General features: G+C 63.2%; 44 protein-coding genes. 17 read left to right on the top strand and 27 right to left on the bottom strand.

Translation table 11 applies throughout. The features are described 5' to 3' along the window. Positions 1-83 precede the first annotated feature (83 nt). Together GTA51_RS14510 and GTA51_RS14505 are read left to right on the top strand one after the other, a co-directional pair. Complete coding sequence (locus tag GTA51_RS14510; RefSeq protein WP_160962279.1) at positions 84-1127, top strand: agmatine deiminase family protein; 1044 nt, start codon at positions 84-86, stop codon at positions 1125-1127. Positions 1128-1445: 318 nt separating this feature from the next. Further along, complete coding sequence (locus GTA51_RS14505) at positions 1446-1853, top strand: hypothetical protein (RefSeq protein WP_160962277.1); 408 nt, start codon at positions 1446-1448, stop codon at positions 1851-1853. Positions 1854-2319: 466 nt separating this feature from the next. Here the strand turns inward: GTA51_RS14505 and cysQ are convergent, their stop codons facing one another. Beyond that, the gene (cysQ, locus tag GTA51_RS14500) at positions 2320-3102 is read right to left on the bottom strand and encodes a 3'(2'),5'-bisphosphate nucleotidase CysQ (protein ID WP_160962275.1); all 783 of its coding nucleotides are present in this window, start codon (positions 3100-3102) and stop codon (positions 2320-2322) included. Positions 3103-3228: 126 nt separating this feature from the next. Between cysQ and GTA51_RS14495 the strand changes: the two genes are divergently transcribed. Both GTA51_RS14495 and GTA51_RS14490 read left to right on the top strand, forming a co-directional pair. Then, complete coding sequence (locus tag GTA51_RS14495) at positions 3229-3618, top strand: response regulator (protein ID WP_160962273.1); 390 nt, start codon at positions 3229-3231, stop codon at positions 3616-3618. Positions 3619-3644: 26 nt separating this feature from the next. Beyond that, entirely contained in the window at positions 3645-4292 is a 648-nt protein-coding gene (locus GTA51_RS14490; protein WP_160962271.1) for a response regulator, read from the top strand. Positions 4293-4553: 261 nt separating this feature from the next. Here GTA51_RS14490 and GTA51_RS14485 read toward each other — a convergent pair whose 3' ends face one another. Then, positions 4554-5432 carry a hypothetical protein gene (locus GTA51_RS14485; protein WP_160962269.1) on the bottom strand — a complete coding sequence of 293 codons (879 nt, stop codon included), beginning with the start codon at positions 5430-5432 and terminating at the stop codon, positions 4554-4556. Positions 5433-5524: 92 nt separating this feature from the next. Next, a complete protein-coding gene (locus GTA51_RS14480) occupies positions 5525-5722 on the bottom strand; it encodes a ferredoxin (RefSeq protein WP_160962267.1) in 198 nt (65 codons plus the stop codon). Positions 5723-5812: 90 nt separating this feature from the next. Here GTA51_RS14480 and GTA51_RS14475 point away from each other — a divergent pair, with 90 nt between their 5' ends. Continuing rightward, entirely contained in the window at positions 5813-6244 is a 432-nt protein-coding gene (locus GTA51_RS14475) for a zinc ribbon domain-containing protein (RefSeq protein WP_160962265.1), read from the top strand. Between the two features lie 140 nt (positions 6245-6384). On the opposite strand, the gene GTA51_RS14470 is transcribed toward GTA51_RS14475, so the two are convergent. Both GTA51_RS14470 and GTA51_RS14465 read right to left on the bottom strand, forming a co-directional pair. Next, positions 6385-8838 carry a glycogen/starch/alpha-glucan phosphorylase gene (locus GTA51_RS14470; RefSeq protein WP_160962263.1) on the bottom strand — a complete coding sequence of 818 codons (2454 nt, stop codon included), beginning with the start codon at positions 8836-8838 and terminating at the stop codon, positions 6385-6387. Between the two features lie 323 nt (positions 8839-9161). Beyond that, positions 9162-9524: an iron-sulfur cluster assembly scaffold protein gene (locus tag GTA51_RS14465; protein ID WP_160962261.1), complete on the bottom strand. Its 363-nt coding sequence runs from the start codon at positions 9522-9524 to the stop codon at positions 9162-9164. A gap of 327 nt (positions 9525-9851) precedes the next feature. Between GTA51_RS14465 and GTA51_RS14460 the strand changes: the two genes are divergently transcribed. Further along, complete coding sequence (locus GTA51_RS14460; protein ID WP_160962259.1) at positions 9852-11315, top strand: sigma-54 interaction domain-containing protein; 1464 nt, start codon at positions 9852-9854, stop codon at positions 11313-11315. Positions 11316-11495: 180 nt separating this feature from the next. Here the strand turns inward: GTA51_RS14460 and rbp are convergent, their stop codons facing one another. The 10 genes from rbp to GTA51_RS14410 form a co-directional block, all read right to left on the bottom strand. Beyond that, complete coding sequence (rbp, locus tag GTA51_RS14455) at positions 11496-11786, bottom strand: RNA-binding regulator (RefSeq protein WP_160962257.1); 291 nt, start codon at positions 11784-11786, stop codon at positions 11496-11498. A 491-nt stretch (positions 11787-12277) separates the two neighbouring features. Continuing rightward, a complete protein-coding gene (locus GTA51_RS14450; RefSeq protein ID WP_160962255.1) occupies positions 12278-13378 on the bottom strand; it encodes a linear amide C-N hydrolase in 1101 nt (366 codons plus the stop codon). Between the two features lie 270 nt (positions 13379-13648). After that, positions 13649-14530 (bottom strand): ATP phosphoribosyltransferase, encoded by an 882-nt coding sequence (hisG, locus tag GTA51_RS14445; protein ID WP_160962253.1) that lies wholly within the window; start codon positions 14528-14530, stop codon positions 13649-13651. After that, positions 14531-15055: a phosphoribosyl-AMP cyclohydrolase gene (gene hisI / locus GTA51_RS14440; protein ID WP_281353977.1), complete on the bottom strand. Its 525-nt coding sequence runs from the start codon at positions 15053-15055 to the stop codon at positions 14531-14533. It lies immediately after the preceding gene. A gap of 134 nt (positions 15056-15189) precedes the next feature. After that, positions 15190-16995, bottom strand: coding sequence for a methyl-accepting chemotaxis protein (locus GTA51_RS14435; RefSeq protein ID WP_160962249.1), 1806 nt, complete (start codon positions 16993-16995; stop codon positions 15190-15192). 66 nt (positions 16996-17061) lie between these two features. Further along, on the bottom strand, positions 17062-17532 hold the full coding sequence (locus GTA51_RS14430; RefSeq protein WP_160962247.1) for a cytochrome c family protein: 471 nt from the start codon (positions 17530-17532) through the stop codon (positions 17062-17064). 389 nt (positions 17533-17921) lie between these two features. Continuing rightward, positions 17922-19979, bottom strand: a complete 2058-nt coding sequence (locus GTA51_RS14425) for a diguanylate cyclase (protein WP_246198149.1) — start codon at positions 19977-19979, stop codon at positions 17922-17924. Positions 19980-20062: 83 nt separating this feature from the next. Beyond that, complete coding sequence (locus GTA51_RS14420; RefSeq protein WP_160962243.1) at positions 20063-21391, bottom strand: sigma 54-interacting transcriptional regulator; 1329 nt, start codon at positions 21389-21391, stop codon at positions 20063-20065. Further along, positions 21388-22602, bottom strand: coding sequence for a PAS domain-containing sensor histidine kinase (locus GTA51_RS14415; RefSeq protein WP_160962281.1), 1215 nt, complete (start codon positions 22600-22602; stop codon positions 21388-21390). The genes GTA51_RS14420 and GTA51_RS14415 overlap by 4 nt, the downstream gene beginning before the upstream one ends. Next, the gene (locus GTA51_RS14410) at positions 22602-23744 is read right to left on the bottom strand and encodes an iron-containing alcohol dehydrogenase (RefSeq protein WP_160962241.1); all 1143 of its coding nucleotides are present in this window, start codon (positions 23742-23744) and stop codon (positions 22602-22604) included. Before GTA51_RS14410 ends, GTA51_RS14415 begins: the two co-directional genes overlap by 1 nt. Positions 23745-24501: 757 nt before the next feature. Here GTA51_RS14410 and GTA51_RS14405 point away from each other — a divergent pair. Both GTA51_RS14405 and GTA51_RS14400 read left to right on the top strand, forming a co-directional pair. Continuing rightward, on the top strand, positions 24502-24933 hold the full coding sequence (locus GTA51_RS14405; protein WP_160962239.1) for an MOSC domain-containing protein: 432 nt from the start codon (positions 24502-24504) through the stop codon (positions 24931-24933). Positions 24934-24958: 25 nt separating this feature from the next. Further along, complete coding sequence (locus tag GTA51_RS14400; protein ID WP_160962237.1) at positions 24959-25411, top strand: RrF2 family transcriptional regulator; 453 nt, start codon at positions 24959-24961, stop codon at positions 25409-25411. Between the two features lie 19 nt (positions 25412-25430). Here the strand turns inward: GTA51_RS14400 and GTA51_RS14395 are convergent, their stop codons facing one another. Continuing rightward, positions 25431-25751, bottom strand: a complete 321-nt coding sequence (locus GTA51_RS14395; protein ID WP_160962235.1) for a flagellar biosynthesis protein FlaG — start codon at positions 25749-25751, stop codon at positions 25431-25433. Positions 25752-25825: 74 nt separating this feature from the next. Continuing rightward, complete coding sequence (locus GTA51_RS14390; RefSeq protein ID WP_160962233.1) at positions 25826-26737, bottom strand: DMT family transporter; 912 nt, start codon at positions 26735-26737, stop codon at positions 25826-25828. A 176-nt stretch (positions 26738-26913) separates the two neighbouring features. On the opposite strand from GTA51_RS14390, the gene GTA51_RS14385 reads away from it, so the two are divergent. The 4 genes from GTA51_RS14385 (at position 26914) to GTA51_RS14370 (ending at position 30653) form a co-directional block, all read left to right on the top strand. Then, complete coding sequence (locus GTA51_RS14385; protein WP_160962231.1) at positions 26914-27366, top strand: hypothetical protein; 453 nt, start codon at positions 26914-26916, stop codon at positions 27364-27366. A gap of 59 nt (positions 27367-27425) precedes the next feature. Then, positions 27426-28703, top strand: coding sequence for a class II fructose-bisphosphate aldolase (locus GTA51_RS14380; RefSeq protein ID WP_160962229.1), 1278 nt, complete (start codon positions 27426-27428; stop codon positions 28701-28703). Positions 28704-28847: 144 nt separating this feature from the next. Next, positions 28848-29309 (top strand): YbhB/YbcL family Raf kinase inhibitor-like protein, encoded by a 462-nt coding sequence (locus GTA51_RS14375; protein WP_160962227.1) that lies wholly within the window; start codon positions 28848-28850, stop codon positions 29307-29309. 150 nt (positions 29310-29459) lie between these two features. Beyond that, positions 29460-30653: a class I SAM-dependent rRNA methyltransferase gene (locus GTA51_RS14370; protein ID WP_160962225.1), complete on the top strand. Its 1194-nt coding sequence runs from the start codon at positions 29460-29462 to the stop codon at positions 30651-30653. A gap of 114 nt (positions 30654-30767) precedes the next feature. Here the strand turns inward: GTA51_RS14370 and cgtA are convergent, their stop codons facing one another. The 5 genes from cgtA to GTA51_RS14345 form a co-directional block, all read right to left on the bottom strand. Next, positions 30768-32159 carry an Obg family GTPase CgtA gene (cgtA, locus tag GTA51_RS14365; RefSeq protein ID WP_160962223.1) on the bottom strand — a complete coding sequence of 464 codons (1392 nt, stop codon included), beginning with the start codon at positions 32157-32159 and terminating at the stop codon, positions 30768-30770. 15 nt (positions 32160-32174) lie between these two features. Next, positions 32175-32828: a potassium channel family protein gene (locus GTA51_RS14360; protein WP_160962221.1), complete on the bottom strand. Its 654-nt coding sequence runs from the start codon at positions 32826-32828 to the stop codon at positions 32175-32177. Positions 32829-32872: 44 nt separating this feature from the next. Continuing rightward, positions 32873-34243 (bottom strand): TrkH family potassium uptake protein, encoded by a 1371-nt coding sequence (locus tag GTA51_RS14355; RefSeq protein ID WP_160962219.1) that lies wholly within the window; start codon positions 34241-34243, stop codon positions 32873-32875. Positions 34244-34802: 559 nt separating this feature from the next. After that, positions 34803-36212 carry a sigma-54-dependent transcriptional regulator gene (locus tag GTA51_RS14350; RefSeq protein WP_160962217.1) on the bottom strand — a complete coding sequence of 470 codons (1410 nt, stop codon included), beginning with the start codon at positions 36210-36212 and terminating at the stop codon, positions 34803-34805. A 196-nt stretch (positions 36213-36408) separates the two neighbouring features. Next, positions 36409-38478: an elongation factor G gene (locus tag GTA51_RS14345; RefSeq protein ID WP_160962215.1), complete on the bottom strand. Its 2070-nt coding sequence runs from the start codon at positions 38476-38478 to the stop codon at positions 36409-36411. Positions 38479-38732: 254 nt separating this feature from the next. Between GTA51_RS14345 and GTA51_RS14340 the strand changes: the two genes are divergently transcribed. The 4 genes from GTA51_RS14340 to GTA51_RS14325 all read left to right on the top strand — a co-directional run bounded on the left by GTA51_RS14340 (position 38733) and on the right by GTA51_RS14325 (position 42025). Next, the gene (locus GTA51_RS14340) at positions 38733-39884 is read left to right on the top strand and encodes a chromosome partitioning protein ParB (protein ID WP_160962213.1); all 1152 of its coding nucleotides are present in this window, start codon (positions 38733-38735) and stop codon (positions 39882-39884) included. Then, positions 39881-40972, top strand: coding sequence for a spore photoproduct lyase family protein (locus GTA51_RS14335; protein ID WP_160962211.1), 1092 nt, complete (start codon positions 39881-39883; stop codon positions 40970-40972). The genes GTA51_RS14340 and GTA51_RS14335 overlap by 4 nt, the downstream gene beginning before the upstream one ends. A gap of 5 nt (positions 40973-40977) precedes the next feature. Next, complete coding sequence (locus tag GTA51_RS14330; RefSeq protein WP_160962209.1) at positions 40978-41463, top strand: hypothetical protein; 486 nt, start codon at positions 40978-40980, stop codon at positions 41461-41463. A gap of 91 nt (positions 41464-41554) precedes the next feature. After that, entirely contained in the window at positions 41555-42025 is a 471-nt protein-coding gene (locus tag GTA51_RS14325) for a DUF3859 domain-containing protein (RefSeq protein WP_160962207.1), read from the top strand. Between the two features lie 336 nt (positions 42026-42361). On the opposite strand, the gene GTA51_RS14320 is transcribed toward GTA51_RS14325, so the two are convergent. From GTA51_RS14320 to GTA51_RS14305, 4 genes are all read right to left on the bottom strand, one after another. After that, positions 42362-42625 carry a helix-turn-helix domain-containing protein gene (locus GTA51_RS14320; RefSeq protein ID WP_160962205.1) on the bottom strand — a complete coding sequence of 88 codons (264 nt, stop codon included), beginning with the start codon at positions 42623-42625 and terminating at the stop codon, positions 42362-42364. Between the two features lie 55 nt (positions 42626-42680). After that, on the bottom strand, positions 42681-43448 hold the full coding sequence (locus GTA51_RS14315; protein ID WP_160962203.1) for a bestrophin-like domain: 768 nt from the start codon (positions 43446-43448) through the stop codon (positions 42681-42683). A gap of 139 nt (positions 43449-43587) precedes the next feature. Beyond that, positions 43588-44454 carry a hypothetical protein gene (locus GTA51_RS14310; RefSeq protein WP_160962201.1) on the bottom strand — a complete coding sequence of 289 codons (867 nt, stop codon included), beginning with the start codon at positions 44452-44454 and terminating at the stop codon, positions 43588-43590. Positions 44455-44496: 42 nt separating this feature from the next. Further along, the gene (locus GTA51_RS14305; RefSeq protein ID WP_160962199.1) at positions 44497-45396 is read right to left on the bottom strand and encodes a LysR substrate-binding domain-containing protein; all 900 of its coding nucleotides are present in this window, start codon (positions 45394-45396) and stop codon (positions 44497-44499) included. Positions 45397-45569: 173 nt separating this feature from the next. On the opposite strand from GTA51_RS14305, the gene GTA51_RS14300 reads away from it, so the two are divergent. Next, positions 45570-45866, top strand: coding sequence for a hypothetical protein (locus tag GTA51_RS14300; RefSeq protein WP_160962197.1), 297 nt, complete (start codon positions 45570-45572; stop codon positions 45864-45866). Between the two features lie 135 nt (positions 45867-46001). Here the strand turns inward: GTA51_RS14300 and GTA51_RS14295 are convergent, their stop codons facing one another. Further along, positions 46002-47504: a spermidine synthase gene (locus tag GTA51_RS14295; protein WP_160962195.1), complete on the bottom strand. Its 1503-nt coding sequence runs from the start codon at positions 47502-47504 to the stop codon at positions 46002-46004. Between the last annotated feature and the right edge of the window lie 124 nt (positions 47505-47628).

Below are 47628 nucleotides of genomic sequence, written 5' to 3'. Positions count from 1 at the left end.
GGGGTCTGGGGGAGGGAACCCCTTTTTTCCAAAAAGGGGTTCCCTCCCCCAGTTCTTCGCCTCTTCTCCCCAAAGGAGTCCATGTGCATACGACCTTACAGTGGCCTGCGGAGTTTGAGGGACATACGGCGGTGTGGTTGGCGTGGCCGGGCAATGCTTCGGACTGGCCGGGCAGGTTTTCGCCCATTGCCTGGGTGTATGGCGAGATGCTGCGCAAGCTGACCGGTGCCGGCGAGCGGGTGCGGCTGTTGGTTCGGGATGGCAAGCAGCGCACGGCGGCCGGGCGGGTTTTACGGGCTGTTGGCGCGGATATGGGGCTGGTCGAGTGGTTTACGGCCCCCATGGATCGGGGTTGGACCCGGGATTTCATGCCGTTTTTCGTGCGTCGGGCCGGGAAGGTTGTGGCGGTGGATTTCGGTTTCACGGGCTGGGCCAAGTACCCGGATCATTTACTGGACGACGCGGTGGGGCCGGCGGTGTGCCGGGAGCTGGGGATGGAAGTTGTTTCGGCGCAGTATCAGGGCCGGCGGGTGGTTTTGGAAGGCGGCGGCATGGACGGCAACGGCCGGGGCGATGTGCTGACCACCGAGGAGTGCCTGCTTGATCCCGCAGTGCAGGTGCGCAACCCCGGCTTTGGCCGGGCAGACTATGAAGCCGTCTTTGCGGAGTATCTTGGCGCGCGCAACGTCATTTGGCTGGGCAAGGGCATCGCCGGCGACGACACCCACGGCCATGTGGACGATTTGTGCCGGTTTGTTTCGCCGGACACGGTGGTGTTGTGCCGCGAGGACGATCCGGCCGACGCCAATTATGCGCTGTTGGCCGAGAACCGCGAGCGCTTGCAGGGGGTGCGCTTGGCCGATGGCGGGGCGTTGCAGGTCATTGATCTGCCCATGCCCCGGGCGGTGGTCTTTAAGGGCCAGCGGCTGCCGGCCAGCTATGCCAATTTTCTCATTGGCGACCGGGTGGTGCTGGTGCCGACCTTTAACGACGCCCGTGACCGACTGGCGCTCGGCATCCTGGCCGAGGCATTCCCGGGCCGCGAGGTGGTGGGCATTTCCGCCGTGGATCTGGTCTGGGGCCTGGGGACCATCCACTGCCTGACCCACGAGGAGCCGGCGGGCTGACACGGCGAGGGCCGTTCGCGCCAAGTGCAGTGTCAGGCCGCCAGCCTTGTGGCGGGACGCCCAGCCAGCCCAGTGCGTCCGAGCGTCCCGCCGCTGTCGGGAGCTGTTGCCTGGCAATTGGCGATGCAATTGAAGCAATTTTTTCAAGCAACCTGACCTGTGTGTTGACGCACATACATGCCAAGCGTATTTAACGGAGAAATCAGATAGTTTGTTGCCCAACTCCGTTTTTACTCAAAATGTTGTCGTGAGGCAGAAACCGTGAAAAGTGCTTCAGTGATAAAATATTTCGTCATACAAATAGTTTTGGTTGGTATCATGAGCCTGTCATTGCCGCTGCAGGCGATGGCGATAGAGCGCATGGCCCTGACAAATACGGCACAATATTCTATTCTATCATCTGTTTTGTCATTTTACAGGGGAGCCTATTCGGAGTCAGGCCCTGAGATAAAAATTTTTGGTGTCGGCGGCGGTGACCCGGCGATGAATGGTGTGTTTGTCTACGTTTCCATAGAGTATAATTCTGAAGCTTTTGTCTGGGAAACGGGTCTTAATGTTCATGCTATTCAAAAAATCAGTTTTGCTCCAGACAATATAATATTGGTTGATGTGAAAGAAGATTTTATGAGCAAGGAATCAGCTATATCCAGCCGTAAGCAAACATACCAAATCAAGTTTTATATTGACAAAGATACCCTGCAAAAGAAAGTGACGCTTGAAAAGTAAAAGTGATGAGAGACGGCAGGCAGTGTTTATTCTAAACGCTTGAGCCTAAAAACCCTTGGAAGACTTCTCCCGGTAAAAGCGGCAGGGGGGATTATCCCCACCGGCTGTCGGAACAACGGTAGTTCCCGCCAAGCTTGCCGCGCGGCAATGCCCGTCTGACGCAAGCGGCTTTCCCACCCCACCCCACCGTCGCGGCACCGCCGTTCCCCTTTAACCCCTTGCCTTTCAGGTGGGATTCCAAAGGGCTGTCACACCCTTTGGCCGCCAAGGCCTCTTCTTCTTTCTCCTGCCTGACCCACGAGGAGCCGGCGACTGTGTCATGTGCTGCCAAACACCCACGTCGGCTGTCCCGATCCCCAGCCGACCGGTCCACCCATACCCCCTTGAAAAACTTTTCCCGTCGGGGGGTCCGGGGGGATCATCCCCCCGGCCGCCGGAGGCCTCTTCCTCTTATTTCTCTTCCTCCTCACAAGCGCGGGTCGTCGGGGGGCAGGCTGTGGGCGATGAAGGGGCCGTTGAGGAGATTGGGCTTATTGTAGACGAAAGGCGAGCCATCCAGGGCGGTCATGGCCCCGCCGGCCCCCAGCACGAGGGCGTGGCCGGCGGCGGTATCCCATTCCGAGGTCGGTCCCAGGCGCGGGTAGAGGTGGCAGGCACCTTCGGCCAGGGCGCAGAATTTGAGCGCGCTGCCCCGGCTGATGGAGCGCACGCCGGGAAACCGGGCCAGATAGGCGGCCAGTCCTGGCGAGGGATGGGAGCGGCTGGCCACGGCGATCAGCGGCTCGTCCGGGGCCGGGCGGCGGGCGCGCAGGGGTTCGGGCGGCCCTCCGGCGGTCTGGCGGATCGACGGGAAGTCCGGCCCGCCGGCGTAGACGCAGTCGGCCACCGGGGCGTGGATGACGCCAAAGACGGGCCGGCCGTGTTCGATAAGGGCGATGTTGACGCAGAATTCGCCGTTTTTGTGGATAAATTCTTTGGTGCCGTCCAGGGGATCGACCACGAAGCACCGGGTGTAGCGCTGGCGGGTTTCGTAGGGGGCATTGGCTGTTTCTTCGCAGATAACCGGTACAGTGGGGAAAAGCTGGGCCAGTCCGGCCATGATGATGTCGCTGGCCCGGGTGTCGGCGGTGGTCAGCGGCGACTGATCGGCTTTGGTTTCAACGGTAAAGCCGTCGTGGTAGCATTCGAGGATGGCGTGTCCGGCCAGTCGGGCCAGTCCCATCAGGGCGTTGCGGTCAAGGGCGTGCATTTTTTTCTCCCGGCAGCAGTGACTATTGCGTCTGGGCGGTGATTTGTCAAAAGGGATGCTGTTGCTTTTCCCCCGGCGCGCAGCTATGGAATACAGGCTTTTCCAAGTCCGATCGGAGGGATGTTTGTGAGCGAATCCGTGCGGGTACTGCTGGTGGATGATGAAGAGAGTTATGTGGAAACGTTGCGCAAGCGCTTGATGCGCCGGGGGCTGGTGGTTTCCATGGCCAACAGCGGGGAGCAGGCGTTGGAGTCGCTGGCGGAAAATCCTGTGGATGTCGTGCTTTTGGACGTCAAGATGCCCGGCATGGACGGCATGGAGACGCTGACGCGCATCAAGGCGGCCCACCCCCGGGTGGAGGTCATCATGCTCACCGGCCATGCCAATGTCGATGTGGCCATCCGGGGCATGGAGCAGGGGGCCTTTGACTACCTCATGAAGCCGGCGGAGATGGACGACCTGTATTACAAGATCCAGGACGCCCACAAAAAGATATTGCTGGCCGACAACGGCTGAACGCGTCGGCGCTGCAAAGGGTGGACATGGTGGACACGGCCCGCAAGCCACGCTCCGTGCTCATTGTCGAAGACGATGTGCTTTCGGCCCGGGTGGCGGAAAAGATCCTGGGACGCCTGGGCTATACCGTGCGCGGCATCGTCGATACGGGTGAGGCGGCTCTCGATGCGGCCCGCGCCCTGGCCCCGGATATGGTGCTCATGGACATCAATCTGGCCGGCCCCATGGACGGCGTGACAGCGGCCAAGGGCATCATCGACGCGCTCGGCGTGCCGGTGATCTTTTTAACGGCCACCGTGGACCGCGACATCATGGACCGGGTGGCTGGCACGGGTGCGGCCGGCTACATTCAAAAGCCCGTCAAATTGCTGGATCTCAAGGCCAATCTGGAAATGGCCCTGACCCGGCGCAGCCGGCAGCAGATTTGCGCCACCGACGCGGCCGTGGTGTTGTACAAGTCCATCCTGTCGGCCGTGCTGGCCGCCTGCGACCGGCCTCTGGCCGTGACCGACGCCCAGGGCCGGGTGCTGTTGGCCCATCCCGACGAGCATCTGGCCGGCATGCCCTTTGCTGAAGCCTTCCCCAACGAACCGGCCGTGCCGCAGGCGGCGGATGTGCCGCTTGTTGCTGCCGTCGGCAGCGAACCACTGGGCTGGTTGCGGCTTTTGGCCTAGTGTCGCGTTGGGCTCTTGCTGTTCTGGTTTGCCTGGCATCAACACACCAAATTTATTGTTTTTATTTGCAAAAAGCATAAGTGCTTTTTGTGAACGCCGCACTCGGGAGTGTGGCGCACCGCGCGCGCTTTCGAGTCGGATCACCCGGATTGCCGGCGGCTTGCCTGTCAGGCAGCCGGTTTTGCGCGAAAAGCCTCGCCAGTCCTTCCAGGGGCTGGCGAGGCTTTTGTGGTTGGTGCGTCTGCAAAGCGCACGACCACTCTACCAGCCCTCGGCCACGGCCAGACCGGTGGCCGGCGGTTGTGGGCGGGCTGGCCGGTCGGCCAGCCGGGCCGTATGGGCGGCGTGGCGTTCGATATTGGCAGCGAAATACACGGACACCTGCAAGCTGTTGCCGGTGCGGGTCAGGGTGACCAGCCCGTTGTCCCTGGCCCAGGCCGAGCCGTCGCGGCCCATGGGCGAGGCCGGCCCGAAGCGTTCGCCCAGGTGTTGGGCCAGACTGGCGGCATAGCCTTCGGCGTTGTTGGAAAAGCGCATATTGAGCGTTAAGAGGCCGCCGCCGACTTCGGAAAAGACAGCCACGCCCGACAGGGGGTCGATGGCCTTGGGGGCTTCCTTGTTGGCCAGACGGGTAAAGGCGTAGGTGGCCAACTGGCCCGGCAGCACCTGGGCCACGGCGCAGCAATCCCGGCCCAGGGCGCGGATGTAGGCGGCCACGGCTTCACGATCCCCGGCCGGGGCGGTCAGGGGATAGGCGAAGTTGCAGGACTGGCCCTGGCCGCGCGTGGTTCGAAACCGTTTTCCGGCCAGCTTGTCGGCCAGGGATTGGGGCGTTTCCTGATCCGAGATGTCGTAGAAGGAAAAGCCGGTTGGCGTGTCGGTGGCGGCGGCGAACCGGGCCATATGGCTGACCGGCGCGCGCAGGGCGTAGCCGGGCTGGGCCGGGGCCGGGACGTCCTTTGCTATGACGGCCTTGGCCGCCTCGGACAGGCGGGGCGGCTGTTTTTGCAACTGCTCGTAGCAAAACGCCCCGGCGGTCAGGGCAAATGCCAGCACGGTGATGCCTGTTGCCAACAGGTATTTGAGTAATCCCAGCCGATCAAGGGCTTCGATGACGGCCAATCGCGTCCGTTGTGCCATGGCGGCCTCCCCGGGCAGCGCGCCTGCGCCGCCTCCCTGTGCCTATCGGACGACGGCGCAAAGGCATTAGGGCGATGCGGTCCGGCTGGTGTTCAGCCGGTTTCGATGCAGTCGTGGGGGCAAAAGGCCATGACCCGTTCAACGGCGTCGAGCGGAGCTTCTGACAGCAAAAGGACGGGCTTTTCGCTGACCTCGTCCATGGCGAAAAGGTCCGGGGCCATGGCAGCGCACGCGCCGCAACCGTTGCAGCACACGGGATTGACGGAATAGCCGGTCAGGATCATCTCCATGCGCGTTCCTTTGTTTTAGTGGCGGGATGCCTGGTTTCCATTTATGATCGCCTGCGATGTTGTCAACAAATGAGACTGGCAGGCGCGGCCATGCGCTGCAATAAATGCGGCGGGGACAACCCCGATGACCGGCTTGTCTGCGGGTTGTGCGGCCACAAGCTTCAGTCCGGCCGTGGCAGCGGCGACGAGGCCGGGGAGACCGGCGAGGCCGGTCGGGCCTTGGCCCGGCCAACGGACGCAGCATCGGACCGGGAGGCGGGTGCCGCACCGCGCCAGACCGGGGACGGCGCGTCGCGCCCGGAAATCGCGCCCCAGGACGAAGCCTCGCGTCTGGCCTCCCCTCTGCTCGACTTCCAGGGCTGGAAAAGCCCCCTGCGCGGTCTTGGCCCCTATCTTGAAGCCTGCCTCTATGCCGGCGCGCTGGCCGTGGCCGTGGGCGTGTGCCTGTGGCTCGGCATCCTGTGGCCGCTTTATCCGTTGATGGCGATCCTTGGGATCGTAGCCTGGCTGCGCCGGCTGTAGCTGCTTTCGCCTGGCGCTGCCGCGTCCTGTCGATGGTATCGCACGACCTATCGTCAACGCGCGCGTTGCCGCAAGGACTGCCGCGCGCGTTTTTCCGGCCGCCGCCGCCGGGTCGGGTCCAGACAGACCCCCCGCCTCCCCTATTCCCCGAGCGGTTCGATATCCCAGATATTCTGGGCGTATTCCAGCACCGCCCGGTCGCTGGAGAAATAGCCCATGGCAGCGGTGTTGCGGATCGAAGCCGCTGTCCAGGCTTCGGGATCGAGGTAGAGGGCATTGACCGCGTCCTGGGCCTCGATGCAGGCCCGGTAGTCGGCCGTGACCAGATAGTAGTCGCCGTTGTGGCGCAGATTATCGAGAATCGGTCGGAAAAGATCTGGTTCGTCGGGGGTGAAAAAGCCCCGGCCGATCATGTCCAAGGCCTCGGCCAGTTCGGCGTCGGCTTCGATGCGGGGAATGGGATTGTAGCCGGCCGCCCGGGTCGCTTCCACCTCCGGGGCGGTCAGGCCAAAAATAAAGATGTTTTCCCGCCCGACCGCTTCCATGATCTCCACATTGGCCCCATCCAGCGTGCCTATGGTCAGCGCGCCGTTTAAGGCGAACTTCATATTGCCCGTGCCCGAGGCTTCCATGCCGGCCGTGGAAATCTGCTGGGACAGGTCGGCGGCCGGAATGACTTTTTCGGCCTGGGACACGCAGTAGTTGGGCAAAAAGACCACCCGCAGCCGGCTGCGGAGGGCGTCGTCGGCGTTGACTGTCGCGGCCACGGCGGTAATCAGCCGGATGATGCGCTTGGCCATGAAATAGCCGGGCGCGGCCTTGCCGCCGATGAGCACCGTGCGCGGTGGCACGGCCAGATCGGGGTTTTGGCGCAGGCGGTTATACAGCGTCACAATGTGCAACACGTTTAAAAACTGGCGCTTGTATTCGTGCATCCGCTTGACCTGGACATCAAAGAGCGTGTCCGGGTTTATGCCGATGCCGGATTTGCGCAGGACATAGCGGGCCAGCCGTTTTTTGTTTTCGCGTTTGGCCGTGCGCCAGGCCGACCGGAAGGCGGCATCGTCGGCCAGGGGCAGCAGCTCGCGCAGCCGGTCAAGGTCGGTCACCCAATCCGGGCCGATGTGCTCGGTAATCAACCGGGACAGGGTCGGATTGGCCTGATTCAGCCAGCGCCGGGGCGTTATGCCGTTGGTGACGTTGGTGAATTTGCCGGGATAAAAGGCGTCGAAATCCGGGAACACCTTGTGGCGCAGAATGTCGGAGTGCAGCTTGGCCACGCCGTTGACCTTGTGGCTGCCGACAATGGCCAGATGGGCCATGCGCACCCGGCAGGAGTTGCGGTCGATGATGGCCATGCGCTCAAGCTTGCCGGCGTCGCCGGGATGGCGCAGGGCCACCTCGGCCAGAAAACGGCGGTCGATTTCGGCGATAAGCTCCAAATGCCGGGGCAGCACCCGGCCCAGCAGATCCGCCGGCCAGGTTTCCAGGGCTTCGGGCAGCACGGTGTGGTTGGTATAGGCAAAGGTGCGGCGGCAGATGTCCCAGGCCTCGTCCCAGCCGAGCATCTCCTCGTCCAAAAGGATGCGCATGAGTTCGGCCACGGCAATGGTGGGGTGGGTGTCGTTGAGCTGGATGGCCACCTGATCGGAAAAGCCTTCAAAGGTGGAGCCGGTTTTTTTGTGGCGGCGGATGATGTCGCGCAGGGTGGCGGCCACCAGGAAGTATTGCTGCTTAAGGCGCAATTCCTTGCCCTGGATGGGCTCGTCGTTGGGATAGAGCACCTTGGAGATGTTTTCCGATAAAATCTTGGACTGCATGGCCCCCAGGAAATCGCCCTGGTTAAAATCGCGCAGCGAAAAGCCCGTGGACGAGGCCGCGGTCCACAACCGCATGTTGGTGACGTGCCGGCCGCCGTGGGCCGGTATGAGGATGTCGCAGGGCATGGCCACCACCGAATCCGTGTCCACCCAGCGGTAGCGCTGGGTGCCCTTGGCGTCGGTATAGGCTTCGCTGCGGCCGTGGAAGCGTACCTCGTAGTGGTGTTCCACCCGGTCGATGACCCAGGCGCTGCCGTGGCGCCGCCAGTTGTCCGCCTGCTCTTCCTGCCAGCCGTCCACGATCTTTTGGTGGAACAGCCCGTAATCGTAGAGAATGCCATAGCCGTAGCCCGGGATGCGCAGGGTGGCGATGGAGTCCATGTAGCATGAGGCCAGCCGCCCCAGGCCCCCGTTGCCAAGGCCCGCGTCGCGCTCTTCCTCGGCCAGATCGTCCAGGGAATAGCCCAGCTTCGTGGCCGCCTCGCGGCAGCCTTCCTCCATGCCCATGTTGGTGACGTAGTTCATGAGGAAGCGGCCGGGCAGAAATTCCATGGACAGATAATAGACCCGCTTGGACATGGAGTCGTAATACGAGGTCTGGGTGGCCAGCCACATCTTGATCAGCCGGTCGCGTATGGAATAGGCCAGCCCGCTGTAATAGCGAAAAGGATCAGGCGGATAGAGGTCATTGCCGAGGTTGGAAAGGATGTGACGCCGGATGTCCTCGCCAAGGGCGGCGATGTCATGGAAATCCTCGACGCTGGGCTGGCGCATGGCTGTGTCTCCCGAGGCGGTGGTTGCAGGGCGCATTAGACGGGTTAGACGACTCTTTATGGTCTAAGGAAAGGGCGGCGGGTTGTCAAAGCGTTGTGGCGGCGGGCTGGGGCGACGGGCGTGTCGTCCAACAGGCAGGCAAGCGTGATACAGATGCCGTGAGGCGCACGTTGCCCGCGCTCTGGCGAACGCGAGGCGGGCTGGCGCCGGCACGCCGGGGACCGGGCGCAACAAAGGCCGGGAACCGTTGCGGCGGACGGTTCCCGGCCTGTTCCGGACACCCGCGTGGGACGGGTTGGGTCCGAGGGTGGGAAGCGGGGTGCCTAGGCCGCTGCCCGGAGGCGATAGTTGCGCAGAGCGATGCGCAAGGCCGCCACACACCAGTTATCGCAACCAAGCTTCTCGATGACGCGGGTCATGAGCGGCTGGAAATCTTCGCTGGACACGGCCTGGGCGTCCATGATGTTCATGCCCTTGACGGTGGCAATGAGCGCGGCCATGCATTCGCGGCTGTAGCCGCAGCTTTCGACCGTTCCGCCGGCATCGACGATGATGTCGTTTTCAATGAGCAGCTGCATCTTGACCGAGCGGCCGCAGGCGGAACATTCGCTGGTGCCTTCGATGGTGTAGTTTTCAAGGGGCTTCACAGTCAAACGGGTCTTGGTGGTGGTGGCGGTAGCGGTCATGGCGGTCTCCTTTATAAATGCCGTGCAGTGTGTTTCCTGCGTCTCGTGCGTTCTTGCTTTTCTATTAAGCAATCAACATGCCAAGTTTGCAACATACTGATTTTATTGACTCACAAAAATAAACGTCCGATGAATGCTTCAAAAAGACGAGCGATGTTGCAAATTGGCAGCAGGCAATTTGGCCGGTTTTGGCCCTTGACGTGTAAAAACAGATGGTTGGCAGATTTGCAACATGTTGCGCTTTTGCCACTGGTTGCGCTATTGCAGCAGGGTAACTGCCCGAGCTTGGGAAAAGTGTGACAATACTGCCGCCAAAAGGGGGCCTGCTTGAGAAAAAAGGTACAAATACCCCTCGATCCCGTGGCCGCCCACCTCGATGCCATCCTCGACAGCATCGAAGACGGCGTGTTTATCGCCGACCGCGACGGCTATGCCTTAAAGGCCAATGCCGCCTATGAGCAGTTAACCGGCATCAGCAAGGCCGAGCTGATCGGCAAGAACGTCGAAGAGCTTCAAAAAGCCGGCCTTTTCAATATCGCCCCCATCACTCCCGAGATCGTGGCCACGGGCCAGCCGGCGTCCTCCATCCAGGTCACCCGCAACAACCGCTCCATGACCATCGACGGCAAGCCCATCCGCGACCCGGACGGCACGGTGAGCCTGGTCGTGCTCTACGCCCGCGACATTACGCTTATGGCCCGCATGCGCGAGCGCATCTCCCGCCAGCAGGAGCTGATCGAAACCTATCAGCATCAAATGGATTTTTTCATCCGCGAGGGTGGGGGCATCACCAGCTTCATTGCCGAGAATTCGGCCATGAAGCGGCTTATGGACCTCTTGCGCCGCATTGCCGCCACCGACGCCGTGGCCTTGGTGTTGGGCGAGACGGGCGTTGGCAAGGAATTGTTCGCCCGCATGATCCACGAGGCCAGCCCCAGGCGCGAGAAGCCCTTCGTCAAGGTGGACTGCGCGTCCATCCCGGAAAATCTCATTGAATCCGAACTGTTCGGCTACGCCCCCGGAGCCTTTACCGGGGCGCATCCCAAGGGGCGGGTGGGATTTTTTGAGATGGCCGACGGGGGCACCATTTTTCTTGACGAGATCGGCGATATGCCGCTGCTGCTGCAATCCAAGCTCCTGCGGGTGCTCCAGGACCGGGAGTTGACCCCGGTCGGGTCGAGCCGGTCGCGAAAGACCAATGTGCGGGTCATTGCCGCCACCAACCGCAATCTGGAAGCCGAGGCCAAGGTGGGATCGTTTCGCAGCGATCTGTTTTTCCGGCTGCGGGTGGCGGTGCTGGAGATTCCGCCCCTGCGCGACCGGCCCGACGACATTTTGCCCCTGGCCCGGATGTTTTTGCAGCGCTTTGGCGCGCGCTACCGCAAGCGCACCACGTTGACCCTGGAATCCGAGCGCATCCTGGCCCACTACAACTGGCCGGGCAACGTGCGCGAGCTGGAAAATCTCATCGAGGGGTTGGTGATCACGTGCGATAACGGGAGCATCGAATCCGACGATCTGCCCACGGTCATGCGGGTGACGGAGTGTGTGCTGGCTGTTGGCGCGGCGGCGGTTGCGGCGGCGCCGCCCCAGCCGGGGGCGGCCGGGCCGGAACTGGCGCTTGCGGAGGCGGACTGGGAGCGGCCGTATAAGGATGTGGTTTCGAGCTTTGAGCGGGAGTATCTGGAGCGGGCCATCGCGCATTTCGGTTCGGTTGGCGAGGCGGCCAAGCGGCTTGGGCTGGATCGCACGACGATTTTTCGAAAGCTCAAGCGCGCCGGCGGCGAGTAGGGGGCGGAACCGGCGCGTACCCCCTGGCTGGGCAGCCGGCGCACACTGTCGCCTGGTGGATGTGGCCCAGGCCGGTCGGCCCATTCGCCAGAATGCGGGGCGGGCGCACCACGCAAAAAAAGGGCCGGGAACAAGTCCCGGCCCTTCATTACTTACGGAATGCGAGGCAGGCTTTTGGGCCTACCAGCGGCTGCCGCCGCCACGGTTGCTGCCGCCGCCGGAGCGGGGCTTGTCTTCGGCTTCGTTGACCTTCAGGTTACGACCGCCGAAGTCCTTGCCGTCCATGCCCTGGATGGCAGCGCGAGCGCCTTCTTCGTCCATCTCGACGAAACCGAAGCCGCGCAGACGGCCGGTTTCACGATCGGTGATCAGGTTGACGCTGATGACTTCGCCGTAGGTGGCGAACTGGGTACGGATGTCGTCTTCGGTGGAATTAAACGAAAGATTGCCGACATAGAGTTTCTTGGACATGGGTTGCTCCTGTTTTTAGCACTTATTTTCGCATCAATTGGAGCTGCACATCAGAAAAGCCCAAGATCCAAAAAATCCATGCTCGTTGAAAAGACTGAACGAGGGAGAGATACGCCCCTGACGAGAAATGTAAAGGGGCTGGCGCTGTAATATTTTTAAAAAGGGTGTTATTTACGCTCCGGCTTTTGGGGCGCGGCTGAAACTTTGGCAGTAAATGGCGCTCTGAAAAAAATAAAGAGGCATCAACTCCGGCTTGTTACGGGTTGTCATGGGTGTTGCGACAGCGTGCGGCGGCGCAGGCCGGGTGCGCGGGGGTCAGGCGGCGCAGACCGGGTGTGGGCAGGGAGAGGAAGGCGGGCCGGGCAAGCGCCAAGGCGGTGTTCGGGACAGCGCGCCACGACCGAACGGCGGCGAAACGACCAAGGCTTGCCTGGGCTGGACACGCCCCAGACGACAGACCCAGCGTCTCGCCGCCGGCGCGACGACAAAGCCTATTGCAGCGGCTTGGCCTGGCTCGTCACGTCAGGATAATCCACCGGGATGAATACCGGGACGGTGCTGATACCCTTGGCCGCGGCAAAGGCTTTGGCCAGATCAACATAGCGCCAGTTCTTGTTGTCCATGCTGCGGAAATAATAACGCAATTTGGCGGTGTCGGCCACAACCGACCAGATGGTCTTATCATAGGCCGCTTGCTTGCCCTCAAAGCCGCGCACGGCACCGATGGGAATGTCCACGTTGTCCAAAATGGTGATGGCCTGATTAAGCCCCTGGTCGGCACCCTTGGCCGGCAGAGCAGCCTGGGACAGCGTCACCATGCGCACAAAACGGCTGGGCGGGCTGTAGTCGCCCGGCAGGCCGTAGAGGCCCGAACCCTGGCCGAAAGTCTTAAGCGTTAACCCCTTGAGTTCTTTTTCCGGCGTGTTCATGACCGAAAGATTGATGTAATTGTCAAGGTTGGTGAGCATCCAGTCAAAGGTGGGGGAATTGGTCATGACGCCCAGGGGATTGTCGTAGAGCGTCACCTTGCCGGCCGTGAACTCAATAACGACGCAGTCGCCCGACGGATCATGCACCACATAATGCAACGGCAGCGGCCCGGCCGTGTCCACCGGACCCTGGCAGACGCGCACCTCGCGATACGCCTTGCGCACCTCGGCAACGCTGGCGAAATTGGAGAGCAGCCACGTCCCGTATTCAAACTGGGCCAGGGTTATATCGGCCTTGGCGCTGTCAAAGGTTTCGTAGGCGGCATAGCCCGGCAGAAACAACTCGCCAACCACCAGCCCCTTTTCGTTCATGCCGTCAGAAGCCAGGGGCAGGCCAAAATCGAACATGCCGACAAAGGCGTATTTGGTCTTCCATTTAAGGCCCTTGGAAGTTCCATCCGGCAACGTGCCCTGATAGGCCGTGTCCTTGGGCACAACACCCAAGACCGTCTGCAACGTCCACTCGCCTTCCATGGTGCGGGCATAAAAGACCATGCCGTCCGTCGTTTTGATCCGAACACTGGTGCAGGCCAGACCGGCCGACCACGACAACGCGAGCACACACAAAAGCGTTGCGAGGATAGAGAAAATTCGGTTGGGCATTGAAGGCTCCTTGAGATTTTTCGTACCGCAAAAAGCGTGGATGGTCATTGTCGTATTGTCTTTTTCAATTTTCGTATCAGAATCTTGGCTGAAATTGTACTTTTTTGCGGCGTCTCCATTTATTTCCTCTTTGGACCAAACCCAGGAGCCACGGCCAATTCCAGAGAACAGAGGATTTAAATGCGTCTGGCACACGACTGCAACAAACGCAAAACGGCCGCAGACTTCTGCCTGCGGCCGTTTTGCTATTCGCTGTTCTTTGCGTCGAAACTAGATAACTTTATTGAGCGCGTACTCAATGATGCCCTCGGCACCCAGGTCATGGAGCTGGGGGATCAGATCGCGCACGGAACTTTCGGCCACAACGATTTCCACCGACAGCCAAGTCTTGTTGTAAAGCCCAGCCACAGTGGGGGCGGTCAGGCTCGGCAGCAGGGCCATGATGGCCGGCATCTTCTCTTCGGGCACGTTCATCTTCAGGCCCACAAGCCCTTCGGCCCGCAGCGCGCCCTGCAACATCATATTCAAAATCTCGATCTTGCGGCGCTTGAACGGAACTTCCCAGGCCTTTTTGTTGGCGATAAGCTGGGTGTTGGTCGAAAGCAGATCGGAGATGATGCGCAGGCCATGGGCCTTTATGGTCGTGCCGGTCTCGGTCACTTCCACGATGGCGTCGGCCAGACCTTCGACCACCTTGGCTTCGGTGGCACCCCAGGAGAATTCCACGTCCACGGGGATGCCCGCGCCGGCGAAATACTGCTTGGTGAAATTGACCAGCTCGGTGGCGATCTTTTTGCCGGCCAGATCCTCGGGGCGCTTGTAGGGCGAATCGGCGGCCACGGCCAGCACCCAGCGCGCCGGACGGTTGCTCACCTTGGAATAGACCAGATCATCGACGACGACGACATCGGACTCGTTTTCCAGAATCCAGTCCTTGCCGGTCAGGCCGCAATCCAGGGTGCCGGATTCGACGTAGCGCGACATTTCCTGGGCGCGGCACATGGAGCAGGTGATTTCCGGGTCGTTTATCTCGGGGAAATAATTGCGATGGTGCATCCGGATTTTCCAGCCGGATTTCTCGAACAAAGCCATGGTGGCGTCCTGCAGGGAGCCTTTGGGGATGCCAAGTTTGAGCATGTTGTCGCTGGCCATTTATTTATAGACCTCCTTGGGATCGAAAACTTTGGCGGAACAGGTGCGTTCGCCGTCGTTGGTGATTTCCGTAAAAAAGCAGGACTTGTAGCCTTCGTGGCAGGCTGCGCCGCCGATCTGCTCGACGAGCACCAATATGGTGTCGGCGTCGCAGTCCAAGCGGATGGAGGTCACCTTTTGGACATGGCCGGAGGTGCCGCCCTTATGCCAGATTTTTTGGCGGCTGCGGCTGTAGTAATGGACTTCGCCGCTGGCCAGGGTTTTGTCGTAGGCTTCTTCGTTCATGTAGGCGAGCATGAGCACTTCGCCGCTGCACGCTTCCTGGGCGATGGCGGGGACTAAGCCGCCGCATTTCGCAAAATCGGGTCGTTTCATCGAAATCTTCCTTCCATCTCTTTGCTGCTGGATCTCCAGCTTAAGCCCACGAGAGCGCCTCGCCGGTGCATGAAAAAGGAGCGTTAGCTTATCCAAACGACAAACAAGTGACAAGCTCTCTGTCGTCGTCCCTTTTTGGCCTGGCGGCATCGGACGGGTGGGGCGAAACCGGGCAGGGAGCCTGGGGGCAAGCGCGCTGCGTCAAGGCGAAGGCAGGCCAACAGCCTGAAGCAGCCTGATGCGGCCGGCGGTGTTGCCCGCCGGCCGCTTGCAACGATCTGGCGTCAGGCCGGAAGTTGGGCGGCCGGTTCGTCGAGCATGTCGTCGGTCAGGCGCTTGAGACTCTCGGCCTGGCTGGCCAGACGGCCAACGGCCAGATCGGCCTGTTCCATGGTTTCGGCCGTGTCCTGGGAAATGGCGCTGATGCCGTCCACGGATCGGCCGATTTCATCGCTCACCGCCGACTGGTCTTCGCACGAGGCCGCGATGGAGCGCACTTGCTTGGCCGCCGCCGTGACCAGCTCCACGATGCCGGAGAGCGCCTCGCCCGAGCGGTGGGCCAGGGTCGAAGCCGTTTCAATGGCCGAAGCCGCCTCCTGCACACTGTCCACATGGGCCTTCGTGCCGGTCTGGATGCTGGTGACGGCCTTTTCCACGTCCTTGGTGGCGAGCATGGTTTTTTCGGCCAGCTTGCGCACTTCGTCGGCCACCACGGCAAACCCGCGTCCGGCATCGCCGGCCCGGGCCGCCTCGATGGCGGCATTTAAGGCCAGCAGATTGGTCTGATCGGCGATGTCGGAGATGACGTTGATGATCTGGCCGATGCCTTGGGCCTCCTGCCCCAGGGCGGCAATGTCGCGGCGCAGGGTTTCGGCCAGTTCGCGCACACCGGTGATGCAGCCGGCCAGTTCGTGCACGGTGTCGGCCCCCAGGCTGGCCTTGTCTTTGGCTTCGGCCGAGATCCTGGCCGCGCCGGCCGCTATTTTGGCCATGTCCGCCACGGACTCGTTCATCTGATTGATGGCGGCGGCGGTCTCCAGGGCGGCGTCCTTCTGGGTTCTGGCCCCGGACCCGGCCCGGGACACGGCGTCGGTCAGGGCGGCAGTGGCGGCACCCAGATGGTCCAGCACGCCTTCCAGGGTCTGGGCGGCCTGGACAGCCCCTTCATGCCGGGCTCGGGCGGCCGCTTCCCGGGCCGTTTCGGCTTCGGCCAGACAGACCCCGGCCCGGTTGGCCTCACTGGCCGCTTCCGTGGTTTTGGCGTCGGCCTCGGCGATCTTGCCGCGAAGCGTGGCCACCAGGGTGCACAGGCCTGAACCGAGCACGGTGATTTCATCACCGCTGCCCTGGGCCTGGCGGGCATCGACCCGCACGGCCACGGCCTGGCAGGCGTCCATATCGCCGGAAGCGATGCGTTGGCTGGTGGCGGCCAGAAAGGCCAGCCGGTCGATGATGGAATATTTCATGAAAAGGAGCAGCCCGGCCACCAGGACGGCCAAGCCGGCCAGGGATAGCAGGGCCGTGCGCTGCTGGTTGGCGGCCAGGGCCTCCATGTCCGGGCCGACGTCGGCCACGGTGACCAGCGCGCCGAGCACGGACCGGCTTGCACCGTGGCAGTGGTGGCACTGGGGCGCATTTTTGACGGCGCGCACCGTGGCAAAGGAGGCGGTGCCGCTGCTTTCGGTTTCCAACCCGTCGCCATCGACAGCCGTGGCCAGGGCGGCCTGCAACCGGGCGGCCAGCCCCGGGCTGGCCGCGACCTCGGCCAGGGGCCGGCGCAGGGTGGCGGCATCGGTGGCGTAGGTGATCCTACCCCGAAAGTCGGTGAGGTAGGCTTTCAGGCGCTGTGTGCTGGCGGCGATTTTGGCAAATTGGGCCGTGGTGGCGGCGTTGTCGCCAATGACCATGGGTTCGCTGACGATAAGTTTGATCAGTTCGGCTTCGGCGGCTCCGGTTTCGCGGATGCGGGTCAACGCCATCTCGCGCTGCCACAGGGTGTTGGCGGCGAACAGGCCGCCAAGCGCAGCAGCGGCCACCAGAGTCACCAGGACCAGGGCCTTTATACGGATGGAGCGGGTGCGTCGAAACATAGTCGGTCTCCAGGGCCTGGGCCGGGAAAGGCCGTGCCCCGTGTTGCGCGTTGCATACCCACGGTTTTAATGCGCCCCGGCATGGAGCAGCGGCTTGTAGCCAAAGGAGCGCACCCGGGCATCATTGTGGCAGGGGTCGCAGTCGGCCAGGGTGAGGTGGCTTTTAATGGCGGCCGGATCACCCGAGGCCGCATGGTCCGCCCCTGGGCCGTGGCAGACTTCGCAACCGGCGTCGGCCAGTTCGGGCGTGGCCGTAAAATCTGTAAATCCGCCAGGACGGCCGTAGCCCGTGGTGTGGCAGGCGTAGCAGCCGGCCTGCTCCTGGTCGGTCAACCCCTTGGCCATAAGGCGCAGGCTTTTGGAGGAATGGGCTTTTTTGGAAAAGCGTTGGAAGCGTTCGTACTGCCCGGCGTGGCAGGGGGCGCAGGCGGCGCTGCCGACATAGCGGGCCGGGCCGGGTTGGGCCGGGGCAACGGACGCCAACGACAGGGACAGGCCGGCCGCAGCCAGCAGACAACCAGGTAATCGCCAACCCATGTGGTACTCCTTGGGGCAGGCAAAGGCCGTCGCCCGGTCGGTTTACGCGACCGTCGAACGTGTCTCACCGCGCCGTCGCGCCGAACGGCATCCAGGGAGTGGAGCGGGCCGACGCGTTGTTGTGTTCTTGCTGCCATAGAGCAAGATACATACCGGAAGAGCGAAAGGGATGGGGCGGCGTGTTCCGCGGTTCTGTTTGCGCGGTAATATTGGAATACGCTTAAATAATAGAATATTTTGAGGCGCTGTGGGCCGATTCCAAATATGCCCGAACACGGGCCGGCCGGCAGGATGGGGCAGGTTGGGACTTAACCGGAAAGGGTGGTGCCTTTTGACTCGTCCGAGGCGGCCGGGCCGTATAAAAAAGCGGGACCGGACTGGGCCAGGATTCAGGCGGGTTGCTTAAAGCAGAGGTGGTATTGGATGTCACTGGAAAGCATGTGCATCATGATCAGGTCATGGACAATGAAGCGAATGATTTCGCCAGAGGAGGCAGAATCCTCGGTCCAGCCGCTGACGAGAGCCGTCCCTTTTTGCAGCAGACGTTCGTGCTCGGCCGTGTGTTCGGCCAGTCCCGGAAAATCGACCGCTTCCAGGATGCGTTCTTCGTCCCGGAAATGCTCGACGACATGCTGGAGGGCAGCGTCAATGGCGGTGCCCAGGGTGGGGCAGGAAGGGTTTTGGGTCATGAGCAGGAGCAGTTCGTTGGCCGTGGCGATGAGCATCTGGTGCTGCCGGTCGATGGTGGCGTTGCCGCTGGCGAAGGCGGTGTCCCAGAAGATGCGGACAACGCCCTGTCCGGCTGCGGCGGCGTCCGGGGCATCGGATTCGAGGCTGTTGCTTTCCACCCGGTTTCGTCCGTTGCCCTTGGCCTTGTAGAGCAGGGCATCGACCTGCTTGTAGAGATCGCCGGGGGCTGCGCCCGGCGGGCATTTGGCGGCCAGGACGCCGATGCTGACGGTGACGACCGGGGCCACGGCCGACTGGGCATGGGGCAGGGCCAACCCTGCGACGTTTTGGCGGATGTCCTCGGCCACGGCGACAGCCCCGGCCAGATCCGTGTCGGGGAGCAGGCAGATGAATTCCTCGCCGCCGTAGCGGGCGGCCAGATCCGTCTGGCGGTGGAGGGTTCGGGCGATGGTGCCGGCCGCCTGGATCAGGCAGTTGTCCCCTTCGGCATGACCATAGGTGTCGTTGTAATTCTTGAAATAGTCGATATCGAGCATGACCAGGGACAGGGTTGCCCCGGAGCGGGCATGGCGGGCGTATTCGCTGGCAAAGACCTCGTCGAAGCGGCGGCGGTTGGCGATGCCGGTCAAGGCATCGGTGGCGCTGTAGGCCGCAAGTTTTTTGTTGGATTCGGCCAAGGCCAGTTCCATAAGCTTGCGTTCGGAGATGTCCTCGTGGGCCACCACGACCCGGCGTGGGCCGTCCCCGGGAAAGGGCGTGACCCGGCCGACGAACCAGCGTCGCTCATGGGGCGCGTGGCAGGGGTATTCCATGATGAACTGTCCGAGTTCTCCAGCCAGGACCTTGCGGATGCCGGCGGCAAAGGAATCGGCCTCGGCGTCGTCGTTTCGGGCGGCGGCATCGCAGGCGCAAAGGTAGTTCGTGCCTTCGCAAACCCGTTGCGGGTCCAGGCCGTTTAGCCGGGCAAAATCGCGCCAGGCCTTGTTGACCAGAATGATGTCGCCGTTGGCGTCGATGAGGGCGATATGGGCGGTCAGGCTGTCCAGGACCGATTTCATGAAGATCTTGGCGGTTCGCAGCCCCTCCCCCGCTTCCCTGTTTTCGGCGGCGAGTTTCTGGTTTCCAAGGACAATGAGGCCGATGCTGGCGAGCGGACTGCCTACCAGGAGAACGAAGTAGGTCAGGACTGCGGGCAGGGGGGGCGGGAGCTGCAAGAGGCCCAGGGCGGGAAGGGCCGTCAGGGCGGCAAGGGCCAGGCCGTTGACCGCGAAGATGGCCGCCACGGCGCGTGCGCCGACGGCGATATCCGGGGTGTGATGCCTGAGCAGGGCCCGGCTGGAGGCGAAGCTGATCAGGGCGAAGATGACCGAACTGCAGACGCGGCGGGCGGGGAGGTCGTCGTGGACGGAGGTGAAAATGAGGGCTGCGGCGGCGGTCAGAACGGCCAGGGCGATGAGGGGGCCGCGTTTTTCACGGCGCCCGAGGAAGCGCAGGATGCCGACGTAGACGAGGATCTGCCCGCCGACGAGGGAAAGAATGTAGACGATGATGGGCACGGTGTAGTGGCCGCTCAGGCTTGGGAAGACGCGGAGCAGGTTGACGGCGGCCCCGACGCAGCCGATGGCGCTGGCCACGGCCCAGCAGCCCGGCCCCGGGCGGGCCGGGTCAACCTGGAGTTGGATGCAAAAGGCCACGAACTGCAGGAGGGCGACAAGCCCCAGGCAGATTGCCAACGTCCCGATATCGATGCTTCCCATCATAACGTCCCGTGGTTGGGTGGGCGGAACCGCTGGCGATTGCAGCGGGGCGGCAACAGCGGCCTGCGTCGCCGCCCCAGGCGTTACATAATGCCGTACTCGCGGATCTTACGGTAGAGCGTCTTGCGCGAGATGCCAAGCGCCGTGGCGGCCAAGGTGCGGTTGTTGCCAAAGCAGGCGAGCACCTTGCCGATGTGCTCCCGCTCAACGCCTTCCAGGGAGAGAAAATCGTTCTCGCCCTCGGAGCGCAGCGACAGTTCCCGGGGCAGGGCGTTTTCCGTGATCACCCCGGCCTCGCACAGGATCACCCCGCGCTCGATGACGTTGCGCAGCTCCCGGATATTGCCCGGCCAATGGTAGTTGATCAGACACCCCATGGCCTTGTCCGACACCCGGTAGGCCCCGCCGCCTTCAATGCGCCCCAGAAAATAATCGACCAGAAGCGGAATGTCTTCCTTGCGGTCGCGCAACGGGGGCAGCTCGATATTAAAGACGTTTATGCGGTGGAAAAGGGCCTCGTGGAACCGTCCGGCCTCGACTTCCTTGGCCAGGTTGCGGTTGGTGGCAAATAAAAGGCGCAGATCGGCGGTGCGCTCGTCCTTGTCGCCCACCCGGCGATAGGTCTTATTTTCCAGGGTGCGCAGCAGCGAGGCCTGGACCTCCATGGGCAATTCGCCAATTTCGTCGAGAAACAGCGTCCCCTTGTTGGCAAAGGTCATAAGCCCTTCGCGGTTCTCCGTGGCTCCGGTAAACGACCCCTTGACGTAGCCAAACAGTTCCGAGCGGGCCAGTTCCTTTTGCAGGGTGGCGCAGTTTTTGATGACATAGGGCTTGTCCGCCCGCCTGGACCGGGCCTGAATGGCCGTGGCCGCCACTTCCTTGCCGGACCCGGATTCGCCGGTAATGAGCACCGGCACTTCGGTGGGAGCCACCTTGTCGATAAGAAAGCGGATTTGCTTGATGGCGGCGGAGTTGCCAATGATCTCCTGGGGCTGGGCCTGGCGCTGGGCGTGGCGCAACTGGCGGTTTTCAAAGCGCAGGCAGGCCCGCTGGTAGGCCCGCTCCACCACCAGTTCCAGTTCTTCCAGGTTAAAGGGCTTGGTGATGTAGTCGTAGGCCCCGAGTTTCATGGCCTCCACGGCGCTGTCGATGTTGCCGTGGCCGGTGATGATGATGACCTCGACATCCGGGGAGTGCTGGCGGATTTCCACCAGCAGATCCAGGCCGTCGGCGTCGGGCAGACGCAGATCGAGCACCGCCACTTCGTAGGTGTTGCGGCGCAGCATTTCCCGGGCCTGATGGGCACTTTCCGCCGTTGAAACGGCCCGGACCGGGGTGGACATTTCTTTTTTGAGCAACTTGCCGATGGACGGTTCGTCGTCCACCACCAGAACGGAATAAGGGCTGGTCACGTGGTTGTATCCGTATTGACGGGGAACTTGACGGTAAACGTCGCGCCGTGGCCGGGCACGCTGGCAACCGTTATATCCCCTTGGTGTTTTTTGACGATGGACATGCAGGTGGAAAGCCCGATGCCGATGCCCTTGCCGGAGCGTTTGGTGGTGAAAAACGGCTCGAAAAGCTTGTCCGCGTGTTCGGGCGGGATGCCGCAGCCGGAATCCTCCACCGACAGGCAGACCACGCCTTCGCTTGATTGGAACGTGGTGATGACGATGCGTCCGGGACCGGTGATGGCGTCCATGGCGTTGACCAGCAGATTGAGCATGACCTGTTTGATCTGGTGTTCGTCGCCGTGCACCTTGGGCAGATTCTCGCTCAACTCCGTGCGCACGGTGATCTTGGCCTGGGTGCGTTGTTTCAAGTGGCTGCGCAGGAGTTTGAGCGTGTCGTTGACCACGGCGTTTAAGCTGACGGCAGCAAAGCTGACCGTTTTCTGGCGGCTAAAGGTCAGCAGGGTGGTGACGATGTCCTGGCAGCGGCGGCACTCCAGCAGGATGGTGGCCACATAGTCTTCCACGTCCTCCATCACCCGGGGATCGACCTTTTCCTTGAGCGCCGGCATGCGGCGGCGCAGCCCCTCGGCAAAACCGAAAATGGCGGTCAGCGGATTGTTGACCTCATGGGCCACGCCCGTGGCCAGCATGCCGATGGTGGCCATCTTTTCCGCCTGGAAAAACTTGGCCTGATATTCCTTTTCCCGGCTGACGTCGCGCTTAAAGACCAGGATATGGCTTTCCGGGTCATCGGGCCGGTGGATGGGCGAGGCCACCATCTCGAACTGGGTGTTGCGGCCGCCGATTTTAAAGATGGCCGTTTCCCGGCAGATGTCGCCGGAGGCAAAGGAGGCGCTGGCCGGACAGTTGGCGCAGGGTTTGTCGTCGCCGCAAAAGATCTCGTGGCAGTAGAGGCCCTCGGGATGGGGCGTTTCCGGGAAGGTCTGGCGAAAGACGTGGTTGACCGAAAGGATGCGCAGATCGCTGGAGAGCACCATCATGATGTCGGTGATGCCGTCGAGAATGGCCGCGATTTCGCGGCGGCGCTGGGCAGACTGGGTGTTGGCGTCCTTTAAGGCTTCGATGGTCTGGCGCAACTCCTGGAAAAAACCCAGCTTGCTGTGCTCAATGCCGATGAGATCTTCCAGGGACGGCCCGCGCGAGGGCATCACCAGGCCTCCTGGCACACGCCGAGCAGGGATTCCCAACTGGCCGGGCGGGGGTTGGTCAGCGTGCAGGCGTCGTTGACCGCTGCCTTGGCGATGGTTTCCAGGCAACTGCTGTCAGGCAGGATGCCGCGCAGGCGCACCGGCACGCGCAGATCGGCGAAAAAGCGCTCCAGCCAGGCGATGCCGGCCTGGGCGATGTATTCGTTGGAACACATGCGCGGGCCGCACACGATGCGGCCGATGTTGGCCAGCTTGTCCACGCTGGCCGGGAGATTAAAGCGCATGACCGGCGGCAGCAAAATGGGGTGGACCAGCCCGTGGAGCACGTCGAACATGCCGCCCAGGGAATGGGCCAGGGAATGGCCTATGCCAAGGCCGGCGTTGGAAAAGGACATGCCGGCCGAGGTGGCGGCGATGCTCAGATTCTCCAGGGCCTCGATGGAGCGGTCTTCCAGGGCCGGGCGCAGGTTGTGGGCGATAAGGCGCATGGCCTTTAAGGCCTGGTGCTCGGTAAAGGGCGAGGAGAGAAGCGAGAGGTAGGATTCCACGGCATGGGCAAAGGCGTCGATGGCCGAGGAGATGATGAGCTCTTCGCTTTTGGTCAAAAGCACCAGCGGATCGATGATGGAAACGTTGGGCACCAGCGACCGGCTGATGATGGACATTTTGACCTGGCGGGCCACGTCGGTAATGATGCAGAATTGGGAGATATCGGAACCCGAACCGGCGGTGGTCGGCAGAAAGATCATGGGGGGCAGGGGCCGCATGATGCGGTTGGCCCCTTCGTAGTCGTTGATGCGCCCGCCATTGCCAACGATGGTGGCAATGCCCTTGGCCGCGTCCATGGGGCTGCCGCCGCCCACGGCAATGATGACGTCGGCCCGCTCGCGCATGTAGACGTCGGCCCCGTCGTGGACTTCATAGTCGCGGGGGTTGGAATGGACGGCGTCGAAATAGACCCATTCCAGGCCGTTGTCGCGCAGGATTTCCTGGATACGCTCGACCCAGCCGGCTGCGACCAGCCCCTGGTCGCTGACGAGCAGCACCCGGCGCGCGCCCACGCGTTTGGCGCAGGAAGCCAGATGGACAATGCTTCCCCGGCCGAAAATGATTTCGGGAATGGCGAATTTGCTGATCCGCATGAAGCTCCTCGGTTCGTGCCGGGCGGTGTGCGGTGCGGTTGCGACGCCTGCCGGCGCGACGATCCGGCAGGGGCCTGCGGCCTGGCCAACCGTTTGGGACGGGCCTGACGGCGTGGCAACCCTGCGGGAGGTCTGGCGCTTTCAAGGCATATGGTTGGTCGAGTATAGTGCGGGCGGGTAAAAGGTCAAGCCGGGACGGATCGGAACGGACCCAGGCGGGGTGGTCACGCTCCCTCCCCGGCGGCTCCAGCGGGGCTGGCTGGGTCGCGCGGCAGGGCCTGCGGCTCCAAAAAACGTCCGACGGTGGGGAGAGCGCGCGCAAAGGGCTGCGCCAGTGACTCCAAAAGCCCCAGGGCGCGGCACAATTGGGTCAAAAGGGAACAACGCCGGACTCCGGGCACGCGGGCTGCGGCCGGCGGTGGGAGCGCTCGCAAAATAAAACATGCTCGGTATTCGCTGCGCAGGGCCGGCCTCCGGGCGGTGTCCCGGACCGGATCGGGCGTGTTTGCGGGGGAGCGCAGCGATTATTGCATGCCAGGGAGCGCGAGAAGAAAAGGCGGAAGATGCCTCCGGCGGCCGGGGGGATGATCCCCCCGGACCCCTCACCGGGAGACGTTGTTCAAGGGGGTCTGGGCGTGCGCTGGCCGCCGCACCTTGACGGGCGGGCCAACGCTTGGGCATTGAGCCGCATTGAATTGATCGGTTTTATCAGCTCTTGCGCCCGACGGGCGCGCCAACCGCTTCGGAGGGAACGACTATGGCTGTTGTGCATAGCGTCTGTGTGAGCCAGAAAAAAGGCGAACGGAAAACGCCGGTGGCCCGGGTGGTACTCACGGCCGATCACGGCATCGAAGGGGACGCCCATGCCGGGTCAGGGCGGCAGGTCAGCCTGCTGTCCCTGGATGCGTTGACCCGTATGCGCCAGAAGCTGGCGACCATCAATCCTGGGGATTTTGCCGAGAATTTTAACGTTGAGGGCCTTGAAACCCTGCCCATAGCCCTGGGCCGGCGCATCCGCCTGGGCGCGACGGTAGTGCTGGAAGTGACAGCCATCGGCAAGACCTGCCACGACGCCGGCTGCGCCATTAAAAAGGCGGTCGGAACCTGCGTCATGCCCCGGGAAGGGGTGTTTGCCCGGGTGGTGGTTGGCGGCGAGGTGGTCCCTGGCGACGCCGTGGCGGTGGAGTGAACACGAGCCTGGAAAGGAGGCGGATATGGCAGTGACCCAGAAGTGTCAGTACGCCTTGCGGGCGCTGTTTGAACTGGCCAGGCGGGAAGGTTCGGGTGCGGCCCCGGCCGGGGAGATCGCCGACAGCCAGGCCATTCCCAAGCGTTTTTTGGAGGTCATCCTGCACCAGTTGCGCCAGGGCGGTTTCGTGGAATCCCAGCGCGGCAAGGAGGGTGGCTTCTATCTGGCCCGCCCGGCGGCCGAGGTGACGGTGGGTGCGGTGATCCGGTTCATGGACGGTCCCATAAGCCCGGTGGACTGCCATCGGGGGCGGCCGGATCATGACTGTCCGCTGCGGGGGCAGTGCGTGTTCCGGGGGCTTTGGGACGAGGCCCGGGTGGCGCTTGAGCGGGTCTACGACACGCGCAGCCTCAAGGACCTGGTGGACGCGGACAAGCTCCTTAACCGCCGGAATGCGGCGGCCGATTACGCGATCTGACCCTCCGGGGCCGGGACGGCTAGACGGATTTATCGACGATGGCCGTGGCGGCAAAGGCCCGCAATTCGGCGGCCAGACGCAGCCACTGGTCGTCGGGCAGATCGTAGAGCACCCGGCCCGTGTCGGCGTCGCGGACCTGCGCCTGGGTAATCTGGGTGGCCTCGTCAATTTTTAAAAGGACTCTGTGCTCGGGAAACGGTGGCTCGATCTTTTTGACCGGCGTTTCCTCGACTTTATGGGGCTGACTGGGGCGGGGAGCGGGCGCAGGAGCAGGTGCCGCCGGGGCGGCGGCGGTCGGGGCCGAAGCGGCCAGCGGGGAGGTGGTGCCTTCTGCGCTCATGGTGTGCTGCCGCCGGCCGGTTGGGGCCGCGCGGTTCTCCGTATCGATATTATCGGTACCGGGTCGGGCCGACTTTAGTCCTCCCGCCTGCCGGGCGCGACCACCGGTGCCGGCGACGGCAGGGGGGCGCGCAGCCGCTCCCTGGCCCCGTCCCAGATGGTTAACAGCACCGAGGTGATGATAAGCCCGGAACCGAGATAGCCAACCACGCTAAAGTGCTCCCCGAACATGGCAAAGGCGAGCAGCGCGGCCATCACCGGTTCAAAGGTGGCCGTTACCGCTGCCCGGGTGGCTTCCAGGCGCTTTAAGCCGGCGTAATACAGCGAATAGGCCCCGTAGGTGGAACACACGGCCAGCACCAGACACGGCACGGCCCCGGCCCAGGTCGGCGTGGTGAAGGTGGTAAAGGGCAATAAGGTCAACGACCCCACTGGCAGGGCATAGAGAAACAGAGTGGGCGTTTTGTAGCGGCCCAGATAGTATTTCCCGAAGATATAATACAGGGCGTAGGTGATCCCCGAGAGCAGGCCGTAGGCAATGGCCCGGCCGTCCACGCTCGTGCCGCCGTCACCCGGCCCAAGACTCACCCCGGCCACGCCGACGATGGTGGCCGCCACCGCCGCCACCTTGAAACCGCCCATGGGTTCCTTGAGAAACAGCCAGGACATGAGCGCCACCCAGGCCGGGGCGGTGTAGAGCAGCACCGAGGCCAGGGCCGCGCCGCCGGCCTGGACCGCTACGACGTAGGCGCCAAACAGCCCGGCAATGCCGGCCACGCCAAAGCCGGCCACGGCCGGCAGATCGCGCCGGTCGATGTGCGTCTCCCGATTGGCCACAGCCTGGGCGGCAAACAGGAACCACGCCAGGGTCGTGCGCCAAAAGGCCACCTCCACCGTGTCCATACCGGCGGCAAACGACAGCTTGGACAGCGGCCCGATAAGTCCCCACAAGGCGGCAGCGGCCAGGACGTAGAGGTAGCCCGACATGTTTCCCCCGAAACGTTTCGATTACAACGAGGCTGGAGCTACCAGAAAGCGCGCCGCCGCGAAAGGAAAAACCCCTGTTCGGGGAGGGTGAATGCGCGCGGTTTGTTGCTTGTTTCGGCCGCCCGTACTATGCCTTGGAGGGTTGCCCCCCGTCTCGGGGCGAAAAGGAGCGAGCCATGCTTTCGCGCAAACTTTTTTGCGTCTCCGACCCGACCCACGCCGATTTCGGCTGGGCCGCCGAGAGCCGTTTTTTGCACATCCGCAAATACGACGCCTGCGGCAACACCACCAAGGACTGGACTTTTCCCGTGGCCGATACGGCTGTGGGTGAGATGACCTGCACCGTGTGCGGCAGCCCGGTCTATGTGGCAGCGCCCGGCCCCAAAGCAACCGCGCCCGGCACGGTGGTCAGCTGCGATTTTCTCGGCCGCTGCCAGTCTGCCCCGGCCGACGCCAATCTGGCCCGCCTGGACGCCCTGTGCGCGCGGCTTGCCGACATTCCCTTTCCGGTGGAGCGCGCCCGCATCGCCTCGGCCGTTGCCGCCCTGATCCGGGCCACGGCCGATGATGTCCAGGCCGCTGCCATCATCGAGCGCCACAAAATCAAAGACGCCTACCCCGCCGGCTGATCCGGCCGCCGCGTCGCAACCATTCGGGCCACGCGCCCCGCCACCACAAGGAGGACTGCATGACCAAGACGGATACGACCGCGTTTGAACAGGCCCTGGCCGTTGGCCGCCCGCCCAACATCAAAACCCTTTTCCCCCATTCCCGGGCGCTTATCGTCAGCGGCAAAGCGATTGACCGGGCCATGCTCAAAAAGGGCAAGGCCATGACCATCGCTGCCAACTCCCGCAGCAACGCCGTGCTGCGCGGGGCGCTGCTTGCCGCCCAGAAGGCCGACGCCGCCATTATCGTTGAAATCGCGCGGTCTGAGTCCAACTACTGCAACGTCACCCTGTGGAACATCGCCCGGCAGGCCGACCAAGCCATGAACGAACTGGGCATCACCGTGCCCGTGGCCATCCATGCCGACCATTACGGCATCAAAAAGCCCGGCGATGTGGCCGAAGCCCAGAGCGAAATTCCCACCCTTTTTGAAGCCGGCATCACCTCCATCGCCATCGACGCCTCCCATCTGCCTGACGAGGAGAACCTGCTGGCCAACATCGCCCTGGCCCCGTATGTGCCGGGCTGGGCTGGCTATGAAACGGAAGTGGGCGAGATCAAGGGCAAATCCGGTCTTTCCACTCCCGATGAAGCCCTTTTCCTCATCCGGGGGCTTAATGCCAACGGCATCCACCCGGACTGGATTGCGCTCAATAACGGCACCACCCACGGCATCGAGGCCTCGGCCACGGGCATCCAGGTGGGACTGACCGCCGAAATCCATCAGGCCCTGGCTCCTTACGGCCTTTCCGGGGCCCAGCACGGCACCTCGGGTAACGCATCGGATAAGCTCAAGGAAATCGCCGCCCAAACCCGCACCACCAAAGCCAATGTGGCCACGGCGCTGCAAATGATCGCCTGGGGTGTGGCCGTCAACGATTACGGCAACGCCATCATGGATACGGCCGGCGCGTTTATCAAACAGCCCGGCAAGGGCTTGGACGATGCCCTGTGGGCCGAGATGGTGGGCTATGCCGACGGCAAGGCCATCAAAGCCGGCGACTACAAGAAGCTCAACTGCGTGTTTGAAAATAAGATCCTGGCCCAGCCCAAAGCTGTGCGCGATCGCATGGCCGGAGCCGTGGCCGAGTTCGTGACCTGGCTTTTAACCGACGTTTTCAATGCCGGCGGCACCGCCCCCCTGGCCATCGAGGCCTTGCTGGCCGCCGGTTCCTACGACCTTGGCCCCAAGGCCGGGCGCATTGAGAATCCGGCCGAGTGGACCCGGGAGCAGATCCTTGAGCGCTCCAAGTCCCTGTCCCACGACAAAGGCCCGGAGGGTGATTTCGACGATTAGCCGGCCCTGCGGCCGGGCGGCTGATTTCCGCCCGGCCGCAAACCATTTGTAAGACAGCGTAGTTTTTTTCTGCGGCCCCCTCCCCCGGCCGCAACACGAATCTCGCCACGTCATGCCAGCCGCCTGCGCGGCCGAGGAGCGCCCATGGCCATGTCGCTCGTCTCGCCGGCCTTTGCCTCCGATGGCTTCATCCCTGCCCGCCACACCTGCGACGGGGCCGACCTGTCGCCGCCGCTGACCTTTGCCGGCATCCCGCCCGGGGCGGCCAGCTTGGTTCTGGTCTGCGACGATCCCGACGCCGTGTCCGGGGTCTGGGACCATTTTCTGATATTTAATCTTTCGCCGGCAACGCCCGGGCTGCCCGAGGGGCTGCCGGCCCTGACGGCCTATCCTGACGGCAGCCTGTCCGGCAGGAATAGTTGGGGGCACCTTGGCTACGGCGGTCCCTGCCCGCCGTCCGGGGTGCACCGCTATGTCTTTACGCTCTACGCCCTGGACGCCCGGCTGGAGCTTGCGGCCGGAGCCGAGAAAAGGGACATCCTGCGCGCGGCCAAGGGCCACATCCTGGCGGCGGCCACGCTCATTGGCCGCTACGGGCGGGGGTAAACCGCCACGCGTTTCCACGGTGCATCTCACGCAGGGATGCGACCCCGGCCGACGTCGTGCTGGCGATAAACCGCCACGCGTTTCCATGGTGCAATTCACGGGCGCATTCCACGGCTTGCCACCCGGGCCGGCCTCCCGTACCGTGGGGCCATGGAACGACCGATTTTGACGCTCAAAAACAATGAGGAACGCCGCCTGCGCGCCGGACACCTGTGGGTGTTCAGCAACGAGGTGGATACGAAAAAAACGCCCCTTACCGGCTTCACAGCAGGCCAGGAGGCCGTGGTTGCCGCCTCGCGGGGCCGGCCGGTGGGCGTGGCCACCGTCAACCCGGGCTCGCTGATTAGCGCCCGGATCATGGACCATGATCCGGCCACCCGCCTGGACGTCGATTTTTTCCGCGCGCGCCTGCGCGAAGCCCTGGCCATGCGCCAGCGCCTCTACGCCACGCCGCACTACCGGCTGCTTTTCTCCGAAGGCGACCATGTGCCGGGTTTGATCCTCGACCGCTACGGCGACGTTGTTGTCGGGCAGCTCAATACCGCCGGCATGGACAGCCGCAAGGACCTGATCCTGGAAGCGCTGGTGGCCGAACTGGCCCCGAGCGCCGTTATCTGGCGCAACGACAGCCCCTCGCGCGACCTGGAAGGCCTGCCCCGGCTGGTGGAAGTGGCCCACGGCACAGCCCCGCAGCACCTTGAAATAAACGAGGACGGGGCGCACTTCGCCGTGCCGGCCCTGGGCGGGCAAAAGACCGGCTGGTTTTACGACATGCGGGAAAACCGCACGCGCTTGTGCCGGTTGGTGGGCGGGCGCACGGTGCTGGATTTATTCGCCTATGCCGGCGCATTTTCCGTGCGCGCGGCCCTGGCCGGGGCAACCGCCGTCACCTGCCTGGACTCCTCGGACGCGGCCTGTGCCATGGCCAGCGACAACGCAGCCCGAAACGGCGTGACCGACAGGGTGGACGTGGTGCGCGCCGACGCAGCCGCCTTTCTGGAGGCCTGCGCCGCCGAAGGACGCACCTTTGACGTGGTCAGCCTGGACCCGCCGGCCCTGGTCAAGCGCAAAAAGGATCTGGAAGCGGGGCTTAAGGCCTATGAGCGCCTGAGCCGGCTGGCCATGGACGTCCTGGCCGACGACGGGCTGCTGCTGACCTGCTCCTGCTCCCAGCATGTGGACGCCTACGAACTGCGCCGGGCGGCCCTGCGGGCGGCTGCGGCCCAGGGACGGCGGGGGCAGATTCTCGACCAGGGCCGGCAAGGCCCGGACCATCCGGCCCATCCGGCCATGGTCGAGACAGAGTATCTCAAGTCGTTTCTCCTGCGTCTGGTGCGGGAGTAGGGTGTAACCGCTCTGACGCCCAAATGTCGGCGGCCCCTGGATAACGGTTCGGCCTTGCGCCAAACCGCCGTCCAGGGGCCGCTTGTTTTTTTGTGTCCGGGACCGATACTCCGCTTAGGCCGGTTCCTGGTCCCCGTCAGTTCCGTCCCCGGGGCCAAGCACGGGCCAACTCTCCACCGGGGCGGTGATTGTGGCCTCGGGAGTGGCCGCCTTCCACACGGCCGCCAGCACCGCTTCGATCCCCTTGCCGGTAAGCGCCGACATGAAAAACACCTTCTGGCCGGCCGCCTTGGCCACGGCCCGGCGCTCGGCCAGTTCCTCGGGGGAAAGCAAATCGATCTTATTGATGACGCGAATCTGGGGCCGCAGGGCCAGGGCCGGGTCGAACCGGCGCAGTTCCTCATCCACCACGTCAAAGGCCTCGAAAATGCCCTCAGGCGAGGCGTCTTCGGCTGAAACCAGATGGAGCAGCACGCGGGTGCGCTCGACGTGGCGCAAAAAGCGGTGGCCCAGGCCCTGGCCCAGGTGCGCCCCTTCAATCAGGCCCGGGATGTCGGCCAGCACCAGCCGGCGCACGCAGTCGTCGTGCTCAATGACACCCAGATTGGGGGTCAGCGTGGTGAAGGGATAGGGCGCGATTTTCGGCTTGGCCCGGGACACGGCGGCAATAAACGTCGATTTGCCGGCATTGGGCAGACCGATGATGCCGACGTCGGCCAACACTTTGAGCACCAGCCGGATGCGCTGCTCCTGGCCGGGTTCGCCGGGCTGGGCAAAGCGCGGGGTGCGCATGGTGGCAGAGGCAAAGTGCAGATTGCCCTTGCCGCCGCGCCCGCCATGGCAGGCCACGTAGGTCTGGCCGGGCTCGACCAGATCCACAAGCAGCTTGAGCTGGGCCGGGGCTGCCTTGGCCGCCGCTTCGAGGCTGGCCTCGTCCAGGTCGCTGTCGTCGGCGTCATCGGCTTCTTCGGCATCTTCGGCCATGTCAGCCTCTTCGAGCGCGCCGTCGTCTTCGGCCATATCGGCGTCTTGGCCAGCCTCGGCCAGCTCCGCTGCCGCGAGGTCGTCCTCGCCAGCCGCGTCGATTTCCATGAGGTCAGCCTCGTCAGCCTCGTCGTCAAGCGGGACGGCAAACACCGCTTCGACGCCGGCCGACTCGGCCGCGGCAATGTCGGCGACCCGGGCCGGGGCATCGCTGCCTAGCGGCGGCAGTTCGTAGAGTTCGGTGCCGACCGGCACGTCGATATAAAGATCCTCGGCCGCCTTGCCGCATTTTTGCCGGCCCATGCCGCCTTCGCCGTTTCTGGCCTCGTATATACGGCGCAGGCGCAGGTCGTAGAGGGTCACCAGAGCGGGATTGGCCCGAAAGATGACATCGCCGCCGGCACCGCCGTCGCCGCCGTCCGGCCCGCCCCGGGGGATGAACTTCTCGCGTCGAAACGACACCGCGCCACGCCCGCCCTTGCCCGAGCGGACCACAATCCATGCTTCGTCAACAAAACGCATGCTACCTCCGTATAATCAGGGACGCAGCTTGGCCAGCCGGACTTCCCGTCCCACCAGCACAAGCTTGTCGCCTTGGCGCAATTCTTCGTCAGCCCTCGGAATGAAGGAATAGTGGTCTTCGCCGGCGCACTTTTTGGCGATGACCTGGACCTGATGCTTGTTGGTCAGGTCGAGCTGGCGCAGGGTTTGTCCGGCCCAGCCGTCGATGCCGATTTCTTTAAGCGCCACATCCTTGTCCATGGGAAGATACTCGATGAGCCCCGGGCTGGCGAGTTGGTGGGCCATATTTTTGGCGGCAAAACGCTCGGGGATGAAAACCGTGTCCACGCCGATCTTTTTCAGCAACTTCTCATGGTCGGTGGAAATGGCCTTGACCCACACCTGAGGAACGCCAAGCTCCTTGAGATACAGGGAAATAAGGATGCTGGCCTCCATGGAATGGCCCACCGACACCACCACATGGGACATCTCGTCCACGTGGATCTGCTCCAGGGCGCGCTTGTCCTTGGCGTCGAGCTGGTAGACCTGGGTGAAAACGCCCTGGGCATTTTTGACCTTGTCCGCGTCGCCGTCAACGCCGAGCACCTCGCGCCCAAGCTCCACCAGACACCGGCCCAGATGGAACCCGAATTTGCCAAGGCCGATAATGCAGATCCGTTCGTCAGCCATGCCCCCTCCCTGCCCTGTGTCTGAAAACGCCCAGCCCGGGTCGGCTAGCCGATCATCATGTTTTGTTCCGGCCAGCGGTAGCGCAGCGGCTCCTGGAACCCCTGCAAGGCCGAGAGAAAGAGAATCGGTCCCAACCGCCCGACAAACATGAGCAGGGTGATGACCACCTTGCCGGCCGGGGACAGGCCCGGGGTGATGCCCGTGGACAGCCCCACCGTGCCAAAGGCCGACACCACCTCAAATAAAATTTCCATAAAGCGTCCCCCGGCTTCCACATGCGGGGCCACCGCCCCCTCGGTGAAGCACAGCAGCAGCACCGAGCCAAGCACCAGCCCGGCGGCGAAAATGGTCAGGGTGACAGCCCGGTCCACGGTGTCGTCGTCCACGGCGAACCGGCCCACCACGGCCTGCTTGCGGCCAAACATCTTGGCCCTGCCAAAAGCGGCCAGCACCCGAAACGTCGTGGTCTTTATGCCGCCGGCGCAGGAGCCGGGCGAGCCGCCAATAAACATGAGCAGGATCATGATGACCAGGGAGGCGTCGGCCATGCGCCCGATGTCCAAGGTGTTAAAGCCGGCGGTGCGGCAGGAGACGGACTGGAACAGGGCGGCCACGATCCGGTCGAGGACCGGCAATTCCGGGTAGCGGCCACCGAGAAACTCGCCGCAAAAAATCATGGCCGCGCCCACGAACACGAGAAAGGCCGAAACGGCAAAGACCGTGCGGGCATACCAGGACAAGGCCAGGTGCCGTCCGCCCGTCCGCTCGGGACCCCACAGCCGGCCGCGGGCCACGCGGTAGCCCTCGATGAGCACGGCAAAGCCCAGGCCGCCGCTGACAATGAGCCACATGATGACCAGATTGATCCCGGGATGGCCGGTATAGCGCATGAGATTGTCGGGAAACAGGCCGAACCCGGCATTGCAAAAGGCTGAGACGGAATGGAACACGGCGGAAAAGGGGGTAAAGCCCACCGGATCAAACACATGCAGGCCCAGCGCCCCCACCCCTTCGATGACGGCCGTCACCACGGCCACGCGGGTGAGAAAGCGGCCCAGATGAAACGAGGCGTCATGGAGCAGGCTCTGGCCCACGGCGATATGGTCGGCCAGGGAGACCCGACGCCGCCAGAGATAAAAGACCAGGGTGGAAAAGGTCATGATGCCAAGGCCCCCGAGCTGGATCAGGGCCAGGATGACGGTGTGGCCGAAGCGGGTGAAGGTCGTGCCGGTGTCGGTGACGGTCAGGCCGGTGACGCAGGCGGCCGAGGTGGCGGTAAACAGGGCGTCGAGAAAGGACACAGTGGGGCCGGTGCAGCTTATGGGCTGGCACAAAAGGCCTGCCCCGAGCAGGATGGCTGCCGCGAAAAAGTGCATGGGCAGGACCAGGGGCGCAAAGAGCTTTTTATGCCACATGACGGCTTAAATAACGCATGACGCGGGGATTCTCCAGGGGGGAGGCAGCCAAAAAAATGGGGGGCTCAGTGAGAGCCCCCGCGCAGGAGATGAAGGAGAGGCCAGAATGATAGGGAGGTATCATTCTGCCTTGCTCATGCTTATTCAAAATGCGTGCCACTGTTTCAGATCCGCAAAGGTAGCTTTTTAGCAAGGAATTCCGAACGATTGCCTGTGTTGACAAGTTTTCAAATCGAATGTGCCGCAAAAGTGTATCCTGGATTACGGGAAAAGTGGAAAAAAGTACGGAAAATTCGTGCGGGGGCCGGCCGATTCCCGGGGCGGGCGCTGCTTCTACGGGATTGCACAGGGATTGCCAAGAGGGAAATGCTGCCCGTCGTGCGGTCCTGGCACCGCGCACGGCAGGCGCGGCGAGACGAACTGTTGCCCAAAAGCCCGATCCCGTCGCCGAGGACCACGAGGCTGCCGCGCTCGCAACTTGCTGGCCGAAGACCATGCTGTTGCCGTGCCTGCGGGCTGCAGCCTGCTGCCAGCGCCGGACCCTGGGGGGGCGCGCCCCTTACGGCCGCGTCACCAGCCCGTATTTGCGAAACAAATCATAGAGCCGCGACGGCGACAGGCCGCTTATTTTCGAGGCCCGCCCCACGTTGCCGCGACTGATTTGCAACAGGTCGCCCAGGTAGCCGCGTTCCACCTCTTCCATGGCCAGCCGGCGAAAAGCTTTCCACGGCGCTATGCCGGCATCGCCCGATTCGACAGTGTCGCCGTACCCTGGTTCGGCCGCTTCGCCAACGCCGTTGGCCCGCAACACTTGCAGCCGGATCTCGTCGGGCAAATGCTTGGGATACAGCACCGGCTCGTTGCGGTATTGCAGCAGCACCCGCTCCATGGCCCCGAACAGTTCGCGCACATTGCCCGGCCAGCTATAGACGCACAGCGCCTGGAAAAACTCCTCGGCAAAGCCCTTGGTCGGCAGCCGGTAGCGCTCGCACAGCCGGTTCATGTGGTGGATGGTCAGGGATTTGATGTCTTCCTGCCGGGCGCGCAGGGGCGGCAGGGTGAGGACGATGGTGCGCAGCCGGTAGAGCAGATCTTCGCGAAAGGAACCGATGCCGGCCATGACCGACAGGTCGCGGTTGGTTGCGGCCACCAGCCGGAAATCGCTGGAAAGTTCGTGCTTGGACCCGACAGGGCGAAACCGGCCGTCCTGGAGCACGCGCAAAAAGGTCTTTTGGATGCCGGGCGAGAGTTCGCCGATCTCATCGAGAAAGAGTGTGCCGCCGTCAGCCAGTTTGAACAGCCCGTCGCGGTCGCGATCCGCTCCGGTGAAGGCGCCTTTGACATGGCCGAAAAGCACGCTCTCAACCAGCGTCTCGGGCAGGGCGGCGCAGTCCACCACCACAAAATTGCTGTGGGCGCGGCTGGAGTTGGCGTGGATGGCCTGGGCAAACAGCTCCTTGCCCGTGCCGGTCTCGCCGGTAATAAGCACCGAGGCGTTGGAATCGGCGGCCTGGGCCACCTGATCCAGGCAGGCTTCCATGGCCGGTCCGCTGCCGACGATGGCTTCGCGCTTGAGCACCGCGCGCGGCCGCCGGGAGGCCTTTTGGGCGCGGTATTCCAGGGCGCGGGTGAGCGGCAGGGTGACACGGTTGGGAGTGAGAGGCTTTTGGATGTAGTCCCAGGCCCCGGACTTGATCGCCAGGGCAGCGCCCTCGGGGTCTTCCCGGCCGGTGATGATGATGACTTCGGGCACCCCCGGGGCGGCCTTTATTTCATCCATCAGGTCCAGGCCGTAGCCGTCAGGCAGGCGCAGATCGAGCAGCACCACATCCACCCGGTCGCGGGCCAGCGCCAGCCGGCCCTCCGCCATGGAGCCGGCCCAGGTCAGGACGTGCCCCAGCCGGCGCATAAGCCCGCCAAAGGTCTCGCGCAGGATGGCGTCGTCGTCGATAAGGAGAATGTGGGCCATGATGTTGTATGGAGGCTGCTCGTTGCTGTTTTAACGATTCTGTAAGACCTGACTGTGGGGCCGCGATCCGGTCGGCGTCAGAGCGTTTCGCCTTGACGCCGACCGGATCGCGGCCCCACCTTTTGGGGGTCCGGGGGCCTAAGGCCCCCGGCGGGGCGTGGGGCAGCGCCCCACTTCCAGTGCTCCTACTCCACGTCTATTCTTCCTTCTTCTTGCCCTCGGCCACCACCTTTTCGGCAATGGGGGGCGGGCATTCCTCGTAGTGATCGAAAGCCATGGTAAACGCACCCTGGCCGCCGGTCATGGAGCTTAACGTCTTGGCGTATTCCTGCATCTCGGCCATGGGCACATGGGCCTGGATTTCGGTGATGCCGCCGGTGGAATCCGACCCCAGCACCTTGCCGCGCCGGCTGGACAGGTCGCCGATGATGTCGCCCATGTATTCGTCGGGGCAACTCACGGCCACCAGAACGATGGGTTCGAGCAGCGAAATCTTTAACTTCTCGCAGGCTGCCTTAAAGCCGACAGAGCCAGCGATTTTAAAGGCCATTTCCGAGGAATCGACGGTGTGAAACGAGCCGTCGTAGAGCGTAACCCTGAAATCGACCAGGGGATAGCCGGCCAGAAAGCCGCGCACCGAGGATTCCTGCACGCCCCTGTCCACGGCCGGGATATACTGGCGCGGGATGGCCCCGCCAACGATGGCGTCCACAAACTCATAGCCCGAGCCGCGCGGCAGGCCTTCCATGCGAATCCAGCAATCGCCGAACTGGCCGCGCCCGCCGGTCTGCTTCTTGTGGCGGCCCTGCACCTCGACCTTGCCCTTGACCGTCTCGCGGTAGGGAATCTTGGGGGCTTTTAACACGGGCGAAACCTTGAAACGCCGCTTGGCCTTATCCACGGCCGTTTCCAGATGGGTCTGGCCCATGCCGGACAGCAGAATATCGCCGGTGTCCATGTCGCGGGTGATGGACAGAGTGATGTCTTCATCCAAAAGCTTGGACATGGCCGCAAAGACCTTGTCCTCGTCGCCCTTTTCGGCCGGGGCCAGGGCGTAGGAGATCATGGGCGGCGGCAGCACCGGGGCCGGGACGACCACGGGCTTTTTGGGATCGGCCAGGGTATGGCCGGTGGCGGTGTCCTTGAGCTTGGCCAGGGCGATGACCGAGCCCGGGCCGGCCGGTTCCTTGGAGATGGTCGTTTCCTTGCCAAGGGGCAGCAGAATCTGGCCGGCCCGTTCGGAAGAGCTGGTGGCCGGGTTTAAAAGCTCCATGTTGGTGGTCAGCGTGCCGGACAGGACGCGTACGATGGAAAGTTGGCCGGCAAAGGGGTCAAAAAGCGTCTTGACCACGAAAGCGACCACAGGACCGGTCTCGGCCGCAGTGACCGTGCCGCCTTCGATGGTGATGGTCTTGGCCCCGCCAGCCGCTTCCAAAGGACCGGGCAGATAGTTCTGGATGGCGGCCAGCAGGCGCTGCCCGCCCATGGCTTTTAAAGCCGAGCCGCAGCACACCGGACACAGCGCGCCGGAGAGGGTGGCCTTATGCACGGCAGCGAGCAGTTCTTCCAAGGCGATTTCCTCGCCTTCGAGGTAGCGCTCCATGAGCTGTTCTTCGGAGACAGCCACTTCCTCGACCATGGTTTCGCGCAGGGTTTCGACCTCGTCGGTCATATCCTCGGGCACCGGGCCTTCGGTCATGCCGCCCTTGTCGTCGAAGAAATAGGCTTTGCGCTCCAGGACGTTGACCACGCCCTTGAAATTTTCCCTGGCCCCGATGGGCAGGTTCTGGATATAGGTCTTGACCCCGAGCTTTTCCCGGATGCCGGTCAGCGCCATGTCGTAATCGGCCCGGTCGCGGTCCATTTTGTTGATGAAAAAGACGGCAGGCAGGCCGAGTTTGGCCACTTCGCCCCAGAGCTTTTTCGTCAGCGGCTTGACGCCATCCACGGCGTCCACCACAAAGACCACGCCGTCCACGGCCCGCAGCAGATAGGGCAGATCGCCGTTGAAGCTGCCGTCGCCCGGAACGTCCAGGAGAAAATGCCGATTTTTTTGGAACAGGTAGGAGGCCAGACCGGGCTGGGTGCTGCCCCGGCGCTTGATTTCCTCGGGCTCGTAGTCGAGCACGGTGGTGCCTTCTTCGATCTTGCCCAGGCGGGCTGCGGCACCGGTCGTGAAAAGGAGCATTTCGGCCACTGAGGTCTTGCCGCATCCGCCGTGGCCGATCAGGGCGTAGGTGCGTTGGCTGGCGAGGTTTTCCGACATTCCCTTCTCCCTTGTGCTAGGCGTTGTCACGTGGTCCAAACGCCGCAGGGCGTTTTTCCTGTCCCATATTGCGAGCCGCCGACGCGGCCGGGTGACGAAGCGAATAGAGAGAGATCAGTGCGGAAATCCGGGCATTTTCAACCCCTTGGCTTTTCCGCGAGTTTGGGCATATTGGATGAGGCGTCACCCCTTGTCAAGACGACAACAGTTTGAAATCACGAACTCTACTGGGAAACCGTAAAAAAACCGACACCGTGCAGCCACTCTTTCTTCACCCGCGCGATGTGGACATCGCCGCCCCCCATCTGTTCTGGGCCGCCCCGCCTGACGCCGTTCTGGTCGAATCCCTGGCGACGCTTGGCCAGATAACGCCGGCCCTGGTAGTGGAAACCGGCGGCCGGCCCATCCTGGCCGCCGGTTCGCGCCGGGCCGCCGCCCTGCGCCAGATCCGGGGCAGCGCCCTGTGCGCCCTGGCCGTCTCCCTGGACGGGCCGGCCGACAACGACGGTTACGCCGGCTACGGCGGCCACGCCGGGCACGCGGGCCATACCGGGCACACCGGCCAAGCCGGGCACACCGGGCACACCGGGCAGGGCGGCCAAGAAGGGCACACTGGCCACGCAGGTCATGACGGCCAGGGCGGGCCGGCCCCGGCCGTCAGCCCGGCCCTGCGCCTGGGGCTGTATTACCTGGCTTCCAACCAGGGCCGCGCCGTCACCGACGCCATGGCCGTGGCGGCCGGGCGCTATTTCGCGGCCCACGCCAGCCTGGACGATTTCCTGCGGCTGGCCGGGCCGTACCTTTTTGCCGCCGACGACCGCCGGGCGCGTCTCGTCGCCCAGTGGCTGGGTTTGCCGCCGGAGTTGGACGCGCTTCTCGCCTCGGGCCATGTGCCGCTGGGGAGCGGGGGGCAGCTTGCGGCGCTGGATGCCGACACGCGCGCGGCCCTGACCCCGCTGTTGGCCGCTGTACGCTGGTCCCGGGGGAGCCTGACCGGGGCGCTCACCTGGATCACCGAGGCGGCACGACTGGCCGGCGAACCGGCGGCAGCCCTGCTTGCCCGCTGCGGCGTCCTGGAACTGCCCCACCGGGGGCTTTCGCCCAATGATTTGACGGCTGGCCTCCTGGCCGGGCTGCGCCGGTTGCGCTATCCGGCCCTGACCACCCTGGAGGCCCGCTTCAGTGCCCTTTCCCGGGAGCTTAGCCGGGGCAGCCGGGTCAAACTCCGGCCGAGCCAGGGGTTTGAAGCCGACGCCGTGACCTTTGAGGTGACGGTGAAAAGCCCGGCCGAACTGGTCAAGGCCGGGGCGGCTCTGGCGGCCATGGCCGCTTCCCCGGTCCTGCCGCAACTGCTGACCATCGCCCACGACGACCCCGACGGGCCGGTCGGCGAGGCTCCGGCGTGAGCGGGGCGCTGTGGGACATAACCGCCCTGGCCGTGGACGCCGCCGTGGCCGACACCGCCATGGCCGCCCGGGCCAGGACCGCGCTGCCCCAGGCCCAGGAAACGGCCCTCGCCCCGGGCGACCCTCTGCCAACGGCCCCGGCCGGCGGGCGCGTGTTGCACATAAAGGCCCACAAGGGCCGGTTTTTGCGCCCCTGCCCGGCCACGCGCCATTACCGCTGCTGCGGCTACCAAATCATCCATATCGGCGAGAACTGCCCCATGGACTGCTCCTACTGCATCCTGCGGGCCTATTTTCGCGATAAAACGCTCACCGCCTTTGCCAATACCGGGGCCATGTTCGCCGAATTGGCCGAAACCTTTGGCCGCGACATCAGCCGCCCCTTTCGGGTGGGCACCGGCCAGTTCGCCGATTCCCTGGCCCTGGAACCCATAACCGGCCACACCCGCGAGCTGCTTGGGTTTTTGGCCGATTACGACAATGTGACGCTGGAGCTGAAATCCAAGACCGCCGATCTCACCTGGATGGCGGCCAATCCCCGGCCCGACCGGGTGCTGCCGGCCTGGTCGCTCAATGCCCCGGCCATTGTGGCCGGCCAGGAGCGCGACACCGCTGCGCTGGAAACCCGGCTGGCCGCTGCCCGGACCTGTGCCGCCGCCGGTTTCCGGGTTTGCCTGCATTTTGACCCCATCTGTTTTTTCGCCGGCTGGGAGCGGGAATACGCCGCCATCATCGACATGATATTTGACTATCTTTCGCCGGCCGATATCGCCTATATGAGTCTGGGTTCGTTTCGCTGCCTGCCGGAACTGCCCGGGCGTTTGACGGCCGAGGGACGCGAACTGCCGGACTACATGCTGGGTGAATTTGCGGTGGGGGCGGACGGCAAAAAGCGGCTGCTGCGGCCGCTGCGGGTGCGACAATTTCGATTTATGGTCGCTCATCTGGCCGGGCATGGCTTTTCGCGCGGCCTGTATTTTTGTATGGAGTCGGACGAGGTGTGGCGCGCCGTTTTTGGCCACACCCCCAGGGAACTGGGCGGTCTTGCAGCCTATCTGCTTGATTGCGCCAGAAATCCAGGAGGTTAAGGGCCATGCTTGTGGACTACGCCGACACCCTGTCCCGCCTGGTAGAGGCTTTGGGACGCCACTATGCCGCCTCGCCCTCCATCATTAATGTGCCGGGCGTGTCGGTGGCCCTAAAAATCGATCCGTTTTATTATCTGGTGCTGCGGCCGACCTTTTTCGAGCTGCTGGGCAAATGGGCGGCTGTGCCGCCGACGCGGGTGGAAGAGACTCTGGCCCGCACCGGCAATCTGGTGCTCGGTCCGGGACGGACGCGCTACGACAAGCTGCTCGCGGTTTTTGAGGAGGGCACGCGGTCGGTGCTCAAGTTGTCTGCCGATTTCGTGCCGGCGGAATGGATCGACCGGGCCGTGGTCATGTATGGCAACGAACCCGGGCCGCTGCCGGTCTCCAGTCTGCGGCTGGTGGACAGCCAGCGCGAGGCGCTCGGCGCGCATTTCGCCGGCATGACACCCCTTGCGGCCCTGGCCTACGGCGCGCCGGCAACGTCCTGACGGGAATCCGCCTTCCCTTGACACCGACGGCGGTTGGGGTCATGTGGGCAACATCAAGATCATACGGCCGTTCGGCCCTGGAGGGATACGCGTGAAACGCCTGCTTGCACTCTTGCCGGTCCTGTGTCTGCTGCTTGCTTCCTGCTCTTCGACAATGGGTTTCTTCGGCTTTGGCGGCAAAGAAGACAAACCGCAAGAGCCCACCATTGTTCTTGTGGATTTCGGCATCTACGAAAAAGGGGCGCTGACGCTGAGCACCACCGCCGTCCCGCGCAAGCTCGGTTCCACCTTTGGTATGCGATTCCGTACGCTCAAGCCCGAAGGCGGCTCCTCCAAAGTGAAAATCGTCACCGCCACGCCTGGGCTCATTGATCCGGCCAAAAACGCCGTGACCTTTACCACCGAAACCGTGGAAAACGTGGTCACCGGGCAGGAATACCACTGCACCTTCACCTTTGAAAAAGAATGGGAAATGGCCTCCGGCGAGTGGACCCTGACGGCCACGGCCGAAGACGGCAGCCAGGTCAAAAAGACCTTCCAGGTTTTTAATCCCCAGCAGTAGCCCGAGACGCGCCACGCGCGCCAAGGGCCGCGTCCGGCAGGCGAATCCGCCCCGGACGCGGCCTTTTTTTGCGCCCGGTGCCCCAGGGCGCGGCGGGTGCGTTGCGACGCTGGTCGTTTGTGTCTAAGTTAGATAATGCGCTGTATTTATTGATGCAGTTACGCACGCGTCGCGAACGGGGCGAAGCGGCGCTGTGGCCGCGTCCCGGCGGCTTACCCGGTCCGCAGCCGACCCGTTTGCCAGCCAACACCAGAACCCCTTGATAAACTTTTCCCGGTGGGGGGTCCGGGGGCCTCAGGCCCCCGGCCGCCGGAGGCCTCTTGCGCCTTTTCCTCTTTACTTCTTGGCAACCTGCAACAGTTCCCAGTCGATGCCGAGTACGGCGGCGACTTTTTTAAGCGTCGCGGCCCGGGGCCGGGCCGCGCGGGCTTCCAGTTGGGCCACAGCCGCTGGCGAGGCTGCCAGCCGTCGGCCGAGTTCTTCCTGGGTCACGCCCAGATGTTCGCGCCAGGCTTTGATGGGCGAATGGCCTTCGCGCAGCAGCCAGGAGACTTCGCTGGGTGTCTCGGGCCGGCCCTTGTTTTGTGTTTCGTCTGTCATATCCGCTCCTTTGCCGTGTTTTCGGATGCGGCCCCAAGAAACGCCGGCCGGGTTGTTACAGGCCGGCCAACTTTTGCATGGTCTGGGCCGCCTGGGCGAATTTTTCCGGGTCCAGGCTGATGATGCCGGAGAAGGGCGTATCCAGTTCGTAGAGCAAAAAAATGTTGCCGAGGATCATGGCCAGCATCATGGTCATGAAATAGAGATCTGCCGGGCGATGGCCGGTCTCGATGAAATAATACCCGGCGATGGTGAAGGCCACGCCCATGTAAATGATGACCCAGATGGGGGAATACAGGCTGCCGTCAATAAGCAGCAGTCGCTCGTGGCGCAGTTTGTTGCAATCGATCATGCGCGACAGCATGAGGGCATAGACACTGTGGTTATGCGCCACCGCTTTGGGATCAATGCGTTGCAGCTCGTTCCATAAGGCGCTGTAGAGTTCCTCGGCCCCATCGGATGCGTTGCCGTCGCGCATCATGCCCCAGCCCGGTTCCTGCACGGCTTCGACATAGCGCAGCAGGGACTGGCGAAAGGCCTCGGTCCCGGGCAGGGACTGGGACAGGCGGTATTCCACCACCAGCAGATCCGATTCGTTGGTGATGGCCGCGTCGGCGGCATTGTAGTTTTGCCACAAGGACACCACGGCAAAGCCCAGGAAGAAGGTATAGAGGGTGGTGAAAAAACAAAAATTGGTGGCAAAAAGGTTGCGTTGCTGCATGTCCATGGCACAGCTGCAGCGCCGCCGCACGATGGTCAGCAGCAGACAGGCCGCTGCCACGCCCGCTATGACGATGCCGAGATACCGCAGATCGCTGTGCATGCCCACCCCTTCCCGGCCTGGTCCTGGCCGCAATCGTGGCGCGAGTGTTGACCGCTTTGCCCGGCGGCGTCAACGGCGCAAAAAAAGCCGTCCGCGCGCGGCGGACGGCTGAAATGACCTGTTTCGACGACCGGCCGGGCTACTGCGGCCGCAGCCAGTTCGCCGCCACATACGGGGTGAAGGCGTCGCCTTCCTGGCGGTACAGATCCAGGGTGTCGCCCTCGGGACCGGACCAGCGTACGGCCAGTTCCAACCCCGTTTCGCTGCGAAAGGCGAACAGCGGCTGGTAGGCGGCCACGGGAAATTCGCCGTCGTCGTCCACCCGCCAGGTGCCGCCCGGTTCGGCGGTGGCCGGATAGTGCAGATAGGCCGCAGGGTGGCCGGGCGCGTCGTAGGCCAGCACAGCCAGCTCGTTGTGGCCGTGGGGGGCAAAGCGGGCCAGGGACAACCGTCCGCCGTCGGAAACCGTGCCCAGTTCCCGGCACCAGACGATCTCCCGCCCGGCCCGCCGGGCCAGGTCCGCGCGAACCTGGGCCGCGCAGGGGGCGTCGTCCGTTGCCGGTGTTACCGCCAGCACTTGGCGCGCGGCCAGAAAGGCGTCCGTGGCCACCAGCACGTCGCCGCTTGGGGCCAGGGGCTGACTCGTGGCAAACACCGCTCCGGCCGTGTCGGCAAAGCGCTGGGGCGTCAGGTCGCCGTGCTCGCCGTCCTCGCCGCGCTGGGTGCCGGCATAGGCCAGATCGACCACGCGCCCGGGCGCGGCCACGGCCTGTCGAAATCCTTTCATGCCCCGGGCCAGGGCCGGTTCCACGGGCACCAACACCTGTCTGCCCGGCGGATCGGCATAGCCAAAGGCGCTGCCGGACAGCACCTGGTTGGCGAGCGGGTCGTTTTCCCGGTAATTGGCCTGGGCCAGGGCCATCATGGACAGGGTCAGGGCCAGAACCGTCAGGCCGCACGCAACCCGCCAGGAAAGACCCTGGTCAGACGTCGCCGACTCACTCATTTGGTATTGCTCCTGCGAAGTACAAAACCGATGGGCCGTTGGTCACCGGCAGCGGTCCGGGAGGCCCCAGACCTCGGCCACGACCGACGCAACCGCCTCAATAAGCCGATCCGCCGCCCTCTCCCGACGGTAGACCAGCGATAAACCAAGCGTCAGACCATCCTGACGCCAGACACACACTTCACCTGCCGCCGCCGCGTCCAAGGCATCGTCGCGGCGCAACAGCGTCAGGCCCACGCCTGCCGCAACCAGCGTGCGCAATGTGGCGTCGTTGTCACCCACCATGACCTTATTGAGCGGCAGGCCGCGACACGTAAACGACGCTTCGAGCAGATACTGGAACGGACACCGCTCGGAAAACCACACCCAGGGCAGCCCGGCCAGTTCGTCCCAGTCGGCCCGGCACACCCGCTCAGCCCAGGTGGTCGGCCCGACCACGGCCATGGGCACGGCTTCCAGCGCCACCGCCTCCACCCCATGCCCCGGCTCGATGATGTTGTCGTAGACAAAGCCGATATCGAGTTTGTCCTGGCGCACATTGTCGAGGATGCGCGGCGAACTGGAGTTGACCAGATGCAGCTCCACGCCGGGATGCCGCCGGGTCATGCTGGTCAACAGTTCCGGCACGCGCATCCGGGCGGCTTCGTTATTCAGGCCAATGCGGACAACGCCCGTGACTTCCTGGCGCAGCGCCCCGGCCCGCAGCCGCACGGCCTCGACGCTGGTCAGCGCAGCCTTGGCTTCGCCCAAAAGCGCCCGGCCTTCGGCCGTTAAGCGCATGCCCTTGGGCGTTCGCGAAAAAAGCGCCACCCCGAGTTCGTCTTCCAGGCCGCGAATGTGGGCGCTCACCGCCGGCAGGCTGGCGTTTAAGCGCTCGGCTGCACGCGTTAAGTGCTCTTCTTCGGCCACCGCCACAAACGTGCGCAGGTGATAGTATTCCACAACGCCCTCCCGGCCTTGCCGGGTCTTTTGTCAGGCAAAAGGACCGCTTCAGACATTGCGATTGGATCGCACCAGTCCGGCGCGCTACACCCCGCCCATGGCTCTGTTCGTCGTATGGCACAGCCCCGGTCCGTCGTAAAGACCGGGCCGAAGTTTCAAGCGGGGGGAAAATCATGCCAGATGTCAAGAAAATCGTCGTTGCCGGCTGCATTGTCGCGGGGCTTCTCGCGCTGGGGATGCTGCAAACGCCCTCGGCCGGTCCGGGTGCGCCCGCGCCCCGGGCGGCGCAAACGCCGGCCCGGGCCGATCTGGCCGAAGCGGTCTTCGCCATGGTGCTGGAAAACGCCGGGGATCAAGGCGCGCGCCTGTCGCAGCCGGTGACGCTGTGCGAAGCCTGCGTGGCCGCCCACATCGGGCTGGCAGGGGAGCGGGTGCGCGAGCGCTGCGAGCGGGCCTGTGGGTTGCGGTGAGGGGGGCTGCCCCTTTAGTGAAGCCGTCATAGCGGCCGCCCCTGGTATCCCTGGCCAACAGCCCTGAGGCGGGCTGCCAGTTTTGGGAACCCACCCGGTCCCATCTTGGGCCGGCAGCGGCCAAATGGTTTTATGCTATTGGCGACTCGTGAGCGTCTTCCTGGATGCGAGGTATGAACCAAGATACAGCAACGCAACCGCAAGCATAAGGGCGCGAATACCCGTAATAAAGGCCGCAGACTCCAGCATGCCGCCGAGACTTGCGCCGAACAGATTCGATGCCAAGGCAGCGCTTTTGTCTGTGGTTTTATTAAACGCATGAATAAAGAGGATTGATCCGAACAGCACGGGAATATTGAAGATGCCGCAAACAATGATGCCCTTGATTATTTTGTTGTCAAATTGCAAAGAATCCAAGGGCAAGAGATATATGGCGAGGACAGAGGCGAAGAGCAAAGCGTAAACAACGGAAGGCCTGATCGATTGGACCTTGTAGACGAGATAATTCGCCAGAAGAATGAAAATCATGATCGCTGTTATCGTGTAGACGTTCACAAGCCATGTTGCACCAAATAACAAGGAGGATTTTGTGATATTTTGAAATTCAAGGAGCATAAATCCGGCACCGAGAAAGAAAAACTGCCACTGCCAGGATTTTCCCTGCTTGAAAGTCGTCTGCGAAACCGCCACGAACAGCACGGCAAGGCTCAAAATAATGCACAGATACATCTCCGGGATGCCGGCTTTCTCCAAATACAAATACGGCCAGTCGTCAGTGCTTAATTTGACTGGTGCTGGATTTGGCTCCAATGCGTTGGTGGTCAACAATTGTTGCAAAAGTGCGTTGTTCTGGATGGCGGCCTGCGTGGCCGGGGGATCAAGGGACTCGATAAAGATAACGCCGCCCCAGCCAAAGATTTGTCCCGGTGAACGAATGGAAAATGCGATTGGCGGACGGCCAAACACTTCTGTCAGCAGGCCATGGAATCGGGAATAAATCCATGGTGTTTGCACTTCAAAGGCGAGGCTGAGAACCCCTCCCGGCTTGAGGAGCGCCTTGGCATGCTGCAAGCTTTCGAGTGTGTACACATAATGGTCGAGCCGGATGTTGTTATAGCTGGAACCAAGGGTATGCGAATCAAGCAATCCAAAGATAATAATGTCATATTGTTTTTTGCCAGCCATGGTATGAAAGAAGGATCGAGCGTCATCAATGGTAACGTGCACGCGCGGATCGGCATACGGTTTTTCCGGATGCAATTCCAAACCGAGCTGGTAAATCATCGGGTCAATCTCAACGGCATCGACGTTGGCAATGCCGTTACGCAGTGCGCCGGCAACGTCATTTCCGCCGCCGGACCCAACGATCAGAATTTCCTTGGCATCGGATTTCAGACGATACGGAATTTCATATTGATTGACGGCATAGGCGTCCATGGCTTCGGGGATAGTGCCAAAATGTTCATTCACAAAGTCTTTTGAAAGATTGAGCAGCCCCATATAGCCGACATTGTTGACCCGAACATTGAACCCACGCAGTGCTTTATTGTAAAAATCAGCGTTAACAGTCAGTTTTTGGTAGGGACTCCAAACGGTGTATAATGGTCCCTTTTGATCAACGGACATAATTGTCAGCATTTCTGTCCGGCTAATTTAGAAGAGATAGCCTGCTAGAATTGTTTGGTTTTAAGCGTTGCCGTCGCGGGTCAATGAGGTCGAGAATTTCACATTGCTGAAACAGATTTCGTTGCACCAGCCGGGC

It is taken from the genome of Solidesulfovibrio aerotolerans, from assembly GCF_009856865.1.
Taxonomy (GTDB): Bacteria; Desulfobacterota; Desulfovibrionia; order Desulfovibrionales; family Desulfovibrionaceae; genus Solidesulfovibrio; species Solidesulfovibrio aerotolerans.
The sequence above is the reverse complement of the archived record's forward strand: the minus strand, read 5'-3'. Positions and strand labels throughout refer to the sequence as shown.

What these genes read in the sequence shown, in the direction of transcription:
- cgtA (WP_160962223.1), bottom strand. Translation starts at nt 32,159, where the DNA reads ATGCGTTTTGTTGACGAAGCATGGATTGTGGTCCGCTCGGGCAAGGGC.
- GTA51_RS14490 (WP_160962271.1), top strand. Translation starts at nt 3,645, where the DNA reads ATGGTGGACACGGCCCGCAAGCCACGCTCCGTGCTCATTGTCGAAGAC.
- GTA51_RS14435 (WP_160962249.1), bottom strand. Translation starts at nt 16,995, where the DNA reads ATGTTTCGACGCACCCGCTCCATCCGTATAAAGGCCCTGGTCCTGGTG.
- GTA51_RS14345 (WP_160962215.1), bottom strand. Translation starts at nt 38,478, where the DNA reads ATGTCGGAAAACCTCGCCAGCCAACGCACCTACGCCCTGATCGGCCAC.
- GTA51_RS14485 (WP_160962269.1), bottom strand. Translation starts at nt 5,432, where the DNA reads ATGGCACAACGGACGCGATTGGCCGTCATCGAAGCCCTTGATCGGCTG.
- GTA51_RS14395 (WP_160962235.1), bottom strand. Translation starts at nt 25,751, where the DNA reads ATGAGCGCAGAAGGCACCACCTCCCCGCTGGCCGCTTCGGCCCCGACC.
- hisI (WP_281353977.1), bottom strand. Translation starts at nt 15,055, where the DNA reads ATGCCGCCAGGCCAAAAAGGGACGACGACAGAGAGCTTGTCACTTGTT.
- GTA51_RS14320 (WP_160962205.1), bottom strand. Translation starts at nt 42,625, where the DNA reads ATGACAGACGAAACACAAAACAAGGGCCGGCCCGAGACACCCAGCGAA.
- GTA51_RS14410 (WP_160962241.1), bottom strand. Translation starts at nt 23,744, where the DNA reads ATGCGGATCAGCAAATTCGCCATTCCCGAAATCATTTTCGGCCGGGGA.
- GTA51_RS14355 (WP_160962219.1), bottom strand. Translation starts at nt 34,243, where the DNA reads ATGTGGCATAAAAAGCTCTTTGCGCCCCTGGTCCTGCCCATGCACTTT.
- GTA51_RS14295 (WP_160962195.1), bottom strand. Translation starts at nt 47,504, where the DNA reads ATGCTGACAATTATGTCCGTTGATCAAAAGGGACCATTATACACCGTT.
- GTA51_RS14385 (WP_160962231.1), top strand. Translation starts at nt 26,914, where the DNA reads ATGCTTTCGCGCAAACTTTTTTGCGTCTCCGACCCGACCCACGCCGAT.
- GTA51_RS14405 (WP_160962239.1), top strand. Translation starts at nt 24,502, where the DNA reads ATGGCTGTTGTGCATAGCGTCTGTGTGAGCCAGAAAAAAGGCGAACGG.
- cysQ (WP_160962275.1), bottom strand. Translation starts at nt 3,102, where the DNA reads ATGCACGCCCTTGACCGCAACGCCCTGATGGGACTGGCCCGACTGGCC.
- GTA51_RS14505 (WP_160962277.1), top strand. Translation starts at nt 1,446, where the DNA reads ATGAGCCTGTCATTGCCGCTGCAGGCGATGGCGATAGAGCGCATGGCC.
- GTA51_RS14375 (WP_160962227.1), top strand. Translation starts at nt 28,848, where the DNA reads ATGGCCATGTCGCTCGTCTCGCCGGCCTTTGCCTCCGATGGCTTCATC.
- GTA51_RS14470 (WP_160962263.1), bottom strand. Translation starts at nt 8,838, where the DNA reads ATGCGCCAGCCCAGCGTCGAGGATTTCCATGACATCGCCGCCCTTGGC.
- GTA51_RS14300 (WP_160962197.1), top strand. Translation starts at nt 45,570, where the DNA reads ATGCCAGATGTCAAGAAAATCGTCGTTGCCGGCTGCATTGTCGCGGGG.
- GTA51_RS14400 (WP_160962237.1), top strand. Translation starts at nt 24,959, where the DNA reads ATGGCAGTGACCCAGAAGTGTCAGTACGCCTTGCGGGCGCTGTTTGAA.
- GTA51_RS14310 (WP_160962201.1), bottom strand. Translation starts at nt 44,454, where the DNA reads ATGAGTGAGTCGGCGACGTCTGACCAGGGTCTTTCCTGGCGGGTTGCG.
- GTA51_RS14350 (WP_160962217.1), bottom strand. Translation starts at nt 36,212, where the DNA reads ATGGCCCACATTCTCCTTATCGACGACGACGCCATCCTGCGCGAGACC.
- GTA51_RS14370 (WP_160962225.1), top strand. Translation starts at nt 29,460, where the DNA reads ATGGAACGACCGATTTTGACGCTCAAAAACAATGAGGAACGCCGCCTG.
- GTA51_RS14330 (WP_160962209.1), top strand. Translation starts at nt 40,978, where the DNA reads ATGCTTGTGGACTACGCCGACACCCTGTCCCGCCTGGTAGAGGCTTTG.
- GTA51_RS14450 (WP_160962255.1), bottom strand. Translation starts at nt 13,378, where the DNA reads ATGCCCAACCGAATTTTCTCTATCCTCGCAACGCTTTTGTGTGTGCTC.
- GTA51_RS14475 (WP_160962265.1), top strand. Translation starts at nt 5,813, where the DNA reads ATGCGCTGCAATAAATGCGGCGGGGACAACCCCGATGACCGGCTTGTC.
- hisG (WP_160962253.1), bottom strand. Translation starts at nt 14,530, where the DNA reads ATGGCCAGCGACAACATGCTCAAACTTGGCATCCCCAAAGGCTCCCTG.
- GTA51_RS14425 (WP_246198149.1), bottom strand. Translation starts at nt 19,979, where the DNA reads ATGGGAAGCATCGATATCGGGACGTTGGCAATCTGCCTGGGGCTTGTC.
- GTA51_RS14480 (WP_160962267.1), bottom strand. Translation starts at nt 5,722, where the DNA reads ATGGAGATGATCCTGACCGGCTATTCCGTCAATCCCGTGTGCTGCAAC.
- GTA51_RS14380 (WP_160962229.1), top strand. Translation starts at nt 27,426, where the DNA reads ATGACCAAGACGGATACGACCGCGTTTGAACAGGCCCTGGCCGTTGGC.
- GTA51_RS14415 (WP_160962281.1), bottom strand. Translation starts at nt 22,602, where the DNA reads ATGCCCTCGCGCGGGCCGTCCCTGGAAGATCTCATCGGCATTGAGCAC.
- GTA51_RS14465 (WP_160962261.1), bottom strand. Translation starts at nt 9,524, where the DNA reads ATGACCGCTACCGCCACCACCACCAAGACCCGTTTGACTGTGAAGCCC.
- GTA51_RS14360 (WP_160962221.1), bottom strand. Translation starts at nt 32,828, where the DNA reads ATGGCTGACGAACGGATCTGCATTATCGGCCTTGGCAAATTCGGGTTC.
- GTA51_RS14390 (WP_160962233.1), bottom strand. Translation starts at nt 26,737, where the DNA reads ATGTCGGGCTACCTCTACGTCCTGGCCGCTGCCGCCTTGTGGGGACTT.
- GTA51_RS14430 (WP_160962247.1), bottom strand. Translation starts at nt 17,532, where the DNA reads ATGGGTTGGCGATTACCTGGTTGTCTGCTGGCTGCGGCCGGCCTGTCC.
- GTA51_RS14315 (WP_160962203.1), bottom strand. Translation starts at nt 43,448, where the DNA reads ATGCACAGCGATCTGCGGTATCTCGGCATCGTCATAGCGGGCGTGGCA.
- rbp (WP_160962257.1), bottom strand. Translation starts at nt 11,786, where the DNA reads ATGTCCAAGAAACTCTATGTCGGCAATCTTTCGTTTAATTCCACCGAA.